Source organism: Nostoc edaphicum CCNP1411 (assembly GCF_014023275.1).
Lineage (GTDB): Bacteria > Cyanobacteriota > Cyanobacteriia > Cyanobacteriales > Nostocaceae > Nostoc > Nostoc edaphicum_A.
Genome location: NZ_CP054698.1, coordinates 7,640,222 through 7,697,892, shown reverse-complemented (window position 1 = coordinate 7,697,892; position 57,671 = coordinate 7,640,222). Strand labels below are relative to the sequence as shown.

At 42.2% G+C, this 57,671-nt stretch carries 44 protein-coding genes and 1 pseudogene (2 of these 45 running past the window's edge); 24 read left to right on the top strand and 21 right to left on the bottom strand.

Translation table 11 applies throughout. The features are described 5' to 3' along the window. On the bottom strand, nt 1-307 hold the start of the coding sequence (locus tag HUN01_RS34595) for an aryl-sulfate sulfotransferase (protein WP_181929950.1). Its footprint begins 815 nt before the window's first position; the window shows 307 of its 1,122 coding nt (coding positions 1-307); the start codon lies at nt 305-307; the stop codon falls past the left edge of the window. Between the two features lie 70 nt (nt 308-377). Further along, nucleotides 378-1,415 (bottom strand): NADP(H)-dependent aldo-keto reductase, encoded by a 1,038-nt coding sequence (locus HUN01_RS34590; protein WP_181932948.1) that lies wholly within the window; start codon nt 1,413-1,415, stop codon nt 378-380. A gap of 324 nt (nt 1,416-1,739) precedes the next feature. Between HUN01_RS34590 and HUN01_RS34585 the strand changes: the two genes are divergently transcribed. After that, entirely contained in the window at nt 1,740-2,771 is a 1,032-nt protein-coding gene (locus tag HUN01_RS34585) for an isopenicillin N synthase family dioxygenase (RefSeq protein ID WP_181929949.1), read from the top strand. Between the two features lie 38 nt (nt 2,772-2,809). Here HUN01_RS34585 and HUN01_RS34580 read toward each other — a convergent pair whose 3' ends face one another. The 4 genes from HUN01_RS34580 to HUN01_RS34565 all read right to left on the bottom strand — a co-directional run bounded on the left by HUN01_RS34580 (nt 2,810) and on the right by HUN01_RS34565 (nt 6,784). Continuing rightward, nucleotides 2,810-3,151, bottom strand: coding sequence for a 4Fe-4S binding protein (locus HUN01_RS34580; RefSeq protein ID WP_181929948.1), 342 nt, complete (start codon nt 3,149-3,151; stop codon nt 2,810-2,812). A 12-nt stretch (nt 3,152-3,163) separates the two neighbouring features. Next, entirely contained in the window at nt 3,164-4,813 is a 1,650-nt protein-coding gene (locus HUN01_RS34575; protein WP_238845919.1) for an FAD-dependent oxidoreductase, read from the bottom strand. Nucleotides 4,814-4,900: 87 nt separating this feature from the next. Next, nucleotides 4,901-6,124, bottom strand: a complete 1,224-nt coding sequence (locus tag HUN01_RS34570; protein WP_181929947.1) for a glutathione S-transferase family protein — start codon at nt 6,122-6,124, stop codon at nt 4,901-4,903. Nucleotides 6,125-6,127: 3 nt separating this feature from the next. Next, nucleotides 6,128-6,784, bottom strand: coding sequence for a class I SAM-dependent methyltransferase family protein (locus HUN01_RS34565; protein ID WP_181929946.1), 657 nt, complete (start codon nt 6,782-6,784; stop codon nt 6,128-6,130). 286 nt (nt 6,785-7,070) lie between these two features. Between HUN01_RS34565 and HUN01_RS34560 the strand changes: the two genes are divergently transcribed. Together HUN01_RS34560 and HUN01_RS34555 are read left to right on the top strand one after the other, a co-directional pair. Further along, on the top strand, nt 7,071-8,183 hold the full coding sequence (locus HUN01_RS34560) for a precorrin-8X methylmutase (protein WP_069073250.1): 1,113 nt from the start codon (nt 7,071-7,073) through the stop codon (nt 8,181-8,183). A gap of 567 nt (nt 8,184-8,750) precedes the next feature. Then, the gene (locus HUN01_RS34555; RefSeq protein WP_181929945.1) at nt 8,751-9,530 is read left to right on the top strand and encodes a class II glutamine amidotransferase; all 780 of its coding nucleotides are present in this window, start codon (nt 8,751-8,753) and stop codon (nt 9,528-9,530) included. Nucleotides 9,531-9,620: 90 nt separating this feature from the next. Here the strand turns inward: HUN01_RS34555 and HUN01_RS34550 are convergent, their stop codons facing one another. Beyond that, the gene (locus tag HUN01_RS34550) at nt 9,621-11,414 is read right to left on the bottom strand and encodes a serine/threonine-protein kinase (RefSeq protein ID WP_181929944.1); all 1,794 of its coding nucleotides are present in this window, start codon (nt 11,412-11,414) and stop codon (nt 9,621-9,623) included. 364 nt (nt 11,415-11,778) lie between these two features. Here HUN01_RS34550 and HUN01_RS34545 point away from each other — a divergent pair, with 364 nt between their 5' ends. Continuing rightward, nucleotides 11,779-12,045, top strand: coding sequence for a hypothetical protein (locus tag HUN01_RS34545; RefSeq protein WP_181929943.1), 267 nt, complete (start codon nt 11,779-11,781; stop codon nt 12,043-12,045). A gap of 169 nt (nt 12,046-12,214) precedes the next feature. After that, a complete protein-coding gene (locus HUN01_RS34540; protein ID WP_181929942.1) occupies nt 12,215-12,910 on the top strand; it encodes a PEP-CTERM sorting domain-containing protein in 696 nt (231 codons plus the stop codon). A gap of 394 nt (nt 12,911-13,304) precedes the next feature. On the opposite strand, the gene HUN01_RS34535 is transcribed toward HUN01_RS34540, so the two are convergent. After that, nucleotides 13,305-14,855 (bottom strand): YcjF family protein, encoded by a 1,551-nt coding sequence (locus tag HUN01_RS34535; RefSeq protein ID WP_181929941.1) that lies wholly within the window; start codon nt 14,853-14,855, stop codon nt 13,305-13,307. 254 nt (nt 14,856-15,109) lie between these two features. Between HUN01_RS34535 and HUN01_RS34530 the strand changes: the two genes are divergently transcribed. The 4 genes from HUN01_RS34530 to HUN01_RS35875 all read left to right on the top strand — a co-directional run bounded on the left by HUN01_RS34530 (nt 15,110) and on the right by HUN01_RS35875 (nt 21,648). Continuing rightward, nucleotides 15,110-16,564 (top strand): carotenoid oxygenase family protein, encoded by a 1,455-nt coding sequence (locus tag HUN01_RS34530; RefSeq protein ID WP_181929940.1) that lies wholly within the window; start codon nt 15,110-15,112, stop codon nt 16,562-16,564. A 168-nt stretch (nt 16,565-16,732) separates the two neighbouring features. After that, complete coding sequence (locus HUN01_RS34525; protein ID WP_238845917.1) at nt 16,733-17,230, top strand: hypothetical protein; 498 nt, start codon at nt 16,733-16,735, stop codon at nt 17,228-17,230. 296 nt (nt 17,231-17,526) lie between these two features. Then, nucleotides 17,527-18,384: a lysophospholipid acyltransferase family protein gene (locus tag HUN01_RS34520; RefSeq protein ID WP_181929939.1), complete on the top strand. Its 858-nt coding sequence runs from the start codon at nt 17,527-17,529 to the stop codon at nt 18,382-18,384. A 315-nt stretch (nt 18,385-18,699) separates the two neighbouring features. After that, nucleotides 18,700-21,648, top strand: coding sequence for a lamin tail domain-containing protein (locus HUN01_RS35875; protein ID WP_238845915.1), 2,949 nt, complete (start codon nt 18,700-18,702; stop codon nt 21,646-21,648). 115 nt (nt 21,649-21,763) lie between these two features. Here HUN01_RS35875 and HUN01_RS34510 read toward each other — a convergent pair whose 3' ends face one another. The 4 genes from HUN01_RS34510 to HUN01_RS34495 all read right to left on the bottom strand — a co-directional run bounded on the left by HUN01_RS34510 (nt 21,764) and on the right by HUN01_RS34495 (nt 24,043). Then, nucleotides 21,764-22,024, bottom strand: a complete 261-nt coding sequence (locus HUN01_RS34510; protein ID WP_181929938.1) for a MoaD/ThiS family protein — start codon at nt 22,022-22,024, stop codon at nt 21,764-21,766. Between the two features lie 291 nt (nt 22,025-22,315). Beyond that, entirely contained in the window at nt 22,316-22,606 is a 291-nt protein-coding gene (gatC, locus tag HUN01_RS34505) for an Asp-tRNA(Asn)/Glu-tRNA(Gln) amidotransferase subunit GatC (RefSeq protein ID WP_181929937.1), read from the bottom strand. A 77-nt stretch (nt 22,607-22,683) separates the two neighbouring features. Then, a complete protein-coding gene (locus HUN01_RS34500) occupies nt 22,684-23,205 on the bottom strand; it encodes a photosystem I assembly protein Ycf3 (protein WP_181932944.1) in 522 nt (173 codons plus the stop codon). A 112-nt stretch (nt 23,206-23,317) separates the two neighbouring features. Beyond that, on the bottom strand, nt 23,318-24,043 hold the full coding sequence (locus tag HUN01_RS34495; RefSeq protein ID WP_181932943.1) for an SOS response-associated peptidase: 726 nt from the start codon (nt 24,041-24,043) through the stop codon (nt 23,318-23,320). Nucleotides 24,044-24,243: 200 nt separating this feature from the next. Between HUN01_RS34495 and HUN01_RS34490 the strand changes: the two genes are divergently transcribed. Beyond that, the gene (locus tag HUN01_RS34490; protein WP_181929936.1) at nt 24,244-24,855 is read left to right on the top strand and encodes a glutathione S-transferase family protein; all 612 of its coding nucleotides are present in this window, start codon (nt 24,244-24,246) and stop codon (nt 24,853-24,855) included. A 126-nt stretch (nt 24,856-24,981) separates the two neighbouring features. On the opposite strand, the gene HUN01_RS34485 is transcribed toward HUN01_RS34490, so the two are convergent. From HUN01_RS34485 to HUN01_RS34475, 3 genes are all read right to left on the bottom strand, one after another. Continuing rightward, nucleotides 24,982-25,209, bottom strand: coding sequence for a DUF167 domain-containing protein (locus tag HUN01_RS34485; RefSeq protein WP_181929935.1), 228 nt, complete (start codon nt 25,207-25,209; stop codon nt 24,982-24,984). Beyond that, nucleotides 25,187-25,603, bottom strand: a complete 417-nt coding sequence (locus HUN01_RS34480) for a ribosomal maturation YjgA family protein (RefSeq protein ID WP_181929934.1) — start codon at nt 25,601-25,603, stop codon at nt 25,187-25,189. The genes HUN01_RS34485 and HUN01_RS34480 overlap by 23 nt, the downstream gene beginning before the upstream one ends. A 294-nt stretch (nt 25,604-25,897) precedes the next feature. Then, complete coding sequence (locus HUN01_RS34475; RefSeq protein WP_181929933.1) at nt 25,898-26,449, bottom strand: DUF2231 domain-containing protein; 552 nt, start codon at nt 26,447-26,449, stop codon at nt 25,898-25,900. Nucleotides 26,450-27,175: 726 nt separating this feature from the next. Between HUN01_RS34475 and HUN01_RS34470 the strand changes: the two genes are divergently transcribed. The 4 genes and pseudogenes from HUN01_RS34470 to HUN01_RS36730 form a co-directional block, all read left to right on the top strand. Then, entirely contained in the window at nt 27,176-27,742 is a 567-nt protein-coding gene (locus HUN01_RS34470; protein WP_181929932.1) for an HD domain-containing protein, read from the top strand. A gap of 185 nt (nt 27,743-27,927) precedes the next feature. Next, complete coding sequence (locus tag HUN01_RS34465) at nt 27,928-28,458, top strand: hypothetical protein (RefSeq protein WP_181929931.1); 531 nt, start codon at nt 27,928-27,930, stop codon at nt 28,456-28,458. Between the two features lie 388 nt (nt 28,459-28,846). After that, nucleotides 28,847-29,683 (top strand): CheR family methyltransferase, encoded by an 837-nt coding sequence (locus HUN01_RS34460; RefSeq protein ID WP_181929930.1) that lies wholly within the window; start codon nt 28,847-28,849, stop codon nt 29,681-29,683. A gap of 92 nt (nt 29,684-29,775) precedes the next feature. Beyond that, nucleotides 29,776-29,991 (top strand): annotated as a pseudogene (locus HUN01_RS36730) (hypothetical protein); the annotation flags it as partial. 509 nt (nt 29,992-30,500) lie between these two features. On the opposite strand, the gene truB reads toward HUN01_RS36730, so the two are convergent. Then, nucleotides 30,501-31,385: a tRNA pseudouridine(55) synthase TruB gene (truB, locus tag HUN01_RS34455; RefSeq protein WP_181929929.1), complete on the bottom strand. Its 885-nt coding sequence runs from the start codon at nt 31,383-31,385 to the stop codon at nt 30,501-30,503. A 604-nt stretch (nt 31,386-31,989) separates the two neighbouring features. On the opposite strand from truB, the gene HUN01_RS34450 reads away from it, so the two are divergent. Beyond that, complete coding sequence (locus HUN01_RS34450) at nt 31,990-32,499, top strand: hypothetical protein (RefSeq protein ID WP_181929928.1); 510 nt, start codon at nt 31,990-31,992, stop codon at nt 32,497-32,499. A 1-nt stretch (nt 32,500) separates the two neighbouring features. Here the strand turns inward: HUN01_RS34450 and HUN01_RS34445 are convergent, their stop codons facing one another. The 3 genes from HUN01_RS34445 to HUN01_RS34435 form a co-directional block, all read right to left on the bottom strand. Beyond that, on the bottom strand, nt 32,501-34,225 hold the full coding sequence (locus tag HUN01_RS34445) for a hybrid sensor histidine kinase/response regulator (protein WP_181929927.1): 1,725 nt from the start codon (nt 34,223-34,225) through the stop codon (nt 32,501-32,503). 435 nt (nt 34,226-34,660) lie between these two features. Then, nucleotides 34,661-35,134 (bottom strand): response regulator, encoded by a 474-nt coding sequence (locus tag HUN01_RS34440; RefSeq protein WP_181929926.1) that lies wholly within the window; start codon nt 35,132-35,134, stop codon nt 34,661-34,663. A gap of 52 nt (nt 35,135-35,186) precedes the next feature. Beyond that, nucleotides 35,187-37,502, bottom strand: a complete 2,316-nt coding sequence (locus HUN01_RS34435) for an ATP-binding protein (RefSeq protein WP_181929925.1) — start codon at nt 37,500-37,502, stop codon at nt 35,187-35,189. Nucleotides 37,503-37,826: 324 nt separating this feature from the next. Between HUN01_RS34435 and dnaN the strand changes: the two genes are divergently transcribed. From dnaN to HUN01_RS34395, 8 genes are all read left to right on the top strand, one after another. Beyond that, nucleotides 37,827-38,990, top strand: a complete 1,164-nt coding sequence (gene dnaN, locus HUN01_RS34430) for a DNA polymerase III subunit beta (RefSeq protein ID WP_181929924.1) — start codon at nt 37,827-37,829, stop codon at nt 38,988-38,990. A gap of 951 nt (nt 38,991-39,941) precedes the next feature. Then, the gene (locus tag HUN01_RS34425; protein ID WP_181929923.1) at nt 39,942-41,111 is read left to right on the top strand and encodes a PAS domain S-box protein; all 1,170 of its coding nucleotides are present in this window, start codon (nt 39,942-39,944) and stop codon (nt 41,109-41,111) included. A gap of 233 nt (nt 41,112-41,344) precedes the next feature. Beyond that, nucleotides 41,345-42,175: a dienelactone hydrolase family protein gene (locus HUN01_RS34420; RefSeq protein WP_181932942.1), complete on the top strand. Its 831-nt coding sequence runs from the start codon at nt 41,345-41,347 to the stop codon at nt 42,173-42,175. A gap of 655 nt (nt 42,176-42,830) precedes the next feature. Then, a complete protein-coding gene (locus HUN01_RS34415) occupies nt 42,831-43,211 on the top strand; it encodes a hypothetical protein (protein ID WP_181929922.1) in 381 nt (126 codons plus the stop codon). A 9-nt stretch (nt 43,212-43,220) separates the two neighbouring features. Next, on the top strand, nt 43,221-44,141 hold the full coding sequence (locus HUN01_RS34410) for a hypothetical protein (protein WP_181929921.1): 921 nt from the start codon (nt 43,221-43,223) through the stop codon (nt 44,139-44,141). 127 nt (nt 44,142-44,268) lie between these two features. Beyond that, a complete protein-coding gene (locus tag HUN01_RS34405) occupies nt 44,269-48,924 on the top strand; it encodes a caspase family protein (protein WP_181929920.1) in 4,656 nt (1,551 codons plus the stop codon). 49 nt (nt 48,925-48,973) lie between these two features. Continuing rightward, nucleotides 48,974-49,537, top strand: coding sequence for a leucine zipper domain-containing protein (locus tag HUN01_RS34400; protein ID WP_181929919.1), 564 nt, complete (start codon nt 48,974-48,976; stop codon nt 49,535-49,537). A gap of 53 nt (nt 49,538-49,590) precedes the next feature. After that, the gene (locus tag HUN01_RS34395; protein WP_181929918.1) at nt 49,591-49,968 is read left to right on the top strand and encodes a C6orf136 family protein; all 378 of its coding nucleotides are present in this window, start codon (nt 49,591-49,593) and stop codon (nt 49,966-49,968) included. Between the two features lie 663 nt (nt 49,969-50,631). On the opposite strand, the gene HUN01_RS34390 is transcribed toward HUN01_RS34395, so the two are convergent. Continuing rightward, a complete protein-coding gene (locus HUN01_RS34390) occupies nt 50,632-52,713 on the bottom strand; it encodes a cation:proton antiporter domain-containing protein (RefSeq protein WP_181929917.1) in 2,082 nt (693 codons plus the stop codon). Nucleotides 52,714-53,586: 873 nt separating this feature from the next. On the opposite strand from HUN01_RS34390, the gene bchM reads away from it, so the two are divergent. Then, nucleotides 53,587-54,273, top strand: a complete 687-nt coding sequence (bchM, locus tag HUN01_RS34385) for a magnesium protoporphyrin IX methyltransferase (protein WP_181929916.1) — start codon at nt 53,587-53,589, stop codon at nt 54,271-54,273. 330 nt (nt 54,274-54,603) lie between these two features. On the opposite strand, the gene HUN01_RS34380 is transcribed toward bchM, so the two are convergent. Then, on the bottom strand, nt 54,604-57,671 hold the 3' portion of the coding sequence (locus tag HUN01_RS34380) for a non-ribosomal peptide synthase/polyketide synthase (RefSeq protein WP_181929915.1). Its footprint extends 11,089 nt past the window's final position; 3,068 of the gene's 14,157 nt are visible here — the last part of the coding sequence; the start codon falls outside the window, past its right edge; it ends in the stop codon at nt 54,604-54,606.

Below are 57,671 nucleotides of genomic sequence, written 5' to 3'. Positions count from 1 at the left end.
CTGCTTCTAAGACAACGCCACCTTTAAAGGCAGCCCACAAAGGAAAATGTGGCGGAACATCTAGTGTCTTACCATTATAAAAAAGGTTGCCATTGGGTAAAAGATAAGCATATAAACCCGGTGAATATGGCAGATTCCATTGATGTACTACTTCTCCTTCTAGATTCAGAAGATATACTTCTCCCTTACCTGTAAGTGGTGTAAAAAGTGTATAACCCTTGAATGCCTTGTCAGGATTATAAGCTCTTAAACCAGTACCACGGCGACGAATAGTATTTTGGTCAACTGATGCTGTTGCGATCGTCATAGTTTTCAGATTAGGGATTGGGAACTAGGGACTGGGAAAATAACTACTCAGCACTCAACACTCAGCACTCTTATGGTGCTGGATTTGGATATTGAGTATGAACTGCGTCCAATTCAGCCAAGATATCTTTGTCGAGAACTACATTGATACTGTCTATATTTTCTTTGAGTTGTTCGAGTGTAGTAGCACCAATAATCGTACTAGCAACAAACCAACGACTCCTTACAAATGCGATCGCTAATTGTGCAGGACTTATTTGATGGCGTTTGGCAATTTCTACATAAGCGGCTACTGCTTTACTCACATTTGGTTTTAAATATCGCTGACCAAAGTTTTCAAATAAAGTAACTCTTGCTTTCTCTGGTTTGTCGTTAAGGTATTTACCAGTTAAATAGCCAAATCCCAAAGGGCTGTAAGCTAGTAAAGGAACGTTTTCGTAATAAGCTGCTTCTGCAAGAGCGCCATCAAAAATTCGATTGATTAAATTGTAGGCATTTTGAATTGAGACGACTTTAGGTAATCCTAATTGTTTAGCTGCGTGGCTAAATTGAGCAACGCCCCAAGGGGTTTCATTACTTAAGCCGATATAGCGAATTTTACCTGCATTGATGACATCAGCAAAAACTTCTAGTTGTTCAGTGATGGAAACTGTTTCTTTTACCTGAGTGGGGTCAAAAACTGTTTGTCCAAAACGAGGTACATAACGATCTGGCCAATGGATTTGATATAAATCAATATAGTCTGTCTGTAACCTTGTAAGACTATCATCTACAGCTTGTTTGATATTGTCCCGATCAATTGCTTTCGCTCCACCACGTACCCACTTAAAGCCTCGACCCGGCCCTGCAATTTTAGTAGCAATTATTAGTTGATCTCGCTGTTGATGTTTTAACCATTCTCCAATATAAGTTTCGGTTAAGCCATAAGTTTCACCACTGGTTGGTACTGGATACATCTCTGCCGCATCAATGAAGTTGATTCCCTGGCTAATGGCATAATCTAGCTGCTGGTGGGCTTCTTCTATAGTATTTTGTTGCCCATAAGTCATTGTGCCAAGGCAAATGTCGGAAACATTGAGGTCACTATTGCCTAATTGGTTATACTGCATATTTTTGGATATGTTCATTATTGAATTGACAATTTTTATTACTCAGTTTGCATTGCTTAATAATTACTGCTTCTGCTGTGAAATATTTTCTCTTGAGAACCAATGATAATTATTTAGATAATACTACGGTATGCACATCAGTTTACTTGTGTTTAAAACAAAATTAACAAAATTATTTTAATAAACATCTATTTTGATACTTGACAAATGTCAATATTTGGTTGGTTTATTTGTAGGCGATCGCCATAACCAACATTATGGTTATCGATATAATTTTCTGTGTAACCTAGTTATTAGGCTACACACGACTAGGAGAACCTGAACATGACAATCTTACAAGTTGTAGACAAAGAGTTTTCAAAAGTTCCCATCATTGATATTAGTGCGCTGATTTCTCAAACTAGCAACTCTTCTTGTGTAATTGCAGACCAAATCAGACAAGCGTGCCAAGATTTCGGTTTCTTCTATATCGTCGGACATGGAGTTGATGAACAACTACAAGAGCAATTAGAGGATCTAAGTCAACAGTTCTTCGCACAGGATTTAGAAACTAAACTGAAGATTCGTATGGCTCTTGGTGGTAGAGCATGGCGAGGATATTTCCCCGTGGGTAACGAGTTGACATCAGGTAGACCTGATTTAAAAGAAGGTATTTACTTTGGTGGAGAACTAGCAGAAGACCATCCACTTGTGAAAGCTGGTACACCAATGCACGGTCGCAATCTTTTTCCATCCAACATTCCCCAATTTAGGGAAACAGTACTTGAATACATATACTCAATGACCAAACTTGGACACACTCTAATGGCTGGTATTGCTCTAAGTTTGGGATTAGAAAAGTCCTACTTTGCAGATCGTTATACAAAAGACCCATTGATATTATTTCGGATTTTCAATTACCCTCCTAATTCATCATTATCTAAATCTGAATGGGGCGTTGGCGAACATACAGATTATGGAGTATTAACTATTCTCAAGCAAGATAATGTCGGTGGATTACAAGTCAAGTCCAAGTCTGGTTGGATAGATGCACCTCCTATTCCTGGTTCATTCGTATGCAACATTGGGGATATGCTCGATCGCATGACACGAGGACTGTATCGCTCAACACCCCACCGCGTTCAGAACTTATCAACGAGTAATCGCCTTTCGTTCCCGTTCTTCTTTGATCCCAACTTTAACGTTGAAGTCAAACCCATTGAACTGAAGGATGTGGTAGTGAATGATGATAAAAGCGATCGCTGGGATAAAGCTAGTGTTCACGAATTTCGCGGGACTTATGGCGAATATCTCTTGAATAAAGTCTCCAAAGTATTTCCAGAACTACGCCAAAAAGTGCTTGAAAGTGCTGAATAAAAACTCACTCCCTAATCCCCAATCCCCAAACACCGAAATTAACTTTGATAAGGACGCGGCAATTGGCGCAGTTTATGAGCCGTATCCAATTCGCTATTGTTTTTTCTGCCATATCCCCACCCCAAGAGGCTACGATATTCACCCATGATGCCACTTTCAATTAAATCATCCTCATTGACTGCAACACTGGTATGAGATTCAGGCGCAACATAAAGTGCATCCGCAGGGCAATATGCCTCACACATGAAACAAGTTTGACAGTCTTCCTTACGGGCGATCGCAGGTGGTTGATTAGGTACGGAGTCAAAGACATTGGTAGGACAGACTTGGACGCACAAATTGCAATTAATACAGAGTTTATGGCTGACAAGCTCGATCATGATATGCTCCTGCTACAACTTTGATACAGTAGGTGTGGTTTGAGTGGTTTGTACTGGTGGTGTAGCAATTGCATCCGTAATCCAATCACGCCTCACCCAAAGCTTATCTAAGCCGCCTGTTGCTTGGTAATAACGCTGATTTGGATCGGTTTCAGGATAGTCCACACGAATATGTTCGCTGCGCGTTTCCGTGCGATGTAACGCGCTAAAATATGCCCATCGTGCTACAGCTGTCAAAGCAGCCGCTCGACGAGAAAATTCCACATCGCGCACTGTATCTTGTTTTGGGTTCCCTTGTACTTGCTCCCATAGTTTCTCTAATTTAGCGAGAGAATCCAAAAGTCCTTGCTCAGAACGCAAGTAATTCTTCTCCAACGGGAACATCTCGGCTTGTACACCATGCACGATCGCCTCACTATCGAATGTTTCAGAAGTGGGTGAGGGCGATGATCCCAATCCCACTTGACCAGCAGGACGCGCAACCCGTTCATTTGCATGAGCGCCCAGACTCTTAGCAAAGTCCGCTGCTCCAACTCCAGCCCATTGTCCTGTGGAGATTGCCCAGGCAGCATTGGGGCCACCACCCCCAGAAGCTAAACCGGCTAAAAACTCCCGCGATGCTGCATCACCAGCAGCGTAGAGGCCAGGAACTTTTGTCGCGCAATCATCATTCACAATCCGAATCCCACCTGTACCACGGACTGTACCTTCTAAAACAAGTGTTACAGGCACTCGTTCTGTATAGGGATCAATACCAGCTTTTGTATAGGGTAGAAAAGCGATGAAATGAGACTTTTCAACCACTGCTTTAACTTCCGGTGTGGCTCGATCCAAACGAGCATAAACGGGGCCTTTCAAGAGTGCATTAGGGAGGAACGATGGATCACGACGACCATTGATATAGCCACCCAGATCATTGCCTGCTTCATCGGTATAACTGGCCCAACCAAAGGGAACACCCCTGGTTACAGTCGCATTGAAAGCCGTCGAAATCGCATAGTGATTAGAAGCTTCCATACTAGAAAGTTCTCCACCAGCTTCCACTGCCATCAGCAGCCCATCACCTGTATTGGTATTGCAACCTAATGCTTTACTCAAGAATGCACAACCGCCATTCGCTAAGACTACTGCACCAGCACGAACGGTATAGGTACGATGATGTTGCCTCTGCACACCTCTTGCTCCCGCTACTGAGCCGTCGTCAGCCAATAAAAGCTCTAAAGCGGGACTTTGGTCGAGAATCTGCACACCAACACGCAAAAGGTTTTTGCGAAGTACCCGCATATATTCAGGGCCATAATAGCTCTGACGCACAGATTCTCCATCTTCTTTAGGGAAACGATAGCCCCAACTTTCCACTAGGGGCAAACTCAGCCAAGTTTTTTCGATAACACGCTCGATCCAACGTGAGTTAGCGAGGTTTTTTCCTACGCGATAACGCTCCGCTAAAACTTTTTCCCAATTCTCTGGAGACGGAGCCATGATGCCGTTACCACTAGCAGCAGCAGCACCGCTTGTACCCAGAAAACCTTTATCAACAATGATGACTTTGACTCCTTGGGATGCGGCTGCCCATGCTGCCCACGCAGCGGCAGGGCCACCACCAATTACCAGTACATCAGCAGTTAACTGTAGTTCATTTTCACTATGGACTGTTAGCAATTCCCTTTCCTCAATAAAGTCAGAATTCAGGAGTCAGAAGCGCTCCAACTTTTCGCTGCGTCTCTGCATGAGGCAACGCCCACAAAATTAATAAACAGATGTCAACAATTTATCGATCGCAGATCGAAACGCTGTTGCTGCACCAGCACTCATATCACGGGGGGCGCAGATGCGATTTCTCAAATATGCGAAAGTAATAGCACCCACAGCAGCGAAGATAGGATCAACGCTGCTATTTTTACCACCAGTCCTTCCACCCGGTAAAGTTGCACCATTGCCATGAATCAGATAATTAGCTAGTTGTCGCAGGTGAAAATCAACAGCGTCTTTAACTGTGGTAAAATCACCGTCTGCGGCTAAAGCTTGGACTCCAGAATTTTTGATAACATCTGCGATCGCAACTTCCCGATTATCGCTCAATCTCTCAGCGGCTTCGGCGCGATATTGAATTTTCTCACTATCTGCCACATCCAGAGGTAAAGGATTTCCAATCGGTTCTACACCCCATCTGCGACGCAACAATAAATTATTGGTGATATTATCCGATTTTACTCTGTGATAAGCAGGACGCTGATTAAGTGCATCAAACCAAGCATTAATGCGAGGAAAGCGAGGATTTCCTTTGAGGTGATATCCCCGATATACAGGTAAATTAGCCGCCAATCTATCTAGATGGGGGCTATACAGAATGTCAACTAAGCTAAATGTACTGACAAAGTAAGGGCCGGGATATTTAGCCAAAGCTTGCTCAAGTTCATCTAACTTAGCCTCAAATGCTGCTTGTGAGTTTGCCAACTCATCAGCATCTACAGGTGCTTCTCTCAGGAATTTGTAAGCAATTTCTCTAAAACCGTTAGTCTCAGCCTCCTCAACCAACTGCCTAGCAACAGCGTTTTCCTCTGAATTCTCAGGCAATAATGCAGGAGTAGGAAACCTTTCTTCTAAAGCCAAGAGAATATCTTTAGATTCGTATACTAACTTTCCCTCAATTTTTGCTGCTGGCACAAGGGTTGTAGGAACTAAGTCAGTGTACCATTTGGGTTTATTAGTTAAATCAATAAACTCCGTTGCAAAGGGAATTTCCTTTTCTTCGAGAGCAAACCAAACTCTCTCGCAGAAAGGACACCAGGAATTAGTATCTCGATAAAGCAAGATTGGCGGTTCTGTATTTGGGGGAAGTTTCTCTAAACTGCTGGGTATTGGTGCAGTAGAAGGAGATTGTCCTGTTCTCTTTACCCTACGTGCAGAGGTATTTTTTCTAGCAGTCTCTAAAACTTCTTCCCAAGTTGACACTGTGTTTTGAATAGACATTTTTTACCTCGCTTTACTAGGAATGCCAGAAAACACAAATAATTGTTGCTCTTTGGGTTGAGGTAAGTTTTCACCAAGGTATCGATGAAGACCTACACCCATGTCTCCCGTAGCCGTAAGCTTGAAGTTCACTTCCTCAAATCCAGATGCACTTAAAATTTTCCGCACATTGTCAGAGTAGGTAATACCGTTGGAGTGTCCACGAGTCCAAATGACAAAAGCACCTGGTTTACTCAGAAAACTCAGGTTATCTAGTAAGCGATTGAGTTCAGCTTCCTGTGCCAGATTGCCAAAGACACCACAAACAATCACAATATCAGCCGGCACTGCTCCTACATAGTTAGTAGCAAGAGTTGCATCATCATTGATAAACTCAATTTGCTTGGCTAAACCCAAAGACTCTATAGTTGCTCGTCCACGCTCAACTAAATTTGAATTTATTTCAACCAGTCTTGCAGAAACATCCTTCGCACGAGGGTGATTTTTTAAAGTTCCTAGTAAATCTCGTCCATCACCCGCACAAACACTCACTATTCGGATAGCGCCAGATGGAGACGCATTTAAGCTATAAGCAATATATTCCTGCACGATTTCTAGACGCTGCCGCAATTTTGGCTCAGTGTTGTAGAGATCGTGCCATTCATACCAATCTTTTGGCATAGGGGGTGATTCCCGTTTGATGCACACTGTATGTCCACAAACTACGGTTATTTTATCAAGTAACTGTAGTTTGTATCTAGAGGCAGAGTATCACAGAAATTTATATAAAATCAAGTCTTATTCCGTATAATCACTTCTAATAGAGTGGTTATACGGGAAATTTCCGTATAATAGATAGCTAGTACCGCAAGGCGGAAGTCAAAAGTCAAAAGTCAAAGGTAAAGGGAAAATTCCATCCCTTTTCCCTTTACCCCTTCCCCTTTCCCCCACTTCTGCAAGAAGTCTCATGAATGCTGATTGCTTAACCATTAAAGAACTCACTGATGCAGTAGGAGGCGGTTTAACTCCGCGGATGGTGCGCCATTACCATCAATTGGGACTGCTACCTCAACCAGTGCGATCGCCTAGCAATTACCGTCTCTATACCAAAAAAGATATTCTCCGGTTGCAACGGATTGTAGCATTGAAGCAGCAAGGGTTTCAGCTAAACCACATCCGCAATATTTTGGAGGTGGAACCAGAGGCGGATACAACTGTTAACCTCATGGGACAACTCCAGCAACAATATCGGGCGGTGATGCAACAAATTTCTCAACTGCGGCAAACTGCATCAGCATTAGAAGGATTATTGGGTCGCGATCGCCATTGTCAAATTATCCAGGCGGAAGTTTTGGCACAACTCAAGTTACTGGATGTCGAAACCCAAGCCGGATTGGGGGGATTGGAAAATCTGTGGAGTGGCTTGGATGCCGAAATTCATACCCATTCAGAAGCTTTTACTGAATCGCTACAACGCTTACTACCTGATTTGTCTCATCGTTCAGAAATTGAACAACACCTAATTTCTCAGTTGGTTTTGGCTTGTGGCGATGTGAGTTTGGTGTCCTTTGTCAAATTGAGTCGAGGTGCGATCGCAGCTAGTCGAGCAGCTCTATCTTCAAGTTGTCAAATTGTTGTCGATACCCAAACGGTTGCTGCTGCTTTAGATCAAACCCGATTAGTTCACTTGGGATGTCGCATTGAAACCTTGATTGATAACCCTCATATTACCACCGCCACAGAAGCAGAACTCGCTTTTTGGCAACATCGACAATGGCGAGAAAAATTGCAGCAAGTAAGTCCGGGTTGTGTGCTGGTAGTCGGTTATGCTCCCTCAGTACTTGTAGAAATTTGTGAAGCAATCGCTAACCAGAAAATTCAGCCTGCATTAGTAATAGGAATGCCCATTGGCTTTAGCCATGCTCCCGCAGCCAAGCGACAACTGATGCAACAAGGGATACCTTATATTACAGTTGAAGGAACTTTGGGAGGTGGCGCTTTAGCTGCAACTGCCCTAAATGCTTTGGTGGAATCATTGATTGATAAGCCAGATTGTCATTGTTATCTCAATGAGTGCTGAACAATAGACAAAGATTTCTTGCTGTTTAAGGTAATACAGCATTTTGCTTAGAAATGAAGTACATCTTTTACCCCCCTTGTAAAGCTACGGTGTACACACAAGTCTGAAATCGCTGAAAAACCCAAGGTTTTACCCCACCCTAACCCTCCCCGATGCATTGGCTACGGTGTACACACAAGTCGAAAAAAGCTTGATTTTCCATTGTTTTCTCGTTGATCTCGAACACAAGCTCCGCATGGGAATGCCTGATTTAGAGGCTCTGCCTCCAGTCAGATATTGAGTCAGAGACTCAATGAATGCATTCCCAGGCTCTGCCTGGGAACGAGGAAAGTCAAGGTTTTTAGGACTTGTGTGTACACCGTAGGATGCATTGGGGAGGGAACTAGATTTTCTATTTCCCCCCTTGGCAAGGGGGGATTAAGGGGGGTAATTAGACTTGTATATGCACCGTAGTATCCCCAATCTCCACGAAATTCCAATATTGAAGCGATCGCTCCAGAATCAATGCAGCATTCTGAAGTATCTTGATCGTGAGGTCTTAGTCAAAAATTGAGAGCTACAACATCCATGTGCCAATTGCTCGGAATGAACTGCAATGTTCCAACGGATATTTGCTTTTCTTTTGAAGGGTTTTCTGCACGGGGAGGAAGAACGGATCATCATAGCGATGGTTGGGGCATTGCTTTCTTTGAAGGAAAGGGATGTCGAATGTTTTTAGATGCCCAACCTTCTGTTGCTTCTCCGGTAGCGGAGTTGGTGCGGAATTATCCCATCCACTCAACCCATGTCATAGCCCATATCCGCAAAGCTACTCAGGGTGAAGTTGCCTTACACAACTGCCATCCTTTCCGCAGAGAATTGTGGGGTCAGTATTGGGTGTTTGCCCACAATGGTAATTTGCCAGATTTTGAACCGGAAAATTTGGGCTTTTATCAAGCTGTAGGTAACACTGATAGCGAAAAAGCATTCTGTATGATGCTAGAAACATTGCGATCGCGTTTTCCTGAAGGTAAGCCCGACATAAAGGAACTGTACTCTGTGCTGCAAGAGATTACTTACACAATTGCAAAATTGGGTATATTTAATTACTTATTGTCAGATGGAGAACACTTTTTTGCTTATTGCTCAACTAAACTCAGCTACATTGTTCGCCAAGCGCCCTTTGCGGCTGCCCATTTAATTGACCAAGACATGACTGTAGATTTTCGAGAAGTGACTACTGAACGCGATCGCGTCGCTGTGATTGCTACCACTCCCCTCACTGACAACGAAGTTTGGACACAAATTCAACCGGGAGAATTACTAGTTTTTCAGGACGGCTTACCTCTGAAATATGCATTCAGTTAAGAATCTTATCCTGTTAGAAAATTCAAAAATTAACCAGATTTTTTCCCATTTAGATACTTTCTAGATGGGTTTTGTTTTTCATACTTATAATTAACGTATATTAACCTCTTGCAGGTAATTTACTCCCTGAAAATATTCAATTCTAGTAGCTGAGTTTTTAGGGATGGATGAATTTATTCTTTTTACAGAAGCTACCTTTTGATTGTCAGCCAGGACACGTTGCTTTTGAGTATACTCATTCAATTTGATTTGAGCTTGAGCATAAACTAGAGTATCTTGGGGAATATTTCGGAGAAATTTTACAGCTCGATTAAAATCACCAATAGATGCTTTCTTGTAAGCTTTTTGTAAAAAGTAAGCTGCTCTGATCTGCCGCTTTCGATTGTATTCAGCTAACTTGTCTTGAACTAAAGCACCAGCAGAACTTTCTTTAGGAATTTGCCGCAGATATTGTAATGCAGTAGAAAAATCTTTTTCAGTTGCTCTTTCGTAAGCTTTTGCTAATAAATCTTGCGTCTGTACTTCAATATTGACGTATGCTTTTTGAACTAGTTTATCTGTTCTAGATTGCCAATATAAAATATCTGGAACTTTAGCAGCAGCATGAAGAACATCTGACCATCTGCTCTCATGAAAAGCTATCTGTGCTATTTGGTGTTGCTGTGCCGCAACTTGCCATTGCTGTTGCCATTCTTCAATTGTTGCTTGCGCTTCTGGATAAACATTGCTGTAGGAGGGAATTGATTTCGCTAATGCGATCGCTTCTTGTAAATCCCCAGTTTGATATTCTTTTTTCGCTTGATATAAAGTGTCTGTTTCTGAATATGCAGGTGCAGTATTAACTAAAGAATATACACCAAATCCCATCAATAAAGAATTAGCCGCCAGTCCTACTTTCATCCCTGTGAATAATGGGGATGATTTGCCAGATACAGGGTTTGGAGAATTATTATCCTCAATCGCCACCTCTAGAGGAAATTTATCATCTGTTTCTAATATTTGTGATGGCTCAGTTTCCCATATTATTTGTTTAAGTATCCGCAGCACCTCACCCGCAGACTGAAAGCGGTCTTGGTAATTGTAGCGGATCATTTGGCTGAGAACAGCAGCTAGATAATCGTTAACTGGCGTGTTTTGAGAACGCCAAAAAATTTCATTAGTATAAGGATCAGCTTTTAATTGTAATGGTTCTAACCCAGTCAAAGCCTGGATGGCAATCATGCCCAAAGCATAAATATCACTGTTGGGCTGTGTTTGTCCAATAAATTGCTCCGGTGGTATATATCCCAATGAAGTGACGGGAATTCTATAAATAGGCAATTCCGCACCTATCCCAAAATCGATAGACTGGATTGAGCCAAAGTCAATCAAAACTAACTTGCGTAAAGCTTTATCGTTGCCATAGGTATCGCTAGTGCGTCTGATTAAGTTTTCTGGCTTGATATCACAATGAATCACGCCTTGAGAGTGAACAAATTCTAGAATACCTAAGACATCTATCAGAAATTCTACAACTTCCCTTTCACTCCACAGACACCCCCAATGTTGATCAATAGGTAATTCCCCAGTCAGCGGATGTCCTTCAATAAGCTCTTGCACTAAATAAAATCGCTCATTTTCTTCAAAGCAAGCGATGAATTCGGGAATTTGCTGATGGCTTCCCAGAAGCTTAAGGGTTTCAGTTTCAGTCAGAAACATTAACCTCAACATATCCAAGTAGTCGGATTCGCAACTGCTAACCTTAATCTGTTTAACAACGCATTTGGGATTCTCTGGATAATCTACGTCAACAGCAATGTATGTTTGTCCAAATACCCCTGCACCAAGGCTTTGGACAATTTGGTAACGCCCTTGTAGTAATTTACCGATTATGTGGTGGGTCATGACCTGGTTACTCAGTAAGTCCTTTTATTTAGTTTTTCTGACATTCCCTCCTGTTTCCGGAATGCTTGAAGAATAGATTTACTGAACTTAACTACTTAGATGCAATATTGATTTATTCCAGTATTTTTACTTAAAAAAAAGAGGATTTCACCTGCTCAAAATTTATGAAAGTTATTGAATGTTAATATCTAAGATATGTTTTTAGATAACGAATAAAAAATTTCCAACTTCAAAGCTATTTTTTGTCTCGTTGTAAGGGAATTTAGATGTAATTGAAAATAAAAAATGAAGAATTCATAAAAAATGTGTAACTTTTATGTAAAGTTTATATTCTTTTGCTGGCGATAATATTTTTTACACTACCATGCCAATAACAGTATTGTTTGATTTAACACATCATTTGCAATGCCTTGAAGAAGGATTCAGGAGTCAGAATGGGCTAAACGCCCCGCTACCGCTAACAGGAGTCAGAATAAATCAGTCGGGGATTCAGACCTGCGACTTTCTTGTTGACCACCAAATCTACGATTTGGTGGGGGTGCAAAAACGCCGATTATTCAGACGCGACGCTCGAATACTCGTTAACGCTGCGCTATCCGCCAGTCGTACAGAAAACATTGCTGAATTCTGACTCCTGACTCCTGAATTCTGTTCGATAAAACCCTAGTTCAATACTGAATTTTTTGCTGCGTTTAGTTACTCTGATTGGGGAGAAACTGCGTCTTTTAAAAAACAGTTATTGCATAGGGAGAGTTTTTGTGAATTTCACTTAAACAGGTTCAAATTTAGAGGCATATTCCATGAAAAACTTTTACAAACTGGCAATGACGGCTGCTATTGTTGGATTCGGATTAGGAACGCTGAACGTAGCGCAAGCAGCAACTGTTAGTTTAAGTAGCTCAAATCAAGGTTGGTGGAATACGCGCGATACTAACAATAACTTGAACGACAACTATATAACTGCAAATGTCACTGGTAACGGTTATCGTAGCTTTTTTACATTCGATCTTGGCGCTCTAGCTGGAGTCTCCTCAGCAACTTTGCAAGTTCAACGATTTGAAGGTTCAGGAGATCCAATACAGACTTTAGGTTTGTTTGATGTTTCAACATCTGCTGATGTACTTAGTCAAAAAGTTAATAACCCTGATATCGATATTTATAACGATTTGGGAAGTGGTAAAAACTACGGTACTTTTAAAGTCAGCACCTCTGGCGATCAAAATGAAATCCTAAGTTTTGTTCTCAACTCGGATGCTATTGCAGATATTAACGCCAACAGTGGGCAATTTTTCTCAATTGGAGGTGCGCTTTTGGGCGATCTTGGAATTGTAGATCAGTATCTGTTTGGATTTAGTGGTCTTGGTTCGTCTGCAACACTTGTGGTTGATACTGATATAACCACCGTTCCAGAACCTGGGACTCTTGGCGGAGCAGTTCTTGTTGGTATTACGGGCTTATGCCTAAAGCGCAAAAGAAAAGCGTTTCAAACCGTATAGACTAATTGAATAGACATCTATTGAAAAAGAATGTAGAGACGTAGCACTGCTACGTCTCTACAAGAATTAAAGTTTGTAGTAAGGACTTTAGTCCTGGCTTTGGGGGCTGAAGTCCCCACTACAAACTTTTTATGATGGGTAATTTAGCGGACATGAAATAATTTGCTGTTTATCCAACAAAATATTTTTTCTGAGGAAAACTTCAATATCTTTGCAAAAAAGTATAGGAATCAAACCGGATTCCTATACTTTTTACTTGTGTGGGTAGGGAATAGGGAATAGGGAATAGGAAAGAAAGCATAGATCCGTACTGAGTCTTGTTCAAAAATTAAATAGGAGTCCTATAGGAGCATTTTTGACACTAGTTTGTAGAAAAATTTTATAGTTATTGAGATTATTCTCTACTTTCTTCTTCCTCCATCGCTTCAGATTTATCTTGTAACGGCTTCACTACCCGCGCGATCGCTTCTTGAATAAAAGCTTTGATAAATTCATCTCTGCGATTAATTTGAAACTGTCGCTGTACAACTTCTGTCATTCCACCATCACCCCAATCTTGGTCATGACGAAAATATTCAATGAAACTTTTACCAGCTATTCGCGTTAAATAAGCTGCTGTCACACCTTGAATCGCCCTACCAATAATAAAGGTGGCAACATTGAGTTGCAAAGCTGTAGATAATAATTGAATTGCTCCTTTGACAATACCTAAACTCGCGATGGTTTTCGCTAAAGAAAGGGCTAACTCTCGTCCCCGTTCCATATTCAATTCACAGCCGTACACTCTGCCAATCTCTACAACCATTTGAGCGTTGACTGCGGCTGTCGCCAATAAATCTACGACTGGTATAGGTGTCACTGATACTACACCAGCACCAATCCATTGAAACCGTTCCACGATTTTGTCAGCTTGACGGCGACGCTGGCCATCAATGAGTTTTCGCGCCTCGTCTCCCAATCGCAGAGATTGTAAAAGAATGTTATCCGCCACCAAATCTTCACCCTCGGCGCGTAAAACAGCAGCGGTGCGCCGCAGTAAAGGAACAATATCTGGTTCCGGCTGGAAGGTTTCGCCAGTTTCTAGTTGTGCAGATTGGGGATTTGCAGCGATCGCTACCACATCATTAGTAGCAATAAATCCCCGTACCCGTTGACGCAACCTAGCGAGGATGGATTCTTTATCTTCATCTGTATATAAATCGGTTTTGTTGAGAACCAAAAGCGATCGCTTCCCAATTTCTGCCAACCCCCGCAGCGGCTCATATTCTGAGCGTCGTAAATCATTATCTACCACAAACAACAGTAAATCTGCTTCTGTTGCCAGTTCTCGCGCCATTTGTTCCCGTTCCGTTCCCGCTACACCCGCTTCTAAAATTCCTGGCGTATCTGTAATTAAAATCTTGCGTTCTAATCCCTTCAACCGCAGACAATAAGTTTCCCCAACCTGAGTTGTACCCATCGGTGCATCCACTTGACCGACCATGCGTCCCATAATCGCATTTACCAGGGAAGTTTTACCAGCACTTCCTGTACCAAATACCACTACTTGAATTTCACCCCGTGCTAGATTGGCTTCAATCTCTCGTGATTTACTTAATAAAGCTTGACGTGCTACTTCATCTTGAATTTGCCCTACCTGTTGGCGCACAGCTTGGAGAGTTGTAGAAGCAGCATCAGATTTGCCAGCAGGAATTTGTGCCGCAGTCACTCGTTTAGGGTTACGGCGCGATCGCTTTTCCCCAGATTGAATCACCAGTACATAATAGACGAAAGCTGCAACCAAGGCTCCAATGAGGACAATCAGCAGTAACAGCAGCAAATTGCCTAACAAAGGCGAATAGGACAATTGCCAGTAGAGCCGTGATAGGGAATCAATTAGCCACAGGGCTAGCCCCAAAATGACGATCAGACCAACAATCAGCGTTACTATGCGTGACAGAGGCATGGCTGGGAAAGATTAGTAAATATTCAGTAGGCAGATGCTTCTAATCTTAATAGTTTCAGCATTTTTTACCAGAGTAGTAAGGAGGAGGCAGGAGGCAGAAGGCAGGAGGCAGGAGGAAAACAGCCTTTCTTGTTGAAGAAGAATTCAGAAGTCAGAAGCAAAGCCGGAGACGTTTCCGTTAGCTCCGGTCAGATTAAAAAATAGCAACAATAAATATATGTAACTGTGTACATCGTATCGGGCAATATTTTAATATGCATACCATAACTAAAAAGTCAACAAAAAAAGCTTGGGCTAATGCGATCGCAGAACCGGCAAAAGAATTTCCTCTTACTCAACTGTCAATTCTTTCTGGCGAAATTCCAGAGGGTTTGCGTGGCACACTTTACCGCAATGGCCCCGCACGGTTAGAACGCGGTGGTGAGCGTGTGGGACACTGGTTTGATGGAGATGGGGCAATTCTCGGCGTCCATTTCACGGATGCAGGAGCCAGTGGAATCTATCGCTATGTGCAAACAGCAGAATACCAAGCTGAAACTCAAGCCGATAAGTTTCTTTATGGTGTCTATGGGATGCATACGCCAGGGCCGATTTGGAAGCGCTGGGGTCAACAGATCAAGAATGCTGCGAATACTTCAGTGTTGGCTTTACCTGATAAATTGTTGGCTTTATGGGAAGCAACCAATCCTTATGCCCTTGATTTACAAACTTTAGAAACAAAGGGATTGGATGATTTAGGCGCTTTAGATAACGGATTACCTTATTCTGCTCATTACAAACGTGATTCACAAACAGGCGAAATTTTTAACTTTGGAATCAGTATCGGAAGTTCTGTACAACTGAATCTCTACAAAAGCGATCGCACTGGCAAAATTATTCAAAAAACTGCTTTTAAGCTAGATCGCTACTCTATAATGCATGATTTTGTTTTAACTCAAAGATATCTGGTGTTTTTCATGCCACCGATGCGGATGAAAATGCTGCCAATGATGCTAGGTCTGAATACCTTTAGTGAATCTCTGTTGTGGGAACCTCAGTTAGGAACCCAGGTGTTAATATTTGACCGGGAAAACTTATCCTTAGTTAGTCGTGGCGAAACCGATCCTTGGTTTAATTGGCATTTTGGCAATGGCTATGAAGATCAAGACGGTTCAGTAATTCTGGACATGGTGCGATATTCAGATTTTCACCAAACTAATGAATATCTCAGAGAATTTGCCAGTGGTGAGACGCACACAGTTACTAAAGGAACATTGTGGCAAGTACGTCTCAATCCCCAAACTGGTAAAGTTACAGAAACACAGGAAGTTGTCAAGCAAAAGTGTGAATTTCCTGTAGTACAGCGATGCCTACGGCGGCAAGCTACGCAAGTTGGGCAACCTTGGCGTTATACTTACATATTATTAATGCCCCAAAGAACAGATACAGACAAAGAATCCTTCAGTGCGATCGCCCGCTTCGACTACAAAACCGAAACCCTCACCGAAGCCGACTTAGGAGAAAACCGCTATCCTTCAGAACCCATCCACGCCCAAGATGCCCAAAACCCTGAACAAGGCTGGCTGCTAACCGTTGTATACGATGGTAATTCTCATAGTAGTGAAGTTTGGATATTTGATAGCGATCGCCTGGATGCAGAACCCGTTTGCAAACTAGGATTACCTAGCGTAATTCCCCACAGCTTTCACGGCACTTGGAACCCAGCTTAACAATTTGGGGAATCAAGCAGGGGAGCAGGGGAGAAGAATTTTCTCCTCTGCCTCTTTCCCATGCCCAATGCCCCATGCCCAATGCCCAATTCAATCTAATCTTTGAGAATTGCTAAGTGTAAAAACGTAGTATCCTACATACTGGTATATAAAAATAATTCCAGAATCATGAGGAAAAACCCCATAGGATTACTAATTAGCGGAGTGATTGTCAGTTTTGGACTGTCATCATTGTTAGCTCAAGCACAACAACAGGTTTCTGATGCCCAAGTCGCGGCGATGGTAGAGGCGCTGCGACTAGCTGCACCGCAGACCGGCATCGCAAATGATGGACTTTACAGTGAATGGCAAGTTAAACCAGAAACCTTAAAAGGCTGGTCGAAACATTGTCTCAAAAAAGAACTAACACCGACGCAGTTTGAAAACAGCCCTGCGACAGCACGCCAAGTTATATCCTGTATCACCCGCCGAGAGTTAAATAAGCAGTTTATCGCCAGCAGCAATAATGAAACCGCCGCTGTGCGTGGCGTCGGTTGTTGGTGGATGACTGGTAACTATACAGGCTGCAACAGCGGATTTACTGGTGCATATCTTCAAAAAGTTGTGGGTTTTTACCAGCAACAGCGTTCAAAACCAGCAATCACTCCATCCTCATCACCAAAATAATCGCCGTGATGTGGCAATGATTATGCGATCGCAATTAAGGAAAATCAGTCATTATAGTACAACATAGTACAATGCATTTAACACCAACAGTTTTGATATCTCCCAAGGGCGAACGAGCGTCGGGCAGTTTCCCTCCTGCCTCCTGCCCGACGCTCGCGGACTCGCTAACGCTGCGCTATCTGCCTCCTGCCTTCTTTAATAAAGTCTTTAAAGAAATCAGGTTTTGTGCATAGAGCAAAACTAATTATACCTACAAAGGATTGTTTGACCTTTGCCAATCCTGTTAAAATGCATTGATGTCAAAAAAGCAACATCTCTTAAACAAAAAACCCGGTTGGTCTTTGGATGAGCGAGATCCAAAGTTCATAGAATCTCTGATGCCCGTGTTTGGCTTTTTGTATAACTACTATTTCCGAGTTCAAACTAGTGGCTGGGATAACATTCCATCCCAACAAAAAGTTCTATTTGTCGGTTCGCACAATGGGGGACTCGCGGCACCCGACATGGCAATGGTGATGTACGACTGGTTCCGCCGATTTGGTGTGGAGCAACCCATTTATGGTTTGATGCATCCCAAAGCTTGGCAGGTTAGTCCGCCACTAGCGCAACTGGCCGCCAAGGCTGGAGCAATCATTGCCCATCCGAAAATGGCTTATACCGCCTTGCACTCTGGAGCTAGTGTGCTAGTTTATCCAGGTGGAGCCGAAGATGTCTTTCGACCGTGTTATTTACGTAACAAAATCTACTTTGCGGGGCGGCAAGGATTTATCAAGTTAGCGTTACGGGAAAATGTGCCGATTGTGCCTGTGATTTCCTGGGGTGCTCACGATACGCTAATTGTGCTTGCTGACATTTACAAAGTTATGCAGCAACTCCACGAGTGGGGGATGCCTTGGCTGTTGGGGATTGATCCGGAAGTTTTTCCGATCTATCTCGGACTACCTTGGGGATTAGCAATTGGCCCGTTGCCCAACATTCCATTACCTGTGCCCATGTACACACGGGTTTGTCCGCCAATTGTATTTGAACGCTACGGTCGAGAAGCAGCTAGCGATCGCCACTATGTCAATGAATGTTATGAATTAGTTGTTAGTCAGATGCAGCAAGAGTTAGATCACTTAGTGAAGCTAACTGCTAAAGCCAATTCTCTATGATGATACATATAATTTAGTTTACCTACTGCAAAACAAAAGCCCTTCACGCAGCGTCCCACTCTCAAGACCATTTTCAGGTAAATGACGGGCACAGCATTGCTGTTCCCGTCTGAGCGATGTCTACGGTGGGTAAAGCTAAACTACTCCACAGTGAATGTGAATCAAGATGGTAGGTTCTCAGATATATTGGGCAACCTAAAAGTAAGCGATCGCCACTTTTGCCTTACTCGGTGAATACAGTATTGCGTAGACACAGAGTGCCTTGTCGCAGACATTGCACTCATTCAATTAAAATCAGGAGCTAGTGAAGCATAAATGAGTCTACTGTTAAAATGTCTTTTAGCGGTCAATCACAACCCCCTCAACCGTTATAAAAAACTACTAAGTAGCCTTGCTCTCTCACTGTGCACCCTGAGTTTTGGCATACAAGCTGCTCAGGCTGAAGGTAGTCGCACCCTATATCCCAGTGGCGCCCCAGCCAGCAGTAGCAGAGCTAATCTAGAGTGGCGTACTGATACTTATGGCGGTCTTGTGCTGCGACGAACTTTGCTGAAAGTCTATGCCAATAAAGATGAGTATATTCTTTTGGGTTCCAGTGCGGTTGGGGTAAATAACGGTAATATCCGCGTTTACAACCCCGGTCGTGTTAGTGGCAAGATTGGCAGTGAAACTGTTCCTGGTACACCAGAAGATTTTTTGTGTACTTCTCAAGCTGGGCGGGGCTTTATCTCAACTCGCCAACAGGAGTTAAATGGCCCCCGTGCTATTTCTGGCGGAGGTAATCCCAACGGCTATATTCCCTGCTATTACCAAGCTCCATCCACTGGAGTTTATGACATAGTTTTCTACGGCCCTGATGGGGGTAACTCTTCCGCTAATGGGGCTCCCACAGGTGAAATTGATTTGAGTAATGGGAACAACTTTAATGATCAACAAAAAACTAGTGTTGCAGCTTGGGATGTGACGGTACGAAGTAGCGATCAAACTTCAATAACTGACTTTAACGGACGGTTATTTAGCTATTATCTAGCTTTATTTACTGGTAATAACGGTCGATATCTCAACTTTCCGGTGTATCCAGTAACCATAGATGGATTCCGATATAAAGTAGAACTCAGAGGCACAGATCCGAATGGATTCGTTCTCTATGGTAATCAAACTGGCTTTTTTGACAGTGACGGGATATCACCTCTGTATCACGATATACTAGGGGCAGATAGTCAGTTGGCAAATCCTCAAGGTAGTGTTAGCTTGGCTCGTCCCCAATACGCTACCTTTTTCAACTCCATCGACACCAACGTGCTTCCATACGTTGACCGTTACAAACGAGATGGCACTTTAGAAGGAACTGGCATTCCCCTTAGCCCAATTATTCCTGCTGTTAGTAATTTACAATTCAACGGCACAGTTGTCGGAAATAACAGTTCTTTCGGTACGGGCGGTACTTTATCCTTTGGCAGCAACGTCATAGGTAATTACGAACTCACTATCAGTCGAGATGGCAGCAATTTTGACCCCACTAACTCCCAAAATCGCTTTTTGCGAGGGATTATGACTGCAACGGGACAACAAGCAATGAGTTGGGATGGTAAAGATAACAGTGGCAATTTTTTCCCGGTTGGCAGTGATTACAAAGTTCGTATCAGAACTTATGGAGGTGAATATCACTTTCCCTTGCTGGATGCGGAAAACAATTTTACTGGTGGACCTACCATTACAATGCTGAATGCTACTAACCCCATAGGCAACAGTAGAGGATTTTACGACGATCGCGGTTATAAAACTATAGGTGGCACTCAAATCGGTACTTCTGGTCAAGTACTCTGTGGAATTAATCCACCAAACCCAGCCTTCAGTGACCCAATTAATGGTTTTGACACCGCTAGCAATGACCGGAAATTTGGTCAGAATGGTAACGCTGGTAATGCTGGGACATCATGCAATGGCTCTTTTGGAGATACCAAAGGGTTGGATTTGTGGACTTATTATCCGGGTGAAACTCAACCAACTCCATTAAACATCATTGATATAGTTTCACCAACTGTTGGCAAAGTCATGATCAATGAAGTTTTGTACAGCGAAACTGGTACTGCTACTAACACTAACGATGAGTTTATTGAACTCTATAATCCTTCCTCATCAACTGTAGATTTGAGTGGTTTGAAGTTAGCAGATGGACATCTGACTGCTAGTGATAATGATGGTACTAATGGCTTTACTTATACATTTCCTAACGGCACAACTTTACAACCGGGGCAATATGCTGTGATTTGGATTGGGGATAACAACGCCAACCACCAAGCCACAGCAGCAGCTTTCCAAGCTTGGTTGGGACAGACTCCCAAACTCAACAACTCCGGTGATGATATTTGGTTGTACGATAATCAGGATAAAATTATTGACTATATTGCCTATGGCAGTGGTAGTGAGGTTAATACACCTCCTGCAAGTGTTCTCAATCTTTGGGACAACACATATCAGTCTTCCTTAATTGGGGCTAGCAATGGACAATCTATCAGCTTGACCCCCAATGGCCAGGATACTAATGTTAGTGCTTGCTGGGAAGCAACCACCACTGGGAACTCTAGCACACGGTGTACAAATTACCTACCAACTAGAGACACTGATACTATAGCTAATCGTGTTACCAGTGTTGGGGAAAGTAATAACGGTGCTACTGCTGTGAATGCAAAGCTTTTGTTAGTGAAACGCATCACCCGCATCAATAACCAAGATTTAACTGATATTGTCGATGGTCTGAGCAACGTTGCTGTTACTGCTGCTAATTATGTCCCAGAACCATTCGCCTCTGATGATAACTATATTACATGGCCGGCTGGCTACCTGCGGGGATTGATTAATGCTGGAACCGTCAAACCAGGAGATGAGTTGGAATACACTATCTACTTCCTCTCCCAGGGACCAAGTAATGCTACTAACGTTAAATTCTGCGACTTAGTACCTAGCAGTACTACTTTTATTTCCACTGCGTTTAATGGCAATACTCCTGGTGATGGTGGTTTAACAGTCGCAGATCAAGGTATTGCCCTTGCCCTTGGTTCTAGCAGTCCCACAGTTTACCTCACCAATATAGAGGATGCAAGCGATCGCGGACGTTTTTATACTGCTAACGAACTAGCGCCATCATACTGTGGTGCTAACACCAATGGAGCTGTGGTAGTAAGCATCACGCGCAGTCCAGATTTACCCAATTTAGCCAAAGATTTTTACGGTTTTGTCCGTTTCCGCGCCAGGGTGAAGTAGAGTGCTGAGTGCTGAGTTAGGAGTGCTGAGTTAGGAGTTAGAAGCTATTATCTCCCTCATCTCCCTATCTCCCCATCCCCGCGTCGATAAGCCTTTAACCCAAAGCTGATTTTACTCACCCGCCGCTAACTGGGGGAATTAAGACAACTTCATCCCCATCTTGCAGTAGGGTATCTGGTTCGACAAATATTAGATTAATTCCAAAGCGGGTGACATCACGCCATTGGGAGAGTTCAGGGTGTTCAGCTATGAGGCGATCGCATACTGCTTTGACTGGCATACTATTAGGAAACTCCAGTACCAGTTCCGAAACCTTAAAGGCTTCTTGATAAGCAGCGAACAATTTGACGGTAACAGTGATTGCAGATTTAGACATACAACATATCTTTGGCAGTACCACCAAGTGGTTTAATACTTGAAAAGCACCCTGAACTCTTGAGGTTTATTATACATTAATAACTTTGGTCATTAGTCATTGGTCATTGGTCATTGGTCATTGGTCATTGATGCATAACCTGTCCTTGCGATAACAGTAGCTCTACTTTTATGGTGGTTAAAAACTTTGCCTTTCATAGGACTAATTCAAACCACGTTAAAAACTGGGCGTGGTTTGAATTAGACAAATGACAAATGACAAATGACTAATAACTCTCGCATTGCAGTTTGATTATTCAGCATTAAGGATTTTTGGCACTTTGAAAAATTCGCCTTCTTGTTCAGGCGCACTGTTGAGAATGCTTTCGCGGTCAGGATAGGGTTGCAATTCATCCACCCGTGTGACATTGCTGACATCAATTGCCCGTGTTGTTGGCGGTACATTACTGACATCAAGTTCATTCAGTTGTTCGATATAGTCCAGAATACTTCCCAACTGGGTAGTGAATTGTTCTTCCTCTTCTGGAGTCAATTCTAAACGAGCAAGATTAGCTACTCTGTGAACTTGTTCTTGGTCAATCATCTTTTTTTTAGTTAGGAGTGAGAAGTTAGGAGTTAGGAGTTAGGAGTTAGGAGTTAATAATTCCTAACTCTTCACTTTTAGAAGAATACGTCAATTTGCGATCGCCCGGTGGTTTTCAGCCAGTTTTGGGCTTCGATGTAGTTATTGGGAGCCATGCGAATAGCTCGAATCCAATAGTCTGCGGCTTGGTCAAAAAGTGCTTCGCCAGCCTCGTTATCTCCCGCTTCTTTCTCCTTTTCGCCTTGGTAGTGATAAATCACGGCGATGTTGTTCAAGGCTTGGGGCATACGTGGGTTTAACTCAACTGCCTGGTGATATAGTTCTAAAGCCTTTTCGTGGTCACCATTGCTGGCATAAATTAGCCCCATATTGTAGAAAATATAGCCGCGATCGTTAGTATCTTCCTCTAGTGTTAGGGCTTCTTCATAGTATTCCAATGCCTCTGCATATTCCCCTTCCGCTTGGGCCGACATCCCATCTCGATAATAAACAAACGCTTCTTTAGCTTTTTTGTTGGTTGGCAGGATCTTCAGGATGATATCTGCCATCACTGTAAAGGATTTGTCAACAAAATTATCGTTTTTTTGTGTTCTTGGCATATTTGTCTCTGGGTATTGGGCATGGGGTATTGGGCATGGGGCATTGGGCATGGGTTATTCTCTTTTCCCCCTTGTCTCCCTCATCTCCCCAATTCCTTAGTTCACTCAATAGCTAATTTAACTGATTTGCGGGTGCATTCTTCTCACTTAGGGGTATGATACATTCCGCGCTATTATGCCGAGAGTTGTTTACCAAGGTGCTAACTGGATAGGCAACCATTGCTAGCGCTGGATAGGGACGCAATAGCTGCTGTAGGGTTTGGGGCGTTTGCACTTGCGAATCTAGCCATAAATCGTAATCTTGTGGCTCCAAAATCACTGGCATCCGCTCGTGGATGGGTTGGAGTAATTCGTTAGCTGCCGTTGTCAAAATTGTACAAGAGATTATTTCCTCGTTGGCAGGCGTTCCCGCTTCGGGTTGCCGTAGGCATCGCCATCTCTCCCACAAACCTGCAAAGCCGAAGGGTTGCCCATCTTGGAGACGAAAATAAAACGGCTGCTTCTTACCTTCTTGACGTTGCCACTCATAAAAGCCATCAGCTAGCACTAAACAGCGTCTGTGCTTAAAAGCCGAGCGAAAAGCGGGTTTTTCGGCAACAGTTTCTGCTCTCGCGTTAATCAGCTTTGCCCCCATGCCTGCATCTTTCGCCCATGACGGAATTAACCCCCAATGCAACTGCTTAAATTCACGCTTTTCGCTTTCGGGATTTTGTAACACTGTTGCCACCATTTGCGTAGGTGCAATATTATATTCGGCTGCTAAATCTGGAACTGACTCTACATGGAAAACTTGAGATAATCCTTCTGACGACTGGTTTAGAGTAAATCTTCCACACATACTTTTATTCTCGACCATTGACTGTATTAAACATCTCATTCTAGAAATAAATAATAATTTTTTTTATTTTCTCAGATAATTTTATGTAGTACGCTCAGATGCTAAATATTAAAAAAAATATCCGGTTTTGGGAAAATCTTTTGGTAAGATATTGTATTTTGAACCTTCAGTTATCAACATATTCCTAGCTGTATTTTAGCATGAAACTACTGCGTCTGTACGATTTTTTACCTTCTGGCAATGGCTATAAGATACGTCTTTTATTGACACAACTAGGTATGCCTTTTGAGAGGATAGAGCTTAACATCTTGAAAGGCGAGACTCGAACACCAGAATTTTTAAGTAAAAATCCCAACGGTAAGATACCTGTTCTGGAAATCGAGCCAGGGAAATATTTGGCAGAATCAAATGCCATATTAGTGTATCTAAGTGAAGGCACAGAGTTTTTACCTTATGATCGCTTTTTACGAGCGCAAGTGCTGCAATGGTTATGCTTTGAACAATATAGCCATGAACCTTTTATTGCTAAATCAAGATTTTGGATTTCTATTTTAGGTAAAACTGAAGAATATAGTGAAGCTATCAATCAAAACCGTGAACCAGGTTATGCAGCACTAAACTTGATGGACAAACACTTAACTTCTCACACTTTTTTTGTAGGGGAGCGTTACACGATCGCTGATATCGCCTTGTTCGCCTACACTCATGTAGCTGATGAAGGTGGGTTTGATTTGACACAATTTCCTGCTATCCAAGCGTGGATAGAAAGAGTCAAAGCTCAATCAAGGTATATCAGTATTACACAAGCATAAAAATTAGATTTTGTGAGTTTCTGTCTCTCGTTTCTTGGTTCTAGTAGAGCATTTACTGGGTGAGATATAGCCTCACATTCTTCAAGAGGCAGAAGAGTTTTCAAAAAAGGTGTTAGTAAGCAGCAACTAAGTATCTGTATCAATTTCTAACAGCTTTTGCCGCGAGGACAAACCTGACTTAATTCTGATATGAGATTTGGGTAAATCAAATTTCTCTGCTAGTAGTTTAATTAACTCTTCATTAGCCTTACCATCAACTGGGGGAGATTTTAAATACACAGTCAGACTGCCATCAGGTTGTTCTTCAATCTTTTGCTGTTTTGAATTAGGTTTAACCTTGACTTTTTTTTGCATAACCTATTCCGTGTAATTGTCGCAGCCACAACCAACCTAAAACACAACCCAATAGATAATGAGGAAAATCCCACCAAACAAAGGTGGTGCCAAGTAGCAATTTACCTATCAAAGTGGCGCGAATCTCCTCTAATAGTGGCGGATGCCAAAGTTGCAAGAATTCTAGTATACAGGTGATGACAAAAACCCATATAGGAATTTGGATTATCGCTGCCCGACTTCTGAAAAACCAAAATGCGAACAGACACCAAAATATTTCATAAAATACAGCTGCTCCGTAGTCATTAAACCACTGATCAGCAGGCCCATTATAATACTTAAACAAAAAGCCCATCGGTATAACGATGAGCGCAGAAAGAATAATAAATATTGTTTGGTTACGGTTTTGGCGCATTTGCTACAGAATAGAGACTAAGCAAAATTTTAGCCTCTACTATCCCTTTGTCAATAATTCGTAATTTGGGATATTACACGTTATACCAATTCTGTAGGAAGATGCACATAATAGTCCCCCCGATGTTTTGGGCTACGGTGTACACACAAGTCTGAAATCGCTGATTAATTAAGGTTTTACCCCACCCTAACCCTCCCCGATGCATTGGGGAGGGAACTAGATTTTCCGGTTTCCCCCCAATGCATCGGGGGGATTAAGGGGGGTAAATATATGCAACTTCACAAATAAACGGTATTAAGGATATCTTCTGCTACCTGCACCCACTACACCGATTTTGTGGCGATAGGAGAGTTCGGCACCGAACCACCCGGAAACACTAGTTAGTGTACCGACAATAAGCGAGATTAAAAGTCCCCAAGGTACTATTCGGGATTCAGCGTCGCCCCAACGCAGGAGAAAATTGATGAGTGATAAAACTAAAATAGAAACGTTAAGTATCAAATGCGCCCAACCGGCAGTACGCTTGCGGACTCGTTCAATTTTCAAAAAGTCGCTGAGGCCGATCGCAGATGCAAGTACGCCTCCAGCTAATCCGAGTCCGATTAACCATAGCGAAGCCCTAGCCCAAAAGAAGTCACCAGTTAACCAGTAGCCGATGTCACTTCCCAAGGCGGCGGCTAAAAAGGCGATGGGAAAGATCACACTCAATGGGTGTAGAGGATGTCCTGCGATCGCAACTGTGCTAGGTACGCCAGTATCACGATACTCACTGTCGTTACTTTCAATAACTGGTGGAATATTTGGAAAAGGTGTTGAATTTGTTTGTGTTGTTTCTGTAGTTTCCATTATTAGTATCCTGAATTTATGAGCGTTATATTTTGAAGCTAAAAGATTTTTTTAACATAAGCTTCAGCTTGTAGGGTTACTTTGTCTAGTTATACTTTTAGTTTTTCTACTGGTTTATTCAGCACCTGTTCTCTTAATCTAGAACTATTTTGCATGATTAATTTAACTCCTGCTGAAAACAACATATCTTGAAGGTAATTTAATAAAATTCCATCATATTTTTATCTATCTAGCGATGTAATATGGGTTTAAATGTTGTCTATCTAAAAGTATAATGATAGTATTTGCAATAAAAAAATGCTTTTATATCCAGATTTGTGAAGACGTAGACGCATTCTTTGGCAACTAGCACTTAGCTCAAAAACTTCACCTAAATTCTGACTTTCTAGGCAATTAAATACATAGGCTCCTACTTTGATTTCTCGACCACCAGAAAATCTACCAGTTGGAGCATCATTTCTAAAGTACTATTAGCATTGAGTTCAAACGGCAGTTCTGGGTTTTGCGAACTCATCAGCATTAATTATTCATTAGTGACAGCATACAAAGACTGCACCGCTATTTTTTCACTGTTGATGATAACGCCGTAGCAAGCTTGATAAATATTTCAATTTTAGCTCTGTACCCCTGTTATCCTTTGTGACCTCTGGACTTGGAGCGGTTTGTTATAAAATTGACACAAGCCCTTTCTTTATTCGGCGGAGTTATTCTGACTCCTTTTATACAATGCTCTCAGAACGCTTTACCGCAGCCCTAACTTATGCCACCCAACTGCACGCTAACCAAGTTCGTAAAGGTTCAGGCGTCCCCTATGTTGCCCACTTATTAGGTGTCGCCAGTATTGCTTTAGAATACGGGGCAAATGAAGATGAAGCGATCGCAGCCCTCTTACACGATGCGATCGAAGACCAGGGCGGCGCCGCGACACGGGAAGAAATTCGCCGTCGCTTTGGTGACAATGTAACAGCAATTGTAGATGGTTGTACTGACGCTGATACAACTCCAAAACCCCCCTGGCGACAGCGCAAAGAAGCTTATATTGCTCATATTCCTACCGCTTCTCCATCAGTTCTGCTTGTGTCATTAGCAGATAAACTGTACAATGCCCAATCTATTCTTAAAGATTATCGCGTTTTAGGCGAATCACTTTGGGAACGTTTTCAGGGGCGTAAAGAAGGAACTCTTTGGTATTACCGAGCGCTTGTAGATGCCTTCAAAAAGACTGAAAGCACTGTAATCATTGACGAATTAGAACGAGTAGTTGCACAAATTGAGGTATTAGCATCTTCATAAAAAACTTTATTTACCCAGAAGGAGAAAAAAAATTCATAGGAACTAGACAAATAACCTTTTTAAAGACACGATATAGTCATATCTCTCACAAAGAAATTTTTGCTTTTAGTTTCTCTCTCTAGACAAAAAATCTCTCCCTCGGTAGATAGGTGTACTTACATGATTATGGCTGCTATTTTACCAATATGACGATAGTAAGACAAAACACCCTAAATACAAACGTAAATTCTTCAGTAAGTCCTCCAGAAAACTTGGCAGAAAAGTATATTGAAGCAGAGCGTATGCATGATGTTCTGCTTTTACTGCAAAACTTGATTAACAGTGAAGAAGCCACTGTAAAATTAATTCTGGGTTGTCTCTATGATGTTGGTTCAGTCAATCTGATCAACCAAAAGCTTCGCTCAAAGCCTCTAAATAGGGTGATGAAATTAATAGCCAGAATGTCCAAACCAGTTTTTAAAACTTTAGCTTTTAATTGGTTTAAGAAAAACTGTCCCCAACTAATTACTAGTTGGCTACATACACAGGTGTCTTTTGGAAATCTACCAAATACACCCCAACAAGTACCAATCGAAGTTACAGAACTACAACCATATTCCATACCACAGACAGAAAATCTGAGCCAAGAGATTAAAAATCTGCGTTACCAAGTGAGATGGCTAGCTGGGATTGCAATAATTGCGATCGCTGTTTTAGGAGTAGCAGCAATTGGTTAAACTGAAACCCATAAGTAGCACCGCAATCAAGTTTAATTGATCCAGCAAGCTACTTTAGACATAAAATCTATTTGGGTTTTACCGTAACGCTAAATTGTTTGTAAACATTTTCTTTATTTCTTTCTTCTGGTGCGTCTGCTGCGCTAGCTTACTTCTTTGCAGGAGTCTTTGTACTTTGTGTGGTTCCAGTAACTTTGCTGCGCGTAGCTTACTTGTCTGTAGGAGTACGCGATTTGTGTTCATTATTTTTTGTTCATGAACTATCTGTGATTGCTATATGGTCAAAAAATTATTAATTGATAAGATATCCTTAATTAATGCTAACGAGTAATAATTACGAATTACAAATTACAAATTACGAATTACGAATTACGAATTACAAATTATTATGCCTCTGCCCAAACCGATCTTAGAGGACATCGAAATACATCTGCTTTTGGAAGGCATGTATCAGTACTATGGTTATGATTTTCGGGATTATGCTATTTCCTCACTTAAGCGCCGCATTCATAGCTTCATGCAATTAGAGGGGTTAGCAAATGTTTCTGCATTGCAAGAGCGGTTACTCCACAACCGGGCCTATTTGGAACGATTTTTGCTTGCTCTGACGGTGAATGTAACATCAATGTTTCGCGATCCCAGCTTTTATAACACCTTCAGAAATCAAGTTATTCCCTTCTTACAAACCTATCCATTTATTCGCATCTGGCACGCTGGATGCTCAACCGGTGAAGAAGTATATTCAATGGCAATTTTACTGCAAGAAGAAGGACTTTACCACCGTTGCCGTATATATGCTACTGATACGAATGAGAAGGTATTACAAAATGCCAAAAGTGGGATTTTCTCCCTGAAATTGATGCAGGAATATACTCAGCTTTATCTAAAAGCTGGTGGCAAAAAGTCTTTTTCAGAATATTATACAGCAGCTTATGACAATGCTATTTTTCGAGCATCCCTAAGAGAAAATGTTGTTTTTGCCCAGCACAATTTAGCAACTGACGGTTCTTTTAATGAGTTTAATGTCATCCTTTGTCGTAACGTCCTCATATATTTCAATCAGGTACTTCAAAAGCGGGTACATGAACTGTTTTATAATAGCCTCTGCACCTTTGGTATTTTAGGTTTAGGACGACAAGAATCCATCAGGTTTACTCCCTATGAACAATACTATGAGGAGATAATCAAAGGCGAGAAAATATATAAAAAAATTGCAGGTAGCTGAAGAGAATGCTCTGAGATGGGAAAATAAGCAGCGCCCTGAAAATTATCAATAAAATTGCGTTTGCCATCAAACATTTTTAATTGTGTTTAAAAAACAGATATAGCGTAAAAACAAAGCGGCTTGTCCCTAGATATCGCCATACAGGTAAGGTATTTGCTATCCAGATGAAAGTACAAAGTATTGCTTCTAAATACGGTTTTACTTATCATTTGAATATGAGTTGAGTTCCGAAAAACGTCAGCGATGGATTTGCTTGGTATGAGTATGCCTTTTTTGCGATCGTACCCAATACAAGTTATTTGGTTTAATACCAATTTTTTATGAAGCTGTATATAATTCGATCCCCACTAGCCCCCCTTATTAAGGGCTACGGTGTATACACAAGTCTGAAATAGCTGATTAATCAAGGTTTTACCCCACCCTAACCCTCCCCTTGCAAAGGGGAGGGAACTAGATTTCTTTTTCCCCCCTTTCCAAGGGGGGACTAAGGGGGGTAATTCAACTTGTGTGTACACCGTAGTTATTAAGGGGGGGAACCGGAAGAACATATATCATATCAAAGTCCCCCTTTTTAAGGGGGATTTAGGGGGATCAAGATATATGCAACTTCACATTAAATTGGTTTAAAAAGAAAGAATTCAGAAGTCAGGAGTCAGAATTGAATTATGTGCAAGGGTAGTGAGTCCGCGTACCCTTACAGCTAACAAAGTAAGCTACACGCAGTGTCTCATAGAGAACATCTTGATTCTTACCGGAGCTAACGGAAACCTCTCCGGCTCCACTCCTAAATTCTGAATTCTGACTTCTGAATTCTTCTTCAAGAAATTGGTTCAAAAACCATTTGAGGAATCAACACTTCATCTTGTAATTCTCCAACACCCAAAAAGCGAGTCTCTTCTTCGTAAACTCGCACCATCCCAGTAACATCAGAATTTAGAGAAACTCGCTGACCTTGACACCATTTTTGAGCAGATGTTGCTGGTAAAGTAACAGACAACAAATGTTGCAAGGCTGCATCAGGGGCAAAAGGTTGAAATGTCCCGGCTTGCAGTTTAGTTTCTAAGTCGCTCAAAGTGAGACTATCTGTTAAATCGAAACCACTGCTTTGGGTGCGGATTAAAGCCGCAAGAGTGCCACCTGTTTTTAAGATTGCACCTAAGTCACGAGCGATCGCTCTAATATATGTACCAGATCCACATGCGATCGCAACATCCAATTCGGGAAAATCTCCTTCTCTCCAGTCCAAAATTTCTATGTGAAAAATTTCCACTGTCCGCACTGGAACTTCCACTATTTCACCTTTACGTGCTAAATCGTAGAGGCGTTTACCATCTACTTGAATTGCACTGTAACTCGGTGGTATTTGCTCAATCTTGCCTTCAAATTGTGCCAGTACAGTTTTCACCTCTGCCAAACTCAATCCAGCACAAGGTTGAGAATTGATGATTTCACCTTCTAAATCATCGGTTGTAGTCCGCACACCCAGGCGAATCGTAGCCTTGTAAGCTTTGTTTTCTGGGAGATATTGCAATAGTCTTGTGGCTTTACCAAGTGCGATCGGTAAAACCCCTGTAGCGGCTGGATCTAAGGTTCCCGCATGTCCTACACGTTTGAGGCGCAATAATTTTCGCACCCGCGCTACGCAGTCGTGGGAAGTCCAGTCAGATGGTTTGTTTAAGTTGAGAAAACCTTGAAATAACACAAAATCAATACTTACAGCTTCTAAACTCTATTAAATACTCATTTAATGCCCAAAGCATTAATATTTGGTAATCAAGGCTTAATTAAGCATTAATTTATACACATCAACTAGGCTAAATACATTCTCTAATACCAATTCTGTATGAAGATGCACCCTTGCTAAGGGCTACGCTGTACACACAAGCCTGAAATCGCTGGTTTTACCCCACCCTAACCCTCCCCTTTACAAGGCTACGGTGTACACACAAGTCGAATTACCCCCCTCAATCCCCCCGATGCATTGGGGGGAAGCCGGAAAATCTAGTTCCCTCCCGGAGGGCTAGGGTGGGGTAAAACCTTGGTTAATCAGCTATTTCAGACTTGTGTGTACACTGTAGCTTTACAAGGGGAGGGAACTAGATTTCTTTTTTCCCCCCAATGCATCGGGGGGATTAAGGGGGGTAAATATATGCAACTTCACAAATAAACGGTATAAGTACTTTACCGAATAATGCACAAAAAACGCAGATAACGTTGAGCATGTACAGTAAATACCACGATGTCACTTATAAGTGACAATACATATTATTGTAATTAATAAAGAAATTTTATAGAAAATTCATAAAATGAAAAAAACAATCTTCACTACTACATTAATTCTTTGTTCTATGTTGATTGCAAGTTGTGGCGATGGCAATACTGCTTCTCAACAAAATCAAGTTAATCAAGCAAAGACTGCAACAATTACTCCAGTTAATTCTGAATCTATCTCTGCAAATAAAGAAAAGATAGATAATATCGAAGCTAGCAAAAAAACTAGTAATTCAACATCAAATGAAAAAACACCTATTAAAAACAATAAAACTAATGAAGTTCCTAACGATAAACCGACATTGGGTACTATCAAAGAGATGCAAAATGGAGACTTAAAATGTTACGTTACTGTTCTCGATGAGAATGGTAAATTACATGAAGGTGTCGGTGCAACATTTGATGTTTGCGAACCAGAGAAATACGTGAATAAAAAAGTACGAATGTATTATCAGATAGAAAACGTCAGTGATTGCCAAAGTTCTGAACCTTGCGGAAAAACAATCAAAGAATGGCTGATTAGCAAGATAGAAATTAGAGATTAGATCAAGTTGATGATGGGGATAGTTGACCTATTGGGCATATCTTCGGTAAGTTGACTGTAACTTTAGTTCCTTGCCCCACTTCACTAGACAAGGTAATATTACCACCATGTAACTCAACACAACCTTTAGCGATCGCTAGCCCTAAGCCTGTACCAGGAATTGTGTCAACGTTACTTCCACGACTGAAGGATTGAAACAAATTTTCTTGATCTGCTATCGGGATGCCAATTCCCTGATCTTTGATGTAAAAGATTACTTCTGATTCTTTACTGATGAGGTGGAATTCCACAGTACCTCCATCTGGAGAGTACTTAATTGCATTGGATATTAAGTTAATAAAAATTTGCTGTAAAAGTCCGCGATCGCCCCAAAATTCCTGGTTTTTGCCAGTAATTTTAAAAATCAATTCGTGGCGATCGCCTGCTGTTTCTCGCTCTTGTTCTATGAGGTCGGAGAAAAAATGTAGTAAATCGAGTGGGATTGGTTTAAACTTGGGTTTTTCTAGTTCAAATTGGTTAACCAGAAGCATATTATCCACAAGTTTGGACATATACCTTGCTTTCTGTTCAATGATTCCCAAAAACCTCTGTTGTTTAGACTCATCTAGTTGCTGACTATGTTTTGCCAAAGTTGATGCAGCCGCCAAAATTGAAGTTAGCGGCGTGCGATACTCATGGGAAACCGTTGCAATAATTTGGGATTTAAATACATTGAGTTGCTTTTCTTTGGCAAGGGCTGCTTGAGTTTGGGCTAACAATTCCGCCTGTTGAATAGCGATCGCTAGTTGCACTGATACTTCATTGAGCATCTCCGCATCATCAGTTTGCCAGTGTCGTTCCCCAGAATTATGGTGAGCAATCAATAAACCCCAAAGCTTGGGCGTTGGGTTCCCATTATTACTCAGATTAATTGGAACTACGAGATTTGCTTTAGTATTAAATTGCTCTTTTAGGCTGACACAATTACACAAGCCAAGCTCATAAATATAAGGGATTGGGTATTGGGGATTAGACATGGGAGCAGGGGGAAGAGTGCAGAGGAGAGGAATTTTCCCCCTGCTCCCTGCTCCCTGCTCCCCAGCTTCTTCGCCAGTCCCCGCACCAATGCGATCGCACAATTCGACAGTGCGGTATGATTCAACTGATGAGGCAACTATTTTACCGTCTGCATCTGGGGCGAACTGATAGACCATCACGCGATCGCACTTCAGGAGTTGCTGTACCTCGGCTACAGCCGTATTCAAAATTTGCTCTAAGTTAAGAGACTGGCGAATTCGTAAAGCAGTCGTGGCAATTAGGCGCTGTCTATCTTGAGTTTTCTGGAGTTGGGCTTGCAAGCACGATTGCTTAATGGCGTTGCGGACTGCTAGTTGCAGCACATCCTGTGTCAAATGTTGCTTGACTAAATAATCCAAAGCACCCCGTTTCATTACTTGCACAGCAACCTCTTCATCGCCACGCCCTGTCAACATAATTACGGGGACAGAAGTCTCAAATATCTCCTGCTGCATCTGATCGAAGAGTTCTAACCCACTCATATCAGGTAGGCAAAAATCCAGCAGAATGACATCGCAGCGGACTTTTTGGCACAAAGCAAGTCCATCTTCGGCACAATCTGCCTCCAAAATCTGGTAGGACTGGTGCGGATCTTTCAAAAGATACCGACGATAGATTTTTCGATCGGCGGCACAATCATCGATGATGAGTAGCGTCCGTATGTCCAACATAAGGTTATGAGGATCAGGGAGCCATATAGCTGACTTTTCACGCCATCTGGAAAACCTCTCTCTAAATCTCTCTCCTAAAAGGATGAGAGACTTTGAATTTCTCCCTTCCCGCATCGGGAAGGGGGTTAGGGGGTTAGGTTTTCCACATAACGTGAAAAGTCAGAGCCATATAGATCCCTTTTATCCAGATTGTGTTTTTATTGCATAATTCTAAAAATAATATAAAATAAGTATAAATAAAATCTTAAATTCTTTAGTAATTCTAAAGTAATACAAGCAGTCGAGCATCAGTAAAAAACAGGAAAATGGGGAAAACACATCTATCAGAGACAAGCAGACACAGTGACTCAAAGAGGAAAATGTCGCTGTGTCCTCTGAGCCGTCTCCTTAGTTATCCCATTGTCCCTACTGTCTCATCAGCAGAAAATAAACAAATTAATCCAAGACGGGCGGCGTATTGGCTTCAAGCCAGTAGTCCACAAATGCCTGGATCGTCTTTTTTAATTCCTGAGCATCCATCGGCTTTACCAGATATCCATTTGCGCCCTTTTGGTAGCACAATTCAATATCCTTGGGGTTAGATGATGTGGTAAAAACAACGATGGGAATTCCCTTGAAACTCTTGTCTTGCTTGAGCCGATCTAAAATCTCACGGCCATCAATACCTGGCAGATTGAGATCGAGCAAGATCACAGAGGGTCGTAATGCTACTTTAGAGTTGGGTAAGTCTTCGCCCTTAGCGTAGGCATCTTTCCCCAGTTGATAGAGGAACTCTAAAACCTCATCTCCATTAGTACAACGGTGTATGGGGTTTTGGACAGCCATGCGCCGCATGAGGCGTTGCAGCATCCGAAAATCTTCATTGCTGTCCTCAACAACGAGCAGCGGTTCATGAAGTTTTTTTGTCATTCGTGGTCTTAAAAGAGCTTAACAAAAATACATATTTAGTCATTATCTTAAACTATTCCAGCGTAAAATAGAACATTGAGCCAACGCCTAGGGTAGATTCAACCCAAATTTTACCGTTGTGAAGCTCAACAATCTTCTTAACAATAGCTAGTCCAGCACCTGCTCCTCCACCGTATTTTTCCTGGGAATGGAGCCGCTTAAATAATCTAAAAATGGTTTCTAGGTGATGCTGTGGAATTCCAATACCGTTATCGCGGATATAAAAGATTGGGTATGGGGCATGGGGCATTGGGCATTGGGCATGGGTTATTCCCCTTGTCTCCCCCTGCTCCCTCCGCCCCTCTGCTTCTTCTTGAGAAAGATAGCCAATCTCAACCCATTGCTTTGCTTTATCGTTGTATTTGAAGGCATTACCAAGCAGATTACTGAAGACTTCATTAACGAGAACTCGGTCACACTGAACTGTTGGCAAAGGCCGAGGAATACGAATATCCATCAGTCCAGAGTCTTGGCGACTAGCACGAAAGACTTCAATTACTTGGGTGAGTAATTCGTTGAGGTTAGTTGCTTGCTCTCGCAGGTGCGCTTGTCCTAACTGTGAGAGTCGCAGCAAAGCATTAATGAGAGTTTCCATGCGTACAGACAATGAGACTACTGTTTGCAAGCACTCAATTCCTTCATCATCTAATAGTTGACCATAATCTTCTAGCAGCACTGTCGAGAAGTTATAAATGCCCCGCAAAGGTTCCTTGAGATCATGGGAAGCGGCGTAGGCAAAGGATGCTAGTTCTTGGTTGCTGCGCTCTAACTCCAGGTTGATTTTAGCTAACTCATCCGCCTTTGAGAGTACAATACCAACGATCGCATTATTGAGAGCGATCGCACTATCAAGTTCACAAGCTTTCCAAGGTAGAGAGGTTAATCTAACCGTTTCTTGCCATTGTTCAAAAGATTTTCGTGGAGATAAAGTATGGCTACCATCTGCCTTGGTTTGAATAGATTCCTGTGGATTTCCAGCCCAGTGTACCGTTTGGAGAACTTCAGGACGAAACCAAAGGATGTAATAGCGGCGAATTTTAGAAATCCGCAGTAGCAGCAAACCACTCGCAGTATCTTTAAATCTCAGCGCCTCTGGGTAAAGCTTGGGTAGAGAATCAGTGGAAAACAAGTTGTCACTAACTTGGATATCCGCCCATTCAATGAGCGCCCGAACTTCATCAATATTCGGTGTTGTTCCCACAAGGGTAATTTCATTATCTAGACAAACTGCCGCTCCAGAGGCACTAACAAGATCGAGCAAGCGGATTTCAGGTTTAATTAGAGCATCGATAAAATTGTCTGCTTGGGAAATAGACTCAAGGAACTCGGACTGTAGCGATTTGAGTTTTACCTTATAATCCCATTCTGAGTGACTAATTTTGTGCGCTAATTCTGAAGAGACGATTTGTCCCAAAAATTCGCACATCTTGCGGACTTCGTAAGAAATATACTTTGGTGTTTGATGGTGACAGGATATTAATCCCCAAAGCTTCTGCTCTTGAATGAGCGAAATCACCAAAAGAGCTTTTACTCCCATATTTTGATGATATTCTGCACAACACCAATCAAAACTCCGTAGTAGACAGTAGCTTAAGTCAAGATGCTGATGTGTTGTCGGGTTTTCCGTTGGAATTAGTTTGACAGGTTCGGCAGTCAAATCAGGGAGAAATCGGAGAAAGCAGCGCGTGTATAACTCCCTAGCCTGAGCCGGAATGTCTGTAGCGGGATAGTGGAGTCCTAAATAAGGTGATAAATCTTCCCGTTTGACTTCTGCAACAACAGAACCCGCTTCTGACTGGTCAAATTGATAGACCATCACCCGATCAAAACCAATGATTTTTTGGACTTCTTCAGCTATTAAATGCAAAAATTCTATCAGATTGGATGTGCTTTGCATTTTTGCGATCGCAACACCTGCCAAAGTATGGAAGCTTAAGAAACTCAACTCCGATTTTGAGTCAGTAGGTTCTAGCTCCAGAATCACAGCCTCTTCTGTACGATGAGCAATAGCGTCAAAGTATCGTTCCTCATGCGAGGTATTTATTAATACTTTGAAAGCATTAGCACTGCCAATTTTTTTCACCAAGCACTGCTTAACAGTTTCCACTTGCAAAGAGTTAAGTAAATAGCTCAAAGGCTTGCCAAGTAAATCTTCTGGCTCCTTGCCCAAATATGCTTGGGTATTGTTGCTAACTTGCAGTATCTCTAGCTGAGTACTGAGTGCTAGTAGAACTCCATGAGGTTGAATAGAGCCAGGTATGTGAATAGGTTTGCGATCGTGGTTAGTCAGGGCTGTTGCTTGGGCTGTAGTATATTCAGGCTGGCTCATAACTGAACTTATGTAAAGCTGACTTTTACAATAGCGCAATTAAATGTCACATTTCTTTAAAGTATATGCCGATAAGTTATGAATGCGATCGCATCTCAACTGTACTTATTACGGTTGCAGCAGATTGCAAGTTAATGAAGTACAAAAATATCCCACTCTAACCCTCCCCGTATGTATTGGCTACGGTATACACACAAGTCCTAAAAACCTAGCTTGATAAGCATTTCCTCGTTCCCAGCCTCCGCCTACGCACTAACTCAAAAACAGCGATCGCCTATGAGCAATAAGGGTGTTAGGATATCTTTCACCAGCTGAATCTGACTTATGAAATTAGTTTGCTCCCAAAGCGATCTCAGTACAAATCTCTCACTCGTAAGTCGTGCAGTGCCTTCACGACCAACTCATCCAGTACTTGCCAATGTGCTGCTACAAGCGGATGCTGAAACTAACCAGGTAAGTTTAACAGCCTTTGATCTCAGCTTGGGAATCCGCACCAGCTTTAACGCAGAGGTATGGCAAGGAGGTGCGATCGCACTTCCTGCTAAGTTACTTGTAGATATCACCTCTCGTCTTCCAGAAGGCGAAATCACTTTAGATGATGAATCAGCCCTCACAGGTGCAACACCCGGTGGAGAGGGTTTAATAGTTACACTCACACCCAAGAGTGGACATTACCAAGTCCGAGCAATGGGGCCTGAAGAATTTCCCGAACTACCTGTAATTGAAAATACCGAAGTAATCCATCTCACCACTGCTGCATTAATTGAGGGATTACGGGGTTCATTGTTTGCTACGAGTGGTGATGAAACCAAGCAAGTACTTACGGGAGTACATTTAACAGTTAAACAAGATACCCTAGAATTTGCAGCTACCGACGGACATCGCCTAGCAGTAGTAGAAACTAGCAACGAGCGTCCTCTAGGCGGAACTAGTCAACTAGAAGTGACAGTACCAGCTAGGGCATTACGCGAACTTCAACGAATGTTAGCTCATAGCGCCTCTTCGGATGAACCTGTAGCTTTATATTTCGATCAAGGTCAAGTTGTATTTGCATGGCAAAACCAACGCTTGACTAGTCGCACATTAGAAGGGCAATATCCTGCCTATCGACAATTAATCCCCCGCCAATTTGAGCGGCAAGTGACAATAGAACGGCGACAATTCGTCAGCACCTTGGAACGGATTGCTGTACTAGCTGATCAGAAAAATAATATTGTCAAGGTCAGTATTGATAGCGAAGCTCAAGAAATTACTTTATCATGTGAAGCTCAAGATGTGGGCAGTGGTAGAGAGTCAATGCCGGCACAGATTTCTGGGGAAAACATTGAAATTGCTTTTAACATTAAATATTTGATGGAAGGCTTGAAAGAGTTACCATCTTCCGAAATTCAAATGCATTTAAATCAAAGCCTAACTCCAGTGATTTTTACACCATTGGGTGGTTTGAAAATGACCTATTTAGCTATGCCTGTGCAACTTAGAAGTTAAAAAGAATAGTATATATAGGAGTCCTAAATCATTCGTGGAAAATTAGATCCCCGACTTCTTTGAGAAGTCGGGGATCTCGACACCGCGGATTTTCACAAATCAAATAGGATTACTATATAGGAATCCGCTTTGATGTTTGAATTTACTTGCGTGGGCAGGTAATAAGCAATAGGCAATAAATTTTAAAATCGAAAGGCTCAGATTCCCAACTTCTTAAAGAAATCGGGAAGCTCGTTATGAAATTTATTAATAATGAACGTATTCAGGATCACAAACAAACTTAACTTAGGTTCTATATCTTTGGTAGTAGTACCTTGATTCTTGTGATGGAAGTTGGAGAAAGTCTGATCAGTTATCGTAGGTAAAAATGGAAACAATTATCATTAACACTAAATCATTCATTGGGGAAATAACAAAGCGGGTTAAACAATCGTGAGAAATTAAGGTTGAGATTCAGAGTTTTCCGACTGTGGTATCTCATCTAATTTATCTGTTAGTTATAATCTTGACGGGCTGAAAAGTTTAGTCACTAATTAGCATAATTCTTAGATCAGCAGATTTGGTGATCCTATTTAGCTGAGTCGAGTAAATTTTCCCACCAGAGGTAGAAGTAATACTTCGCAATATGCCGTAATCTTTTTTGTAAAAAGCATCTGAGTGGCGAAAAGTTTTCAATGGACACCTTGTAATTTCCTAGATTCAATTTACTTTGAGCATCTAGGTTGAATGCGACACGTTTCATTTAAAAGACTGGCCCATCTGTAGTGCTATAGGACATAAATTGTCAAAAACCTAAAATAAATGTATTTTATAAGTTCAATTGAATAACAATTGCAGTTTACAACTAGTTAAATTTCTCATTCCGCAAAATTGGGAATGCTGCAATTTTTCCAAGAATTTATTTAGTAGATTTTTTGCTCAACCTCTGCAAGCAAGTAGCAGGAATTTAAGGTGAACATAGAAAAATTTATCCAACGCGCAGAAGCATTGCATAAGCGTTTAGCAGATTTATACCAAACTGCAAATGTATTACCTTGGATTCCCGCGGATCTTCTACCACAAGCTTTCAAGGAACTCTATAACACTTCAAAGATAGTACAATTAGCGGCGGAGGAACTGTATCAGCAAAATGAGGAACTATTACAAACACGGGATTGGTTAGAAGCGGAACGCCAACGCTATCAAGAATTATTCGAGTTGGCTCCAGACGGTTATTTAGTAACTAATACAGAAGGAATCATCCAAGAAGCTAATCTTACCGCAGCTAAGTTGCTCAATGTTTCAAAGCATTTTTTGGTGGGCAAATCAATGATTAATTTTGTCCTTTTAGAAGAACGTCAGCAGATTCGCAACGAACTAGTACAGCTATCCCAATCAGACAGAGTTAAAGAGTTATTGGTACGTTTACAACAACATTATGGCGAGTTTTTTGATGCAGCTTTGACAGTGGCAGTTGTCCGCAATCACCAGGGTAAAGCAATTTCTCTGCGCTGGATAGTGCGTAATATTACTGAGCGTCAGCAGTTTGAATCAGTAGTAATTAAGAATGACAACAATCTTTTCAATACTCGTCCCATACATAAACACTCTAAAGGAGAAACTATTCCCCTCAACCCATTAGTAATTTGGTACGTTTGTCAGGGTTTGGTCAAACTCAGTACCTACAGTGAAACTGGTGAAGAACTGCTAATAGGATTGGCAACAGCAGGAATGGTTTTTGGCTCTAGTTTGACATCTTTAAACATCTACCAAGCAACAGCCCTCTCTGATGTTGAGTTGGTGTCAATTTATGCGTCAGAAATAGCAGCTTCTCCAAATCTGAGTCATACTCTTTTACCAAAAATTAATCAGCGGTTACAGCAAACAGAATCTTTTTTAGTCATTTGTGGAAAACGACGGGTACAAGAGCGTTTGCAGCATCTATTACAACTTTTGAAACGAGAAGTGGGTGAAACTGTGCCGGAGGGTACTCGTCTAAGTGTTCGCTTCACTCACGAAGATATTGCTAGTGCCTGCTGTACTACGAGAGTCACAATTACACGATTGATGGGCAAATTACAAGAGCAAGGTGTAATCAGTTTTGACTTAAAAAAACACATTATCTTGAAAGATTTTGATTGATTACTTTGCTGTAGATTTCAAGAAAGGCAGAGGGCAGGAGGCAGAAGGCAGTTAGCTGGTATAAAAGATTGGATAAATCGGGAAAGATGAGGCGATCGCTCTTGATGGCGAAAACTGAAGTAGCAAAGACAGCTAGTATTGCAGTAAACTTATGGGTAAACCGTAGTATATCTCATTGTAGTACTGTACGGATAACCAACAATTAAAGTTTTCGCCAATTCAAGGTAGAGATGATGAAAGAAATAACACGCCGCAAATTTATCGCAACAACCACTCTGGCGACGGGTTTTGCCTTGGCAGTGCAACCCATTTCTGCCCAAGTCATTAGCACTGATGCTAAGGGATTGGTAGCTGGTGCGGTGAAAATTCCCGTTAAAGATGGCGAAATCCCTGCTTACAGAGCAGCACCTGCTACTGGTGACAATTTTCCCATTGTCCTGGTAATCCAAGAAATCTTTGGTGTACATGAGCATATTCAAGATGTCGCTCGTCGCTTTGCTCAGTTGGGGTATTTAGCGATCGCACCCGAATTATTTGTGCGTCAAGGCGATGTCTTAAAATTAAGCAGCATAGACGAAATTCGCCCAATTGTTGCCAAAGTTCCAGATGCTCAAGTGTTATCCGATCTTGACGCTACGGTAAACTGGGCAGTGAAATCAGCTAAGGGTAATGCCGACAAATTGGGGATTACAGGCTTCTGCTGGGGCGGCCGCATTACCTGGTTATACGCAGTCCACAATCCCAAGGTGAAGGCTGGTGTGGCTTGGTACGGGCGACTCGTGGGCGATGCTACCGAACTTCAGCCCAAGTATCCCGTGGATATTGCATCAAAACTGACAGTCCCAGTTCTCGGACTCTATGGTGGGAAGGATACAGGTATTCCATTAGATACAGTAGAGCAGATGCGCGATCGCTTAAAGTCCAGCAGCAGCAAATCTGAAATCATCGTCTACCCCGATGCACCCCACGCATTTTTTGCCGATTATCGTCCCTCCTACCGCGAGAAAGAAGCTAAGGAAGGTTGGAAACGTCTCTTGGCATGGTTTAAGCAGAATGGCGTGTAAGTCTGCGGAACATAGGAAAGCCTCCCGATCTGGGAGGCCCAAAGGTTATCGCTATATCTGCCAGGATTTTTAACAACCGTGAATGTTGTATGTTCACAAATTAAATGTCGCTAATTTTAAACCTTACAACTCTTGCTATACAAGAGTTAAACTAGTTTTTAAAAGTTTTTCAAATTCGATAGTGATTTTACCTTGTTTCATACACTTAAGGTCGTAAACCTAATATTTTCAAATTGTAAATGTCGCTTATTCTATTTGATGCAGAAACTATCGTTTTAATCAACTTTACAAATTTAATGTCGCTTTCTTATTAGTACAAGTCTTCATATCACAAAGAAAGCTCACAATACTTAATGATATATAGGGGCTTTGATTTCTGAACGAATTTGCGTGGTGTGCGTTCGCGGAGCGTGTCGCAGCGCAAGCGCGATAGGCAGGCAACAGGCAACAACTAAGAAGCCTTCTTGACTATTGCCTGCCTACGCAAATTAGTTCAGAAATCAAAGCGGATTCCTATATGATTTCTATAGAAGGGTAAAAAATTCATTAATGTTAGCAGAAGCTCCATCTATGCTCAAAAATTAATTATGTTAATCTATTTCAGTGTATATATAAAATAATTAGCCATTAATCTTACATAATGAGGTTTTAAGTTGTGGTGTTTGAACCTGAAGATATTCTGGAGGGAACGCGTTTGATTCGTCCTTTTCTTCCAGAACTTTTAGGAGATGATGCGGTTCAAGTAGACCGACAATTATCTGAACTATTGGCACAAGCTAAAGCTGGACAGCAAGTCCATGACCAGATTTTGGAAATCCTCAAAAGTTACCCAGATACTGACGACTGGATGGCTGAGTTTCTCAGTGAAAAACCGATAACAAAGGGTTTTGAGCCACTTCCAGGTAAAGGTCAACCAATATCTGCTTCAAAATATAGATGTCCTCAAGGGGATGATTATAGTTGGTATCGTCGCTCTGTCGGAACAGCTATACCAAACTGTCCTACTCATAATGTCCCGTTAATACCTGCTGATTAATTACAAAATATGCCAACCAAATTTTTGGAAAGTCTGGGTGGAAAGCTGGCAGAAAACTGGGCTGCGAACATACTAACACCAGCCTTTGTTTTCTGGATTGGGGGACTACTAGCTTGGGTGTGGCGTTTTGGTCGAAAACCTTTGGAAGACTGGCTTAAACAGCAACCAGAATCTTTGCTGATTGTTGTTATGGTAAGTGGTTTGCTGATTATTGCTGTCTCAGGTTTTGTGGTTCAAAGGTTCGATTTATTTATTTTAAGATTTTTAGAAGGCTATTGGTCTGCTTGGTTGCTACCTTTACGACGCTGGATGATACAGCAAAAAGAGCATGATTTGAAACGAAAAGATAAGCGTTGGCAAACCCTGGCTGATAAAAAAGATCAACAAGTTATAACTAACGAGGAATTAGAGGAATATGTAACGCTGGATGGACAACTTATGCAGTTTCCATCTCAACCTAATAGGTTAATGCCTACAAAGTTAGGTAATATCCTCAGAGCCGCTGAAAGCCGCCCTTATGATAAATATGGCTTGGATGCTGTAATTTGCTGGTCTCGCCTCTGGCTACTATTACCGGATGGAGTGAAGAAAGAATTACAAGAAGCACGTTCAAATCTGAATACAGCAGCCCGTTTTTGGCTGTGGAGTTTGCTGTTTATCGTTTGGACTGTTTGGGCTTGGTGGGCTATCCCTGCTGGGTTAGTGGGGGCAATCTTTGCTTATTATTGGGCAGTTGATGCCGCAAGTATTTACTGTAGCTTATTGGAATCTGCGTTTGATTTGTATCGCTTAGAACTTTACAAATCTCTTCGTTGGCGAATACCTATTAATCCTAAGCAAGAACAAGAGTTAGGTCAGCAATTGACAACTTATTTATTGCGAGGTTTAGATGGCGACAGACCAATATTTACGCCTCTAAAAGAAAAGTGACTCTCATGGGTAAATATTTAGTCAGGAATATTTACTCGATTCTTGCCTGTGAAAATACGATTAAAATCAAACAATAGCTAGAATTTTGAGAAATTTTCCCGAATTTTTATAAAAAGTCGCATATTAAATGAGTAGAGATGCTTTAGTTGTTGGCATTAATAAGTATAATTTTCCAGGAGCGTCAGCGTTACGATCGCCTGCTAACGATGCAGAAGCGATCGCCAAGCGACTCAGTGAAGCTGGAAATTTTCATGTCAAGCGATTGCCTGAATTCCTAGATTCGCGTGAAGCTGATGCACCGCGCATAGCAAAGAATCAGGAAGTCAAGGTCGCAGACTTAGAGAAGGCTTTAGAGCAACTATTTGATCCTGAAGGTAAAAGCGTTCCAGATACAGCCCTCTTCTATTTTTCTGGGCATGGTCTTCGTAAAGGTCGGCGCAAAGAAGGTTTTCTAGCTACTAGTGATACCGATTGTGATGGGAACTGGGGACTGCGATTAAAGTGGCTGCGTGATTTATTGCAAGACAGCCCAGTACGGCAGCAAATTATTTGGTTGGACTGTTGTTACAGTGGGGAACTATTCAATTTTACAGAAGCTGATCCAGGCGATCGCGGAAATACACGCGATCGCTGTTTTATTGCTGCTTGCAGAGAATTTGAGTTAGCCAATGAAAATGTGCGTACAGCCAGTAGTGTACTCACTAGCGCGATTTTGCGCGGATTTGAATTGGCTGAACTATCTAACCAATGGGTCACCAACGAAACCCTAGTAGCATTCTTACGGCAGGAATTAGAAACAGCACCCCAAAAATTCATCTCTAACAATTTGGGGTGTATTAATCTCTTTTTTAGGAAAGAAACAACGAATAAGCAAGCTGTTCAATCTGCGCCTGTACAAACTTCGAGTCCACCAAATCAGACAGCTAAATTGGCAGAGCAATTACAGGCTTGGTTCACTGCCTTGCGCTATGGCTTTGAAAAGTATGAAATTAACAATGAAAATTATTTTGAGTGGATTATTAATGTCAATAACCCTGTAGAGAAAAAGGGATATAACCGAGTTTTGGTGCGCGGCATTACAGGAGAAGCCGGAATGGCAGATGTTGCTGCCTTGCGACAGTCAGTAAATACCCGAAAAACAGATATAGGTTGGCTAATCACCAATCGCCGTGTCAGTCGCGCTGCCAAAGATGAGGTAAACAAGCAAGAAAATCAAAATTTATTTTGCTACACCCTTGATGAGTTGCTGGATAGGGATGCCGATTTTAGTGGCTACCTCAACTGGCTAGAAAATGAAATCAAGCAACGGGGAATTGACCGCACTTATGTACCCCTAGCTTGTACCAAAGACGAGTTCGATCCCAAATCAAAGCAAAAAATGGGCATGAGCCGTTACGCTCAAGCTGATGGTTGGATTGATGGTTATGTTGAGCGCTGGCTTGATGATCCTGCCAAAGAACACCTTTCTATTTTGGGTGAATTTGGCACTGGCAAAACCTGGTTTGGGTTGCATTATGCCTGGACTGCCCTGCAACGCTATCGGGATGCTCAACGCCGGGGAGTAGAACGCCCACGTCTACCATTAGTCATACCTTTACGGGACTATGCCAAAGCAGTGAGTGTAGAATCGCTATTTTCAGAATTCTTTTTTCGCAAGCATGAAATCCCACTGCCTGGTTATTCTGCCTTTGAACAACTCAACCGTATGGGTAAAGTGTTGTTGATTTTTGATGGCTTTGATGAAATGGCAGCTAGAGTCAATCGCCAAGAGATGATCAACAACTTCTGGGAACTAGCCAAAGTAGTAGTACCAGGGGCAAAGGTAATTCTCACCTGTCGCACCGAACATTTCCCAGAAGCCAAAGAAGGAAGGGCTTTGCTAAGTGCAGAGTTACAAGCTTCTACAATTAACTTGCCTCTAGAGACACCGCGCTTTGAAGTGCTGGAATTAGAAAAATTTGATGACGAGCAAATTCGGCAAGTATTAGCGTTTCGTGCTGAACCTGAGACAGTAGAACAGATAATGAGTAATCCGACATTGCGGGATTTGGCACGTCGTCCGGTAATGACGGAATTGATTATAGAAGCTTTGCCAGAGATTGAGGCGGGCAAGCCAGTAGATATATCACGGGTATATTTATATGCTGTGCGGCACAAGATGGAGAGAGATATCAAAACCAAGCGCACCTTTACCTCATTGGCAGATAAGCTCTATTTTTTGTGTGAGTTGTCCTGGGAAATGCTCTCAACAGACCGGATGAGCATGAACTACAAAGAATTTCCCGACCGGATTCGGCGTTTATTTCCTGCTGTAGTCCAAGAAGAAAAAGATTTAGACCACTGGCATTACGACATGATGGGGCAGACAATGCTAATTCGTAATGCCGAAGGAGACTATAGCCCTGCCCATCGTTCGTTATTGGAATTTTTTGCTGCCTATAAGCTAGTGGCAGAGTTAGGCGTTTTAGCTCCCGACTTCACAGAACTGGCTCAAGCACAATCTTATTTAAATACTCTTCCACCACAAGATTACACTTGGCCAGAATACTTTCAACGACAGTGTGGAGAAGATAGGCAACTGCTCTCAATAGCACCGCTAAATTCATTTGCCAAAGCATCTCTAGAAAAATTATCTAATTACTTTGGTACGGCTCCCTTGGCAAAAGCTTTGCTGGATTTAGCTGTGCCAATGTTAGATGAGCAAGTATTTAAACAACGGTTGCTCGCACTAATTCAGTCAACTCGTGGCAAAAACCAGACTCAGGTGGGTTATATAGGTGGCAACCTGGTGAAATTACTACTAGCAAGAAATCCCTATAGTCTGGAAAAATCTGATCTCAGCCATACTGTGATTACAGACGTAAATTTTGCTAATGCCAGCTTGCGGTGGATAAATTTGATGGGAGCCGATCTCGCAAACTCGGTTTTTGCGCCAGTTCTGGGAGTGGTCTTGTCGGTGGCATTTAGTGCTGATGGCAAAAAATTGGTGATTGGAGATAGTAAGGGTACTGTACAAGTTTGGGAAGCATCCTCTGGCAGAGTCTTGTTGTTCCTTCAAGGGCATGAAGATTGGGTCAGATCAGTGGCGTTTTCCCCCGACGGTCAGCGGATTGTCAGTGGCAGTGATGACAACACAGTACGGTTGTGGGATGTGAATGGTCAGCCCATTGGTCAACCCTTTGTCGGGCATGATTCTGGGGTCAATTCAGTGGCGTTTTCCCCCGACGGTCAGCGGATTGTCAGTGGCAGTAATGACAAGACAGTACGGTTGTGGGATGTGAATGGTCAGCCCATTGGTCAACCCTTTGTCGGGCATGATTCTGGGGTCAATTCAGTGGCGTTTTCCCCCGACGGTCAGCGCATTGTTAGTGGCAGTTCTGACACAGTACGGTTGTGGAATGTGAATGGTCAGCCTATTGGTCAACCATTTGCCGGGCATGAAGATTGGGTAAGATCCGTGGCGTTTTCCCCTGACGGTCAGCGCATTGTCAGTGGCAGTGATGACAAGACAGTACGGTTGTGGGATGTGAATGGTCAGCCCATTGGTCAACCCTTTTTGGGGCATGAAAATGAGGTCAATTCAGTGGCGTTTTCCCCCGACGGTCAGCGCATTGTCAGTGGCAGTGATGACAAGACAGTACGGTTGTGGGATGTGAATGGTCAGCCCATTTCTCAACCCTTTTTGGGGCATGAAAATGAGGTCAATTCAGTGGCGTTTTCCCCCGACGGTCAGCGCATTGTCAGTGGCAGTGATGACAAGACAGTACGGTTGTGGGATGTGAATGGTCAGCCCATTTCTCAACCCTTTGTGGGGCATGATTCTGCGGTCTATTCAGTGGCGTTTTCCCCCGACGGTCAGCGCATTGTTAGTGGCAGTTCTGACACAGTACGGTTGTGGGATGTGAATGGTCAGCCCATTTCTCAACCCTTTGTGGGGCATGATTCTGCGGTCTGGGGAGTGGCGTTTTCCTCTGACGGTCAACGGATTGTCAGTGGCAGTTCTGACAAGACAGTACGGTTGTGGGATGTAAATGGTCAGCCCATTGGTCAACCCTTTTTGGGGCATGATTCTGAGGTCAATTCGGTGGCATTTTCCCCCGATTGTGAGCGAATTGTCGGTGGCAGTTTTGACAAGACAGTACGGTTGTGGGATGTGAATGGTCAACCCATTAGTCAACCCTTTTTGGGACATAATTCTGTGGTCTGGGGAGTGGCGTTTTCCCCCGACGGTCAGCGCATTGTTAGTGGCAGTTCTGACAAGACAGTATGGTTGTGGGATGTGAATGGTCAGCCCATTGGTCAACCCTTTTTGGGGCATGATTCTGCGGTGTGGGGAGTGGCGTTTTCCCCCGACGGTCAGCGCATTGTTAGTGGCAGTTCTGACCAGACAGTACGGTTGTGGGATGTAAATGGTCAGCCCATTGGTCAACCCTTTTTGGGGCATGATTCTGGGGTCTATTCAGTGGCGTTTTCCCCCGACGGTCAGCGGATTGTCAGTGGCAGTTCTGACCAGACAGTACGGTTGTGGGATGTGAATGGTCAGCCCATTGGTCAACCCTTTTTGGGGCATGATTCTGCGGTCTATTCAGTGGCGTTTTCCCCCGACGGTCAACGCATTGTCAGTGGCAGTTATGATGAAACCATCCGTATTTGGGATGCAACTACTGGCGACTGTCTGCGGGTAATTAGCTATAAACTTTGTGCAGGGCTGAATATCACAGGTGTAACAGGGCTAACGTCAGCACAGCGCATAGCATTAAAACTAATGGGAGCGATTGAATAAGCTGATGCACCTCTGCGCTAATCTAGAGGCTATATCTAAATAAAAGCTTATGACACCTGAAGAAATTGCGGGTACGCTCACAGAATTATTTGGTACATCGGCTGTTGCCGGCATTGCTCCTGGATCGTGGCAAGTAGACACTTCTACTTTTCGGCTATTGGTGCTGCTTTCTGAAGATAATACTTGGCTGCGAGTTTTACTACCTATTCTGCCCATCCAACAAGCCCAACCATTTTTAGAACAGTTCCTAGAAGCCAACTTTGATGACACTCAAGAAGTACGTTACGCTTTGCATGAAGGGGGAATTTGGGGGGTATTTCAACATAACAGCAGCACTTTAGTAAGTGCAGATTTATCCAATGCAATCAACCGACTTGTATCTCTCTATCAGGCTGGATTAGATAATGTTTTTAATCGACTAATTGAAAGCCGCATCCGGCAAATTATTCAGGTAGCAAAACAGCAAGGGCAATCTCTACAAGCTACTATGCAAAGCTTAGAACGCTTTTACGCAGAAGGAATGATGGGCGAAATAGACTCATCCGCAAAAGGGCGAGAAGAAGTCCTAACTGCTTGGCGGCGTCAGTTAGAACGTTTATGGAATGAGGGTTGATTTCAATTTTTCAGTTTTCCTATTAAAGCAATTTACAGATATATTTATCTATCATGGATATCATTGAAATCCTCAAAGAAGACTATCAAAGATTCCCAGTAAATCAAACTTACAGTATTTACGCTCCAGACGTTTATTTTAAAGACCCACTGAATAAATTTACTGGTGTTAAACGTTATAAAGAAATGATTAATTTTATCCAAACTTGGTTTTTAGATCCCAAGATGGACTTACAGAATATTCAACGTTTAGGAGACACAATAAAAACTGAGTGGACTCTCAGTTGGAATACTCCTCTTCCTTGGAAGCCACGGATATCTATTCCTGGTTGGAGTGAATTAGGTCTTAACTCTGATGGTTTGATTGTCTCCCACATCGATTATTGGAACTGTTCACGCCTAGATGTGGTAAAGCAGCATTTTTTCTCGTGAAAAAGTCGATGATTAAAATAATATGATGACTGTCGAAATATTCATAGTTTGTAGTGAGGACTAAGAGGATGTTTGAAAAGTCCTCTTGTCGGTATCAAAAATTTTAGATCCCCCTAAATCCCCCTTTTTAAGGGGGACTTTGATTCCGGTTCCCCCCTTTTTAAGCTACGGTGTACACACAAGTGGAATTACCCCCCTTAATCCCCCCTTGCCAAGGGGGGAAACAAGAAAATCTAGTCCCCTCCCCTTTGCAAGGGAGGGTTAGGGTGGGGTAAAACCTTGGGTTTTTCAGCTATTTCAGACTTGTGTATACACCGTAGCTTTTTAAGGGGGGTTAGGGGGGATCTAAAGTGCCTAAAGTCACAGCGAAAGCGAAATACTTTTCAAACATCCTCTAAAGCCCAATACGCTTGGGTTAAGGGCTAATTGTACAAAATTGTGGGTTTTCGAGACGCGATAAATCGCCCTCTCTACAAGTGTTTTGGTCTTATCTGAACTGTATTGGACTACAGGGGGGTATTATTATGTGTCTCTTCATACATAATTTGGTATAACAATGAAAGCCATCTTTATGAAGGCTGGATGCGATCCGATCGCTCTTGTCGATTCCCATCACTGAGCCAAAAGCGATCGCAACTGTTTTTACTTAGGTTGACTCCAATATTACGAATGAGGCTCTCCCAACACCACAATTGAGCACTTCAATTCTTGAATCATCTGTGTTGTCACTTCGCTAACGGCTAATCCCCCGGCTGTGCGATAACGGACGGAACGTAATACTGCTAAATCAAACGCCTCAGCTTCCCGAATTACTACTCTCGCAACATCATCACCCTTGATTGTTTGGATATTGGTATTCACCTGTAACTGGCTTTTAGAAGCGATTTCAGACAATTGAGACACAAATTTTTCAACCCGAATCGGGGGTGATTTGCGATCGCATACGTGTAACAGCACAACTTCCGCCTGATTAACATCAGCTAAAATTTGAGCAAACCTTAAAGCACCGATGGTTTGGCGCGTTAAATCTCCAACTGGTACAAGAATTCTTTTGATAGTCTTGGGACTGCTCAATAGGCGGGTGACTGCTACCGGACAGTGAGAAGACCAAAACACGCTATCAATGACATTACCAAATAAGCGGGCACGTAAACCTGTTGTCCGCGACCAACCCATCACTATTAAACTAGCATTTTGTTCTCGACTGGTGCGGCTAATTGCCAAAGCTATATCATCATCAATCCGATTTGCAGGTGAAACTTCTACATCAAATTCTTGACTGATTTCTCTAGCTGAACTTAATCTTTGCTGACTGTGATCAAGTGCTGTTACTAATTGGGGATTGTCCATCTGAATATGTGCTCTGGTAATAGCTAATGGCACAATTCTTCCAGATTCATGACTAGCCAGCAGTGCTGCCATTTCTATTAGATAGCGCTGGGTTTGGGGGTTGTAAATTGGCACTACTACAGTAAATGGATATGGCTTCTGTTCTACTAGTTGAGTTTCACTACTTTCCCACCAAGTTGTCAAACTATCTGTTTCAAAATCTGTCTGAGAAAGCTGTAACGCAGAAGCAGATCGTGCTGTTATTATGGGCCCCAAAATTGCTGTCACCAGCATGAGGACAATCACACTGTTTAAAACACCTTCATTAATTAAGCGCTCACCAGCAGGATTTACCGTTTGATATGCAACTAAGGCTGCTGCTAGTGTGGCTGCTACCTGTGGAAGTGACAATGACCACATCGTTAGCAATTCTGCCGTATTGTAGCGGTATAACAGTTTGGCTAAGAATGCTGCAATAAACTTGCTGCCAATCAAAGCTACTACAATTACCACAGTCAGCCAAACTGAACTGAGAGTTCTTATAAATGCAGGAATATCAATCAATAATCCCATGTCCACAAAGAAACATGGAATAAATAAAACACTGCCAATAAACTCAATTTTTTCTTTAACAGGGCTACGTCCTAGAACATCATTAACTGCTAAACCTGCTAAAAATGCACCAACAATTTTCTCAATTCCAATTACCTGTGCTCCGACAGATGCCAAAAACAATGCTAGTAATATAAACAAAAACTGGTTACTTTGTTCATCCCCAGAGCGGCGAAAAAACTCTTTTCCTGCCCAGTCAAAGCCAAACAGAACAACAGCAGAATAAATTGCTAATCCACCTAACAAAGTAGCTAAACTTAAAGCCGAGAATTGCCCCCCATGAATTCCAACACAAATTGCTAACACTAGCAAAGCACCTGTGTCAGTAAAAATGGTTGCACCAATTGTGACGGTTACAGCTTCATTTGTGACCACTCCCAAACGACTCACAATTGGATATGCCAAAAGAGTATGAGAGGCTAGTAAAGAACCAATGAGGACGGCAGTATTCCAGCTAAAATTGAATAAACGTCCAACAGCAATGCCAGCAATTAGTGGCACTAAGAATGTCAGTATACCAAAGCCAATTGAGCGATTTCTAGTTTTACGGAACTGCTCTAAGTCAATTTCTAAACCCGCCACAAACATCAAATAAATCTTGCCGATATCCGAGAGCAAATTGATAGTTTCAGACTCAGAATTTAACAGCTTTAATCCATTCTGTCCTAGTACTACGCCTGCTACTAATAAACCCACTAATCCAGGTAGTCGCAGTCGCTCAAATATAGGAGGTACAGTAAAGATTACTGTTAGGAGAATTGTAAATGCAACGATAGGACTGTCTGTGAGCGAGTTCAGTGTCATATGTAATCAATCAGCCTAAATGGTAGATGTACAATAAGCATACGAAATCTTACTTAAAATTTTTGTATACTCGGTTTCATTAGTAACAGATAATTAAATCTTTAACAGGATAAATGTTGCGATCGCAATGTCAATTCTATCTTAAGGAGGGATTTTTTACATCCATAGATATAAATATCGATGGAATTTTAACTTACAAAATTTAGGGATATTTAAATGAATATAGATAGTATTTAGCACTCATCAATCGTAAAACCATAGAAAAATAGAAGTTTTGGTTTAAATAAATAGAATATTAGCTTAACAAGGATTAAAACGGAAAAATAATGCTAATAGCTAGTGAAATTAAAACATAAAATTTGGTAATCTAGAGTGACAGAGAGCAATCGAATAAGTCTCGCCATCTACTCATTTATTTGGAAGTAATTTGCTGTTATATGAAAGGGTATAGCTAAAATCGATGAAACCCAAGTTGAAGAAGAATACAGAATTCAGAATCAATATAGTTGGGGATATACTACGGGAAACAAACTACAGACCCGCCACTAGTACCGCAAGGCGGAATTAAAAATTAAAAATTAAAAATGAAGACAGCGTAAGGGTTTTGTTGATTGGGAATGAGTGGTTTATTTCCGCCGTGCTGTACTAGTTGTAGAACACTAAATTTTATTGTTTTGTGTCGAAATTCAAACCCGTTGATTATACAGCTTGATTTTTGCTCGTCTGGCTGGAATTCGGCATTCTAACTCCTCTGTGTACGTAAGTATCTTTGCCTATGGGCGAACTATCATCTGGAAAAATCTGGAAGAGCGCTCTTATGGGTTCCTATCAATGATAATTTTAAGCATTGGGAACCCCTAAAAATCAAAGTTTATGAACGCAGCCGACGACAAAACGATTGTTCGCGAGTATTTCAATTCCACAGGGTTTGACCGTTGGAAGCGAATTTACGGCGATGGCGAAGTCAATAAAGTCCAATTAGACATCCGCAATGGACACCAGCAAACCGTGGATACAGTTCTCGGCTGGCTGAAGGCTGATAACAATTTACCAGAGCTATCAATCTGTGATGCTGGATGTGGTGTTGGTAGTCTCAGCATTCCTCTGGCGGTAGATGGTGCCAAAGTCTATGCCACCGATATTTCGGAAAAAATGGTGGAAGAAGGTAAGGACAGAGCAAAGGAAACTTTGGGAAATGGTGAAAATCCCACTTTTGCTGTGCAGGATTTGGAATCGTTGAGTGGTAGTTACCATACCGTTATTTGCTTGGATGTTCTCATCCACTATCCCCAAGAAAAAGCGGATGAGATGATATCTCACCTCTGTTCTTTAGCACAGTCGCGGATAATTCTCAGTTTTGCACCGAAGACCTGCGCTCTGACTATACTCAAGAAAATTGGCAGTTTCTTTCCTGGGCCAAGTAAAGCCACTCGTGCATATTTGCATCGTGAGGCTGATGTGGTGAGAATTTTGGAAAGTAATGGCTTTTCTTTGCAACGACAGGCGATGACAAAGACTCGCTTCTATTTTTCCCGCCTACTAGAAGCTACACGTAACTGATGTGAAAATCGCAGCAAAATACTATATCTTTAGCTGCGATTTAAGCATCTCAAGGGTTAACACTGGGAGATGTCGCATTTTGTGGCGAGTTTTGATTTTGAAATACTGATTTTTAGTTCGGTCTTAATCTCGCTCAACTGACAGCATTCCCTAACAGGATCATCAAAAGTGGACAAAATCCTTAATGTGAGCCTCAACACCTAATATCATGTCCGGTTAAAGACTTATCATTAAGCCAGCAGGGGGCAGAGGGGAAGGGTTTTTGGGTTTCTGCATAGATTCGGTAATCTAACTAATTAACCGGACTTGATATAAAGGCAAATTTATTATTTACTTTTTTTTGTCCAAAGTCGAATTGCTAAAGTTGGTAAAGAAAGCTTGGAGTAATTTATCGTCTACTTCTGGCCAGCGAATGGTGGTATCTGCAAGTCCATTGAGGGTATTTTGGAAATCAAATTTTAAGCTAGGTGTTTCATCTGGTGTTGACTCTGAAGATGTATTTTCTCCAACCAGCGATACAAATGAATACAAAGCGTTATCAGTAGAAATTTGGTTACTGCGAACTAGTTCAGCTTGCCAATCTTCATCAGAAAGCTCTTGCAGAGGGTAGCCCAAAGAGCGGATGCAGTTAACAAATTGACTCCAAGGAGCAGAATGAGAACTAATTAGATGAAAAGCTTTGCCCAAAGATTTTGACTGCTGCGACAGGTTGATTAAAGCTTTAACGAGATAGTCTACAGGTGTAATTTTTTCCATGCTGTTCATCTCTGGCACACTTTTTAATTGAATGCAGCTTTTGATGAATCTGTACAACATGTCATTTGGATTCCAAACGCCGGTTTGACTGTGCCATGTTATTCTACCAAGCCTGTAGATACTGCAAGGCAAACCGCGATCGCGTGCCATCATGACAATCTTTTCTGCCACCCATTTACTTTGGGGATAGCCTCCAACAAGTCCTTGATAGTGTTCTAGAGGATCATCTTCTAGAACAACATCTAATTTGAAATACTCATCTGAGGCGAAAACGCTAAGAGTAGAAATGAAATGTACAGGCTTGATTTTGATTTGACTAGCTAATCGCAAGACTTCCTCAGTGCCAAGCACATTTGCGGCTTTGAACAAAGCGTATGGATAAATATTATTCACCAAAGCCCCATTATGGTAAATTGAGTCAATTTGCCCCGCCATGAGGTGAAACTGCTCATCACCGACACCGAGAAGTGGTTGAGATAAATCTCCTAATACGGGAATAATCCGCTCGTTGAAAGATTCCTCCCAAAGTAAATAAGCTTTCAGGGTTTCTTGGAGCCGTTGTTTCCCTACTGTCAAATTAGCACTACGCACTAGACAGTAGATATCTGCTTGAGTTTGTTGTAATAATTCCGCCAGCAAGAAAGCACCGACAAAGCCTGTTGCTCCTGTGAGCAGAATCGCCTTTGGTTGACTCACAGGTTGATAAACCAAATTCCCAGGCTTAATTGTCTCATCAAGGACAACTTCTGCCTGTAAGTTTAAGGGAGTAATTTCATTGGCACTGACAGTAGAATCTGTCCCAGAGGTAGATTCAATAGTTTGAGCAAGTTCAGCGATGGTTGGCGCAGTAAATAAGTGGCGCAACGGTAACTTCATCTGGAAAGTCTCATTTACCTGGGACATCACCCGAATCGTTGTCAGCGAATGGCCTCCTAAATCAAAGAAATTATCCAGAACACCCACTTTCTCTAGATGCAGTGCATCAGCCCAAATATCTGCCAATATTTTCTCTACAGGGGTACGTGGAGCCACAAAAGTGACTGCCAACTGGGTATTCTGGAAATCAGGAACGGGTAAGGCTTTGCGGTCTACTTTGCCATTGGGAGTTAACGGTAAAAACTCTAACCTGACAAAAGCAGAAGGCATCATGTACTGTGGTAATTTCTCTGTCAAGAAAATGCGTAACTCATTAGTAGTTGGTGTTTGCTCCAACTGCGGCACAAAATAAGCTACTAAGCGTTTCTCTCCTGGAATATCTTCTCTCGCCACTACCACATTTTCCCTAACTCCTGGATGCTGACTCAGTATTGCCTCAATTTCCCCTAACTCAATGCGGAAACCTCGGATTTTTAGTTGATTGTCGATGCGTCCCAGGTATTCGATGTTGCCATCTGGTAGATAACGTGCTAAGTCTCCTGTTTTGTAAAGCCGGGAATCTGGTTCATCGTTAAAGGGATTGGGGATGAATTTCTGTTGTGCTAACTCGTTTCGGTTGAGATAACCTCGTGCCACTCCTGCACCACCAATGTGGAGTTCTCCTGGTACACCAATTGGTACTGGTTGTAATTGCGAATCTAAAATGTAGATTTGTGCATTGGCGATTGGACGACCAATGGTAATTTTATCGTCCTCCGGAGTACATTTTGCTACTGTGGCACAAACACTGGCTTCTGTTGGGCCATAAGCGTTGAAGAAGTTTCTGTCAGCAGACCAAAGTTTTATCAATTCAGCAGGACAAGCCTCACCACCAACGATGATTGTTTGCAACTTGGGAAGTTCTTCTGTTGCTAAGACTGCTAGGGCTGATGGTGGTAGGGTGACATGAGTAATACCATAGTCGCGTAATCGCTCCATTAACGGCATACCCGGCATTATTGAGTCTTTTGTTCCCAGGTAGAGAATTGCCCCAGATTTCCAAGCCATGATGATTTCCCAAATGGAAGCATCAAAATTGAGGGAGGCAAACTGGAGAATGCGACTATCAGAATCCAAGCTAAAAGTTTGAATCTGTGCTTGAGCTAGGTTAACTAATCCCCGATGCTCAACCATCACACCTTTGGGTTTACCTGTGGAACCGCTCGTGTAAATCACATTTGCTAGATGAGATGCTGTGACTTCACTAACGGGGTTATCTTGATTGTCTTGGCTAATGTATGAGCAGATATCATCTAAAAAGACAACTTTTGCTGGAGTTGCAGGTAGTGTATCTAAGAGTCGCTTTTGGGTCAGCAGTACCCCAACTTGAGTATCTTCGAGCATGAAGCTCAATCGCTCTTGGGGATATTCTGGGTCAAGTGGTACATAAGCACCACCCGCCTTGAGAATTCCTAGTATTCCTACTACCATTTCTAAGGAGCGTTCTACAAATATCCCCACTAATACATCTGGTTTGACACCCAAAGACTGCAAATAATGGGCCAACTGGTTAGCACGACAATTTAATTCGTGGTACATCAATTGTTGATTGTCAAACACCACTGCCACTGCATCGGGTGTACTCAAAGACTGTTCCTCAAATAACTGATGGATACATTTATTTTGGGGATAATCTACCTGAGTATCATTCCACTTAACTAATAACTGCTGTTGCTCAGACGCTGTGAGCATTGGTAATTGCGAAATCCGCTCTTGGGGATTATCCA

Excerpts from the sequence above, each read along its gene's own strand:
- HUN01_RS34465 (WP_181929931.1), top strand. The coding sequence starts at position 27,928 with ATGACGATAGTAAGACAAAACACCCTAAATACAAACGTAAATTCTTCA.
- HUN01_RS34460 (WP_181929930.1), top strand. The coding sequence starts at position 28,847 with ATGCCTCTGCCCAAACCGATCTTAGAGGACATCGAAATACATCTGCTT.
- HUN01_RS34445 (WP_181929927.1), bottom strand. The coding sequence starts at position 34,225 with ATGTTGGACATACGGACGCTACTCATCATCGATGATTGTGCCGCCGAT.
- HUN01_RS34400 (WP_181929919.1), top strand. The coding sequence starts at position 48,974 with ATGACACCTGAAGAAATTGCGGGTACGCTCACAGAATTATTTGGTACA.
- gatC (WP_181929937.1), bottom strand. The coding sequence starts at position 22,606 with ATGATTGACCAAGAACAAGTTCACAGAGTAGCTAATCTTGCTCGTTTA.
- HUN01_RS34420 (WP_181932942.1), top strand. The coding sequence starts at position 41,345 with ATGAAAGAAATAACACGCCGCAAATTTATCGCAACAACCACTCTGGCG.
- HUN01_RS34410 (WP_181929921.1), top strand. The coding sequence starts at position 43,221 with ATGCCAACCAAATTTTTGGAAAGTCTGGGTGGAAAGCTGGCAGAAAAC.
- HUN01_RS34510 (WP_181929938.1), bottom strand. The coding sequence starts at position 22,024 with ATGTCTAAATCTGCAATCACTGTTACCGTCAAATTGTTCGCTGCTTAT.
- dnaN (WP_181929924.1), top strand. The coding sequence starts at position 37,827 with ATGAAATTAGTTTGCTCCCAAAGCGATCTCAGTACAAATCTCTCACTC.
- HUN01_RS34500 (WP_181932944.1), bottom strand. The coding sequence starts at position 23,205 with ATGCCAAGAACACAAAAAAACGATAATTTTGTTGACAAATCCTTTACA.
- HUN01_RS34585 (WP_181929949.1), top strand. The coding sequence starts at position 1,740 with ATGACAATCTTACAAGTTGTAGACAAAGAGTTTTCAAAAGTTCCCATC.
- HUN01_RS34435 (WP_181929925.1), bottom strand. The coding sequence starts at position 37,502 with ATGAGCCAGCCTGAATATACTACAGCCCAAGCAACAGCCCTGACTAAC.
- HUN01_RS34530 (WP_181929940.1), top strand. The coding sequence starts at position 15,110 with ATGCATACCATAACTAAAAAGTCAACAAAAAAAGCTTGGGCTAATGCG.
- HUN01_RS34470 (WP_181929932.1), top strand. The coding sequence starts at position 27,176 with ATGCTCTCAGAACGCTTTACCGCAGCCCTAACTTATGCCACCCAACTG.
- HUN01_RS34550 (WP_181929944.1), bottom strand. The coding sequence starts at position 11,414 with ATGACCCACCACATAATCGGTAAATTACTACAAGGGCGTTACCAAATT.
- HUN01_RS34560 (WP_069073250.1), top strand. The coding sequence starts at position 7,071 with ATGAATGCTGATTGCTTAACCATTAAAGAACTCACTGATGCAGTAGGA.
- bchM (WP_181929916.1), top strand. The coding sequence starts at position 53,587 with ATGAACGCAGCCGACGACAAAACGATTGTTCGCGAGTATTTCAATTCC.
- HUN01_RS34485 (WP_181929935.1), bottom strand. The coding sequence starts at position 25,209 with ATGCAAAAAAAAGTCAAGGTTAAACCTAATTCAAAACAGCAAAAGATT.
- HUN01_RS34405 (WP_181929920.1), top strand. The coding sequence starts at position 44,269 with ATGAGTAGAGATGCTTTAGTTGTTGGCATTAATAAGTATAATTTTCCA.
- HUN01_RS34540 (WP_181929942.1), top strand. The coding sequence starts at position 12,215 with ATGAAAAACTTTTACAAACTGGCAATGACGGCTGCTATTGTTGGATTC.
- HUN01_RS34555 (WP_181929945.1), top strand. The coding sequence starts at position 8,751 with ATGTGCCAATTGCTCGGAATGAACTGCAATGTTCCAACGGATATTTGC.
- HUN01_RS34590 (WP_181932948.1), bottom strand. The coding sequence starts at position 1,415 with ATGCAGTATAACCAATTAGGCAATAGTGACCTCAATGTTTCCGACATT.
- HUN01_RS34395 (WP_181929918.1), top strand. The coding sequence starts at position 49,591 with ATGGATATCATTGAAATCCTCAAAGAAGACTATCAAAGATTCCCAGTA.
- HUN01_RS34450 (WP_181929928.1), top strand. The coding sequence starts at position 31,990 with ATGAAAAAAACAATCTTCACTACTACATTAATTCTTTGTTCTATGTTG.
- HUN01_RS34495 (WP_181932943.1), bottom strand. The coding sequence starts at position 24,043 with ATGTGTGGAAGATTTACTCTAAACCAGTCGTCAGAAGGATTATCTCAA.
- HUN01_RS34440 (WP_181929926.1), bottom strand. The coding sequence starts at position 35,134 with ATGACAAAAAAACTTCATGAACCGCTGCTCGTTGTTGAGGACAGCAAT.
- HUN01_RS34520 (WP_181929939.1), top strand. The coding sequence starts at position 17,527 with ATGTCAAAAAAGCAACATCTCTTAAACAAAAAACCCGGTTGGTCTTTG.
- HUN01_RS34480 (WP_181929934.1), bottom strand. The coding sequence starts at position 25,603 with ATGCGCCAAAACCGTAACCAAACAATATTTATTATTCTTTCTGCGCTC.
- HUN01_RS35875 (WP_238845915.1), top strand. The coding sequence starts at position 18,700 with ATGAGTCTACTGTTAAAATGTCTTTTAGCGGTCAATCACAACCCCCTC.
- HUN01_RS34535 (WP_181929941.1), bottom strand. The coding sequence starts at position 14,855 with ATGCCTCTGTCACGCATAGTAACGCTGATTGTTGGTCTGATCGTCATT.
- HUN01_RS34580 (WP_181929948.1), bottom strand. The coding sequence starts at position 3,151 with ATGATCGAGCTTGTCAGCCATAAACTCTGTATTAATTGCAATTTGTGC.
- HUN01_RS34525 (WP_238845917.1), top strand. The coding sequence starts at position 16,733 with ATGAGGAAAAACCCCATAGGATTACTAATTAGCGGAGTGATTGTCAGT.
- HUN01_RS34475 (WP_181929933.1), bottom strand. The coding sequence starts at position 26,449 with ATGGAAACTACAGAAACAACACAAACAAATTCAACACCTTTTCCAAAT.
- HUN01_RS34390 (WP_181929917.1), bottom strand. The coding sequence starts at position 52,713 with ATGACACTGAACTCGCTCACAGACAGTCCTATCGTTGCATTTACAATT.
- HUN01_RS34545 (WP_181929943.1), top strand. The coding sequence starts at position 11,779 with ATGCCAATAACAGTATTGTTTGATTTAACACATCATTTGCAATGCCTT.
- HUN01_RS34490 (WP_181929936.1), top strand. The coding sequence starts at position 24,244 with ATGAAACTACTGCGTCTGTACGATTTTTTACCTTCTGGCAATGGCTAT.
- HUN01_RS34570 (WP_181929947.1), bottom strand. The coding sequence starts at position 6,124 with ATGTCTATTCAAAACACAGTGTCAACTTGGGAAGAAGTTTTAGAGACT.
- HUN01_RS34565 (WP_181929946.1), bottom strand. The coding sequence starts at position 6,784 with ATGCCAAAAGATTGGTATGAATGGCACGATCTCTACAACACTGAGCCA.